The organism is Mesorhizobium ventifaucium (assembly GCF_935822925.1).
In the GTDB taxonomy this organism is placed as follows: domain Bacteria; phylum Pseudomonadota; class Alphaproteobacteria; order Rhizobiales; family Rhizobiaceae; genus Mesorhizobium; species Mesorhizobium ventifaucium.
In genome coordinates, this window is sequence record NZ_CAKXZS010000089.1 from 56,138 (window position 1) to 111,443 (window position 55,306).

56 protein-coding genes and 1 riboswitch (1 of these 57 only partly in view) are annotated in these 55,306 nt (G+C 63.1%); of the genes, 31 read left to right on the forward strand and 25 right to left on the reverse strand.

Annotated features, from left to right (window positions below; genetic code table 11):
• From NMG70_RS33465 to NMG70_RS32065, 6 genes are all read left to right on the forward strand, one after another.
• A partial coding sequence (locus NMG70_RS33465) for an electron transfer flavoprotein subunit beta/FixA family protein (protein ID WP_436798503.1) occupies positions 1-257 on the forward strand: 257 nt, incomplete at its 5' end.
• 160 nt (positions 258-417) lie between these two features.
• Entirely contained in the window at positions 418-1,347 is a 930-nt protein-coding gene (locus NMG70_RS32045; protein WP_254028186.1) for an electron transfer flavoprotein subunit alpha/FixB family protein, read from the forward strand.
• A 118-nt stretch (positions 1,348-1,465) separates the two neighbouring features.
• The gene (locus NMG70_RS32050; protein WP_254028187.1) at positions 1,466-2,344 is read left to right on the forward strand and encodes a 3-hydroxybutyryl-CoA dehydrogenase; all 879 of its coding nucleotides are present in this window, start codon (positions 1,466-1,468) and stop codon (positions 2,342-2,344) included.
• A gap of 734 nt (positions 2,345-3,078) precedes the next feature.
• Positions 3,079-5,124, forward strand: a complete 2,046-nt coding sequence (locus NMG70_RS32055; protein ID WP_254028188.1) for a family 16 glycosylhydrolase — start codon at positions 3,079-3,081, stop codon at positions 5,122-5,124.
• Positions 5,125-5,668: 544 nt separating this feature from the next.
• Positions 5,669-6,589, forward strand: a complete 921-nt coding sequence (locus NMG70_RS32060) for an ATP-binding protein (protein WP_254028189.1) — start codon at positions 5,669-5,671, stop codon at positions 6,587-6,589.
• Between the two features lie 167 nt (positions 6,590-6,756).
• On the forward strand, positions 6,757-7,005 hold the full coding sequence (locus tag NMG70_RS32065) for a TOPRIM nucleotidyl transferase/hydrolase domain-containing protein (protein ID WP_436798506.1): 249 nt from the start codon (positions 6,757-6,759) through the stop codon (positions 7,003-7,005).
• 401 nt (positions 7,006-7,406) lie between these two features.
• Here NMG70_RS32065 and NMG70_RS32070 read toward each other — a convergent pair whose 3' ends face one another.
• Positions 7,407-8,045: an NrsF family protein gene (locus NMG70_RS32070; RefSeq protein ID WP_254028191.1), complete on the reverse strand. Its 639-nt coding sequence runs from the start codon at positions 8,043-8,045 to the stop codon at positions 7,407-7,409.
• Between the two features lie 17 nt (positions 8,046-8,062).
• A complete protein-coding gene (locus NMG70_RS32075) occupies positions 8,063-8,617 on the reverse strand; it encodes a sigma-70 family RNA polymerase sigma factor (protein ID WP_254028192.1) in 555 nt (184 codons plus the stop codon).
• A 206-nt stretch (positions 8,618-8,823) separates the two neighbouring features.
• Here NMG70_RS32075 and NMG70_RS32080 point away from each other — a divergent pair, with 206 nt between their 5' ends.
• The 3 genes from NMG70_RS32080 (at position 8,824) to NMG70_RS32090 (ending at position 12,673) form a co-directional block, all read left to right on the forward strand.
• Positions 8,824-9,831, forward strand: a complete 1,008-nt coding sequence (locus NMG70_RS32080) for an iron ABC transporter substrate-binding protein (protein WP_254028193.1) — start codon at positions 8,824-8,826, stop codon at positions 9,829-9,831.
• Positions 9,832-10,007: 176 nt separating this feature from the next.
• Positions 10,008-11,594 (forward strand): ABC transporter permease, encoded by a 1,587-nt coding sequence (locus NMG70_RS32085; RefSeq protein WP_254028194.1) that lies wholly within the window; start codon positions 10,008-10,010, stop codon positions 11,592-11,594.
• The gene (locus NMG70_RS32090; protein WP_254028195.1) at positions 11,591-12,673 is read left to right on the forward strand and encodes an ABC transporter ATP-binding protein; all 1,083 of its coding nucleotides are present in this window, start codon (positions 11,591-11,593) and stop codon (positions 12,671-12,673) included. Before NMG70_RS32085 ends, NMG70_RS32090 begins: the two co-directional genes overlap by 4 nt.
• Before the next feature lie 48 nt (positions 12,674-12,721).
• Here the strand turns inward: NMG70_RS32090 and NMG70_RS32095 are convergent, their stop codons facing one another.
• The 5 genes from NMG70_RS32095 to tlpA all read right to left on the reverse strand — a co-directional run bounded on the left by NMG70_RS32095 (position 12,722) and on the right by tlpA (position 17,930).
• Positions 12,722-13,789 (reverse strand): sn-glycerol-3-phosphate import ATP-binding protein UgpC, encoded by a 1,068-nt coding sequence (locus NMG70_RS32095; RefSeq protein WP_254028196.1) that lies wholly within the window; start codon positions 13,787-13,789, stop codon positions 12,722-12,724.
• Positions 13,790-13,796: 7 nt separating this feature from the next.
• The gene (ugpE, locus tag NMG70_RS32100) at positions 13,797-14,645 is read right to left on the reverse strand and encodes a sn-glycerol-3-phosphate ABC transporter permease UgpE (protein ID WP_023797226.1); all 849 of its coding nucleotides are present in this window, start codon (positions 14,643-14,645) and stop codon (positions 13,797-13,799) included.
• A gap of 7 nt (positions 14,646-14,652) precedes the next feature.
• The gene (gene ugpA, locus NMG70_RS32105; protein ID WP_254028271.1) at positions 14,653-15,537 is read right to left on the reverse strand and encodes a sn-glycerol-3-phosphate ABC transporter permease UgpA; all 885 of its coding nucleotides are present in this window, start codon (positions 15,535-15,537) and stop codon (positions 14,653-14,655) included.
• 78 nt (positions 15,538-15,615) lie between these two features.
• The gene (gene ugpB, locus NMG70_RS32110; protein WP_254028197.1) at positions 15,616-16,926 is read right to left on the reverse strand and encodes a sn-glycerol-3-phosphate ABC transporter substrate-binding protein UgpB; all 1,311 of its coding nucleotides are present in this window, start codon (positions 16,924-16,926) and stop codon (positions 15,616-15,618) included.
• A 317-nt stretch (positions 16,927-17,243) separates the two neighbouring features.
• The gene (gene tlpA / locus NMG70_RS32115) at positions 17,244-17,930 is read right to left on the reverse strand and encodes a thiol:disulfide interchange protein TlpA (RefSeq protein ID WP_254028198.1); all 687 of its coding nucleotides are present in this window, start codon (positions 17,928-17,930) and stop codon (positions 17,244-17,246) included.
• Between the two features lie 34 nt (positions 17,931-17,964).
• Here tlpA and argH point away from each other — a divergent pair, with 34 nt between their 5' ends.
• The 3 genes from argH to lysA all read left to right on the forward strand — a co-directional run bounded on the left by argH (position 17,965) and on the right by lysA (position 21,122).
• Positions 17,965-19,365 carry an argininosuccinate lyase gene (gene argH, locus NMG70_RS32120; protein WP_254028199.1) on the forward strand — a complete coding sequence of 467 codons (1,401 nt, stop codon included), beginning with the start codon at positions 17,965-17,967 and terminating at the stop codon, positions 19,363-19,365.
• A 229-nt stretch (positions 19,366-19,594) separates the two neighbouring features.
• Complete coding sequence (locus NMG70_RS32125) at positions 19,595-19,801, forward strand: hypothetical protein (RefSeq protein WP_254028200.1); 207 nt, start codon at positions 19,595-19,597, stop codon at positions 19,799-19,801.
• 52 nt (positions 19,802-19,853) lie between these two features.
• The gene (gene lysA, locus NMG70_RS32130; RefSeq protein ID WP_254028201.1) at positions 19,854-21,122 is read left to right on the forward strand and encodes a diaminopimelate decarboxylase; all 1,269 of its coding nucleotides are present in this window, start codon (positions 19,854-19,856) and stop codon (positions 21,120-21,122) included.
• A gap of 31 nt (positions 21,123-21,153) precedes the next feature.
• Here lysA and NMG70_RS32135 read toward each other — a convergent pair whose 3' ends face one another.
• Entirely contained in the window at positions 21,154-21,456 is a 303-nt protein-coding gene (locus NMG70_RS32135; RefSeq protein ID WP_254028202.1) for an ArsR/SmtB family transcription factor, read from the reverse strand.
• Positions 21,457-21,506: 50 nt separating this feature from the next.
• Here NMG70_RS32135 and NMG70_RS32140 point away from each other — a divergent pair, with 50 nt between their 5' ends.
• Entirely contained in the window at positions 21,507-22,448 is a 942-nt protein-coding gene (locus NMG70_RS32140; RefSeq protein ID WP_254028203.1) for a threonine/serine dehydratase, read from the forward strand.
• 173 nt (positions 22,449-22,621) lie between these two features.
• On the forward strand, positions 22,622-25,285 hold the full coding sequence (locus tag NMG70_RS32145) for a TIGR02302 family protein (RefSeq protein WP_254028204.1): 2,664 nt from the start codon (positions 22,622-22,624) through the stop codon (positions 25,283-25,285).
• Positions 25,286-25,396: 111 nt separating this feature from the next.
• On the opposite strand, the gene NMG70_RS32150 is transcribed toward NMG70_RS32145, so the two are convergent.
• Positions 25,397-26,254, reverse strand: coding sequence for a LysR family transcriptional regulator (locus tag NMG70_RS32150; protein WP_254028205.1), 858 nt, complete (start codon positions 26,252-26,254; stop codon positions 25,397-25,399).
• 313 nt (positions 26,255-26,567) lie between these two features.
• Between NMG70_RS32150 and NMG70_RS32155 the strand changes: the two genes are divergently transcribed.
• Positions 26,568-27,518 (forward strand): DMT family transporter, encoded by a 951-nt coding sequence (locus NMG70_RS32155; RefSeq protein WP_254028206.1) that lies wholly within the window; start codon positions 26,568-26,570, stop codon positions 27,516-27,518.
• Between the two features lie 12 nt (positions 27,519-27,530).
• Here the strand turns inward: NMG70_RS32155 and NMG70_RS32160 are convergent, their stop codons facing one another.
• The 3 genes from NMG70_RS32160 to NMG70_RS32170 all read right to left on the reverse strand — a co-directional run bounded on the left by NMG70_RS32160 (position 27,531) and on the right by NMG70_RS32170 (position 29,459).
• Complete coding sequence (locus NMG70_RS32160) at positions 27,531-27,902, reverse strand: response regulator (RefSeq protein ID WP_236385137.1); 372 nt, start codon at positions 27,900-27,902, stop codon at positions 27,531-27,533.
• A gap of 346 nt (positions 27,903-28,248) precedes the next feature.
• Positions 28,249-28,791 (reverse strand): hypoxanthine phosphoribosyltransferase, encoded by a 543-nt coding sequence (gene hpt / locus NMG70_RS32165; RefSeq protein ID WP_027153387.1) that lies wholly within the window; start codon positions 28,789-28,791, stop codon positions 28,249-28,251.
• A gap of 26 nt (positions 28,792-28,817) precedes the next feature.
• On the reverse strand, positions 28,818-29,459 hold the full coding sequence (locus tag NMG70_RS32170; RefSeq protein WP_254028207.1) for a hypothetical protein: 642 nt from the start codon (positions 29,457-29,459) through the stop codon (positions 28,818-28,820).
• 194 nt (positions 29,460-29,653) lie between these two features.
• Here NMG70_RS32170 and ftsE point away from each other — a divergent pair, with 194 nt between their 5' ends.
• The 3 genes from ftsE to NMG70_RS32185 all read left to right on the forward strand — a co-directional run bounded on the left by ftsE (position 29,654) and on the right by NMG70_RS32185 (position 32,093).
• Positions 29,654-30,313, forward strand: a complete 660-nt coding sequence (gene ftsE, locus NMG70_RS32175) for a cell division ATP-binding protein FtsE (RefSeq protein WP_027023302.1) — start codon at positions 29,654-29,656, stop codon at positions 30,311-30,313.
• Positions 30,306-31,292: a cell division protein FtsX gene (locus NMG70_RS32180; RefSeq protein ID WP_254028208.1), complete on the forward strand. Its 987-nt coding sequence runs from the start codon at positions 30,306-30,308 to the stop codon at positions 31,290-31,292. Before ftsE ends, NMG70_RS32180 begins: the two co-directional genes overlap by 8 nt.
• Positions 31,293-31,373: 81 nt before the next feature.
• A complete protein-coding gene (locus tag NMG70_RS32185; protein ID WP_254028209.1) occupies positions 31,374-32,093 on the forward strand; it encodes a YdcF family protein in 720 nt (239 codons plus the stop codon).
• 145 nt (positions 32,094-32,238) lie between these two features.
• Here NMG70_RS32185 and NMG70_RS32190 read toward each other — a convergent pair whose 3' ends face one another.
• On the reverse strand, positions 32,239-32,853 hold the full coding sequence (locus NMG70_RS32190; protein WP_254028210.1) for a pyridoxamine 5'-phosphate oxidase family protein: 615 nt from the start codon (positions 32,851-32,853) through the stop codon (positions 32,239-32,241).
• 115 nt (positions 32,854-32,968) lie between these two features.
• Here NMG70_RS32190 and NMG70_RS32195 point away from each other — a divergent pair, with 115 nt between their 5' ends.
• Both NMG70_RS32195 and NMG70_RS32200 read left to right on the forward strand, forming a co-directional pair.
• A complete protein-coding gene (locus NMG70_RS32195; protein ID WP_254028211.1) occupies positions 32,969-33,871 on the forward strand; it encodes a LysR family transcriptional regulator in 903 nt (300 codons plus the stop codon).
• A gap of 102 nt (positions 33,872-33,973) precedes the next feature.
• The gene (locus tag NMG70_RS32200; protein ID WP_254028212.1) at positions 33,974-34,768 is read left to right on the forward strand and encodes a lysophospholipid acyltransferase family protein; all 795 of its coding nucleotides are present in this window, start codon (positions 33,974-33,976) and stop codon (positions 34,766-34,768) included.
• A 27-nt stretch (positions 34,769-34,795) separates the two neighbouring features.
• Here the strand turns inward: NMG70_RS32200 and NMG70_RS32205 are convergent, their stop codons facing one another.
• The 3 genes from NMG70_RS32205 to NMG70_RS32215 all read right to left on the reverse strand — a co-directional run bounded on the left by NMG70_RS32205 (position 34,796) and on the right by NMG70_RS32215 (position 37,624).
• Entirely contained in the window at positions 34,796-35,413 is a 618-nt protein-coding gene (locus NMG70_RS32205; RefSeq protein ID WP_254028213.1) for a LysE family translocator, read from the reverse strand.
• Positions 35,414-35,560: 147 nt separating this feature from the next.
• On the reverse strand, positions 35,561-36,502 hold the full coding sequence (locus NMG70_RS32210; protein ID WP_254028214.1) for an aldo/keto reductase: 942 nt from the start codon (positions 36,500-36,502) through the stop codon (positions 35,561-35,563).
• A gap of 153 nt (positions 36,503-36,655) precedes the next feature.
• Complete coding sequence (locus NMG70_RS32215; RefSeq protein ID WP_254028215.1) at positions 36,656-37,624, reverse strand: GlxA family transcriptional regulator; 969 nt, start codon at positions 37,622-37,624, stop codon at positions 36,656-36,658.
• Positions 37,625-37,791: 167 nt separating this feature from the next.
• Between NMG70_RS32215 and NMG70_RS32220 the strand changes: the two genes are divergently transcribed.
• Complete coding sequence (locus NMG70_RS32220; protein ID WP_254028216.1) at positions 37,792-38,772, forward strand: quinone oxidoreductase family protein; 981 nt, start codon at positions 37,792-37,794, stop codon at positions 38,770-38,772.
• An 85-nt stretch (positions 38,773-38,857) separates the two neighbouring features.
• Here the strand turns inward: NMG70_RS32220 and NMG70_RS32225 are convergent, their stop codons facing one another.
• Positions 38,858-39,421, reverse strand: a complete 564-nt coding sequence (locus NMG70_RS32225; RefSeq protein WP_254028217.1) for a gamma-glutamylcyclotransferase — start codon at positions 39,419-39,421, stop codon at positions 38,858-38,860.
• A gap of 121 nt (positions 39,422-39,542) precedes the next feature.
• Here NMG70_RS32225 and NMG70_RS32230 point away from each other — a divergent pair, with 121 nt between their 5' ends.
• A complete protein-coding gene (locus tag NMG70_RS32230) occupies positions 39,543-40,541 on the forward strand; it encodes a DUF2125 domain-containing protein (protein WP_254028218.1) in 999 nt (332 codons plus the stop codon).
• A gap of 53 nt (positions 40,542-40,594) precedes the next feature.
• Positions 40,595-41,515, forward strand: coding sequence for a sugar kinase (locus NMG70_RS32235; protein ID WP_254028219.1), 921 nt, complete (start codon positions 40,595-40,597; stop codon positions 41,513-41,515).
• Between the two features lie 92 nt (positions 41,516-41,607).
• Here NMG70_RS32235 and NMG70_RS32240 read toward each other — a convergent pair whose 3' ends face one another.
• Positions 41,608-42,543 (reverse strand): prephenate/arogenate dehydrogenase family protein, encoded by a 936-nt coding sequence (locus NMG70_RS32240; RefSeq protein ID WP_254028220.1) that lies wholly within the window; start codon positions 42,541-42,543, stop codon positions 41,608-41,610.
• A gap of 6 nt (positions 42,544-42,549) precedes the next feature.
• A complete protein-coding gene (gene hisC, locus NMG70_RS32245; protein ID WP_254028221.1) occupies positions 42,550-43,659 on the reverse strand; it encodes a histidinol-phosphate transaminase in 1,110 nt (369 codons plus the stop codon).
• Positions 43,660-43,796: 137 nt separating this feature from the next.
• Positions 43,797-43,874, forward strand: a riboswitch (SAM riboswitch).
• A gap of 109 nt (positions 43,875-43,983) precedes the next feature.
• On the opposite strand from hisC, the gene metX reads away from it, so the two are divergent.
• Positions 43,984-45,153: a homoserine O-acetyltransferase MetX gene (gene metX / locus NMG70_RS32250; protein ID WP_254028222.1), complete on the forward strand. Its 1,170-nt coding sequence runs from the start codon at positions 43,984-43,986 to the stop codon at positions 45,151-45,153.
• Between the two features lie 58 nt (positions 45,154-45,211).
• Positions 45,212-45,826 (forward strand): methionine biosynthesis protein MetW, encoded by a 615-nt coding sequence (metW, locus tag NMG70_RS32255; RefSeq protein ID WP_254028272.1) that lies wholly within the window; start codon positions 45,212-45,214, stop codon positions 45,824-45,826.
• Positions 45,827-45,904: 78 nt separating this feature from the next.
• Here the strand turns inward: metW and NMG70_RS32260 are convergent, their stop codons facing one another.
• The 3 genes from NMG70_RS32260 to NMG70_RS32270 form a co-directional block, all read right to left on the reverse strand.
• Entirely contained in the window at positions 45,905-46,804 is a 900-nt protein-coding gene (locus NMG70_RS32260; protein ID WP_254028223.1) for a DUF1194 domain-containing protein, read from the reverse strand.
• Positions 46,805-46,927: 123 nt separating this feature from the next.
• Complete coding sequence (locus tag NMG70_RS32265; RefSeq protein WP_254028224.1) at positions 46,928-48,754, reverse strand: ABC transporter ATP-binding protein/permease; 1,827 nt, start codon at positions 48,752-48,754, stop codon at positions 46,928-46,930.
• 122 nt (positions 48,755-48,876) lie between these two features.
• Positions 48,877-49,653 carry a class I SAM-dependent methyltransferase gene (locus NMG70_RS32270; RefSeq protein ID WP_254028225.1) on the reverse strand — a complete coding sequence of 259 codons (777 nt, stop codon included), beginning with the start codon at positions 49,651-49,653 and terminating at the stop codon, positions 48,877-48,879.
• Here NMG70_RS32270 and NMG70_RS32755 point away from each other — a divergent pair.
• The 3 genes from NMG70_RS32755 (at position 49,652) to NMG70_RS32280 (ending at position 51,274) form a co-directional block, all read left to right on the forward strand.
• Positions 49,652-49,774 (forward strand): hypothetical protein, encoded by a 123-nt coding sequence (locus NMG70_RS32755; protein WP_301555202.1) that lies wholly within the window; start codon positions 49,652-49,654, stop codon positions 49,772-49,774. The genes NMG70_RS32270 and NMG70_RS32755 overlap by 2 nt on opposite strands.
• A gap of 252 nt (positions 49,775-50,026) precedes the next feature.
• Positions 50,027-50,794 carry a hydroxyacylglutathione hydrolase gene (gloB, locus tag NMG70_RS32275; protein WP_254028226.1) on the forward strand — a complete coding sequence of 256 codons (768 nt, stop codon included), beginning with the start codon at positions 50,027-50,029 and terminating at the stop codon, positions 50,792-50,794.
• 39 nt (positions 50,795-50,833) lie between these two features.
• Positions 50,834-51,274, forward strand: coding sequence for a cupin domain-containing protein (locus NMG70_RS32280; RefSeq protein WP_254028273.1), 441 nt, complete (start codon positions 50,834-50,836; stop codon positions 51,272-51,274).
• Here NMG70_RS32280 and NMG70_RS32285 read toward each other — a convergent pair.
• The 3 genes from NMG70_RS32285 to NMG70_RS32295 are packed head-to-tail and all read right to left on the reverse strand — an operon-like array spanning position 51,249 to position 53,621.
• A complete protein-coding gene (locus NMG70_RS32285) occupies positions 51,249-51,917 on the reverse strand; it encodes a lysoplasmalogenase family protein (RefSeq protein WP_254028227.1) in 669 nt (222 codons plus the stop codon). The genes NMG70_RS32280 and NMG70_RS32285 overlap by 26 nt on opposite strands.
• Positions 51,917-52,804 carry an aromatic amino acid exporter YddG gene (gene yddG / locus NMG70_RS32290; protein ID WP_254028228.1) on the reverse strand — a complete coding sequence of 296 codons (888 nt, stop codon included), beginning with the start codon at positions 52,802-52,804 and terminating at the stop codon, positions 51,917-51,919. The genes NMG70_RS32285 and yddG overlap by 1 nt, the downstream gene beginning before the upstream one ends.
• Positions 52,805-52,832: 28 nt before the next feature.
• The gene (locus NMG70_RS32295; protein WP_254028229.1) at positions 52,833-53,621 is read right to left on the reverse strand and encodes a DUF3108 domain-containing protein; all 789 of its coding nucleotides are present in this window, start codon (positions 53,619-53,621) and stop codon (positions 52,833-52,835) included.
• Between the two features lie 256 nt (positions 53,622-53,877).
• Between NMG70_RS32295 and rpmB the strand changes: the two genes are divergently transcribed.
• The 3 genes from rpmB to NMG70_RS32310 all read left to right on the forward strand — a co-directional run.
• Complete coding sequence (gene rpmB, locus NMG70_RS32300; RefSeq protein WP_023797188.1) at positions 53,878-54,174, forward strand: 50S ribosomal protein L28; 297 nt, start codon at positions 53,878-53,880, stop codon at positions 54,172-54,174.
• Between the two features lie 82 nt (positions 54,175-54,256).
• The gene (locus tag NMG70_RS32305) at positions 54,257-54,937 is read left to right on the forward strand and encodes a queuosine precursor transporter (RefSeq protein ID WP_254028230.1); all 681 of its coding nucleotides are present in this window, start codon (positions 54,257-54,259) and stop codon (positions 54,935-54,937) included.
• Positions 54,938-54,967: 30 nt separating this feature from the next.
• On the forward strand, positions 54,968-55,306 hold the 5' end (the start) of the coding sequence (locus NMG70_RS32310; protein ID WP_254028231.1) for a spermidine synthase. The gene runs 363 nt beyond the window's last position; 339 of the gene's 702 nt are visible here — the first part of the coding sequence; the start codon lies at positions 54,968-54,970; its stop codon lies beyond the right edge, outside the window.

Sequence of the window (55,306 nt, forward strand, 5' to 3'; positions counted from 1 at the left end):
CGGTGGAGTTGAAGATGCCGGCGATTGTCACCGCGGATCTTCGCCTCAACCAGCCGCGCTATGCCTCGCTGCCCAACATCATGAAGGCCAAGAAGAAGCCGCTCGACGAGAAATCTCCCGCCGATTACGGCGCCGACGTCAAGCCGCGGCTGAAGGTGATCAAGACCGAGGAGCCGGGCGGCCGCAAGGCGGGCGTCAAGGTCAAGAACGTCGCCGAGCTGGTCGACAAGCTCAAGAACGAAGCTGGCGTGCTTTAATGAAATCCGATGAGGCCGGCCTGCAAACGGCCGGTTTCTCCGCTCACCTAGGCTCACGTACTGAAGTACGCTTCGCTACGGTTCCCGAACCCAATCGTTTTCGACTCGGCCCGACATGAATCCGAGACGTCCCCACTGAAGTGGATCAAGGAATAGAGAGATGACAATTCTTCTGATTGCCGAACACGACAATGCGACACTTTCCGACCAGACCGCCAAGGCGCTTTCGGCGGCACTGCAGATCGGCTCCGACGTGCATGTGCTGGTCGCCGGCAACGGCGCCAGGCCGGCAGCCGACGCGGCCGCCAAGCTCAACGGCGTGAGCAAAGTGCTGCTCGCCGAAGCCGACGAACTCACCGAGCGTCTCGCCGAGCCGCTGGCGGCGCTCGTCGTCGGCATGGCCGACGCCTATGACACGATCGTCGCGCCGGCGACCTCGTCGGGCAAGAATGTCGCGCCGCGCGTGGCAGCCCTGCTCGATGTCGCGCAGGTGTCTGAGATCATCGAAGTTGTCTTGCCCGACACCTTCAAGCGGCCGATCTATGCCGGCAACGCCATCCAGACGGTGCAGTCGAGCGACGCCAAGAAGGTGATCACCGTGCGCACCGCCTCCTTCCAGGCTGCACCCGAGGGCGGTTCAGCCCCGGTCGAGACGGTTCAGGCAGCTGCCGATCCCGGCCTGTCAAGCTTCGTCGAGAACAGGCTTTCCGAGACCGATCGTCCGGAGCTGACTTCGGCCAGGATCATCATCTCGGGCGGCCGTGCGCTGGGCTCCTCGGAGAAGTTCCAGGAAGTCATCCTGCCGATCGCCGACAAGCTCGGCGCCGCCGTCGGCGCCTCTCGTGCCGCAGTCGATGCCGGCTATGCGCCGAACGACTGGCAGGTCGGCCAGACCGGCAAGGTGGTCGCACCCGATCTCTACATTGCCGTCGGCATCTCCGGCGCCATCCAGCATCTTGCCGGCATGAAGGATTCGAAGGTCATCGTCGCCATCAACAAGGACGAGGAAGCGCCGATCTTCCAGGTTGCCGATTACGGCCTGGTCGGCGACCTTTTCGTCATTCTGCCGGAACTGCAAAAGGCGCTTTGACGCCTTCTGCCAAAGCGTACTAAATTGTGAAGGGCGGGGTAGACGAAGTCGCCCCGCCCTTTTAGTTTGCACCGCACAAAAAAGCAGGCCGCAAAGGCCTTTTGACGGGATCGGTGTAATGAACAAGATCGAGACGATCGGCATCATCGGCGCGGGCCAGATGGGCGGCGGCATCGCCCATGTGTCCGCGCTTGCAGGCTACAAGGTGCTGGTTTACGACATCTCGCCCGAGCGCATCGAAAAGGGCATCGCCACGATCAGCGGCAACATGGCCCGCCAGGTCGGCTCCGGCAAGCTCGAGGAAAAACTGCGCAACGAGGCGATGGCGCGCATTTCGGCAGCACCGGCCATGGCCGACCTTGCCGGTGCCGATCTGGTGATCGAAGCAGCGACCGAGGACGAGACGGTCAAGCGCAAGATCTACGCCCAGCTCTGTCCGCAGCTCAATCCGGAAGCCATCCTGGCGACGAACACCTCGTCGATCTCGATCACGCGTCTCGCCGCGCAGACCGACAGGCCGGAGCGTTTCATCGGCATCCATTTCATGAATCCGGTTCCGGTGATGAAGCTGGTCGAACTGGTGCGCGGCATCGCCACCGAGGACCAGACCTTCGAAGCGGCAAAGGCCTATGTGAACCATCTCGACAAGACGATCACCGTCTCGGAGGATTTTCCGGCCTTCATCGTCAACCGCATCCTGCTGCCGATGATCAACGAGGCGATCTACACGCTCTATGAAGGGGTCGGCTCGGTCGACGCGATCGACACCGCCATGCGGCTCGGCGCCAACCATCCGATGGGACCCCTGCAGCTTGCCGATTTCATCGGCCTGGACACCTGCCTGTCGATCATGCAGGTGCTGCATGACGGCCTGTCGGATTCGAAATACCGCCCCTGCCCGCTGCTGGTGAAATATGTCGAGGCCGGCTGGCTCGGCCGCAAGACCGGACGCGGCTTCTACGACTATCGCGGCGAGCATCCGGTTCCGACCCGCTGACCGGCGATACGAGCCAACGGACATCGCGCGCGGTCGCGCTGAGTGAAGACCATGCGGCTGTTCCCGCGACAGCTTCGTGGCCGCGGATCGAAGACCGCGTTCGGGCCGACAGCGGACTGGCGGCTTCCAGCTGCCGATCTTCAAGAGCGGACATTCAGTCCGGTGTCAGTATTGTCGTGACCTGACCCCTAATGGTCATTCCGGAGGCGAGATTGCAGGTCCGATTCGGATTGAGAAAACGGACGTTCGGCCATCCTATCTGCGCCGACCGTCGCGCCACCCCGCTGGCGAGACGCCGTGAGCCTCTTGAAACCCCGACTGAAGGCCGCCTCCGCGGCCTACAACGTAAGCCTACGGTGAAGGCCGCCTTGTCGCCTTAGGACGAACATTGCAAGTCCGGGGAATAATCCTGGGAGAAGTCCTATGACGGTTGCGCGCGTGGAAGTGATCACCTCGGTGCAGCGCCGGCGGCGCTGGTCGCGGGCGGAGAAGGAGCGGCTGGTTGCGGCGACTTCGAGCCCGGCGTCACGGTATCGGAGGATACGCAGTATCGTGTGCCGGCTACGTCAACCGATTTGCGACTTCTCCCAAATTTCTCGTGAAGCGTTGGGGATAACCGCACTGACCCCATTTGCGGCGGAATCGGTGTCCATTACCTTTCCGTTAACAAATGGACGTTTAGATCTTGGTGGGGGGTCGACCGCGAAAATGTTGCGAGAACAAGGAGCCTATCAATGGCTGCGATTGCTCTTCCTGGCGATTGGACCGGACAGTACAAGGGATCGAAGCTGAACCTCTCCGGGTTCAAGCTCTCCTTTTCTGACGAGTTCAACACGCTTGATGTCGTGCCGAACAACGGCACCGGCAAGTGGTTCGCGCCTGTGCACGCCCCCTATGGGGCCGCCACGTTCATGTCGCCGGTGGGGGCAACGAATCCGTTCTCCGTCTCTGACGGGAAGCTGACCATTACCATGAAGCAGGTGGACGGCGTCTGGCAGTCGGGAACGATGCAAACGGTTAACAGCGCCGGCCAGGGTTTCGCGCAAGAGTACGGGTACTTCGAGATGCGCGCAGCCTTTCACGGCGGGGCAGGAGCCTGGCCGGCTTTCTGGATGCTGTCGCCCGATCAGACTGTGCCACGCGTCGAGGTCGACATCGTTGAAGCGTATGGGGGCGATCCCGATGGTCATCACCAGGCGGTGCACTTGAGCAATAAGGAAAGCCACGCTTCGAAAGGCAACTATACGGGCCTCCCCGGTTCGATGTTCGACGGGGCGTTTCACACCTACGGCGCGAGGATCACGACGGACTGGATCACCGTGTACTATGACGGCAAGGAGCTGAGCCGCTTTCCAATGAGCGAGTCCTTCCGCACGCCGCTCTATATGCTGGCCTCGCTTGCCATGAACCCCCTTGAGGTCGAGCGGGCGTCCGGCACCTACAAGATGGTCATCGACTACGTGCGTGCCTATGCCGCGCCGGACGTAATGGAGCAGCACCTGACCGGGACGGATGCGGCGGATATCCTGAACGGCGGCAACTTTGATGACGTTCTGGACGGCGGAGCTGGTGCTGACAAAATGTCCGGCGGTTTGGGCAACGATACCTACCGCGTCGACAACGCATTCGACGTAGTCATCGAGGCTGACGGCGCCGGGATCGATGTGGTCATCACCTCGATGACGTATTCGCTGTCCGGCCAGCAAATAGAGCAGCTCACACTCACCGGCGTTGCCGACATCGACGCGATGGGTAACGAACTCGACAACACGCTGGTCGGCAACGCTGGCAGCAACCTGCTCGACGGCGGAGTCGGAATCGACAAGATGGAGGGCGGCGCAGGCAATGATACCTACTATGTCGACAATGCGCTCGACCGCGTGGTCGAGGGCGATGCGGCGGGCAACGATTGGGTGTTCAGCTCGAGCACCTATTCACTGCCAGGCTATGTCGAAAATCTGACCCTCATCGGCCTTGGCGCTATCAATGGTCGCGGCAATTCTTCCGACAATGAGCTGACCGGGAACAATGGGAATAACGCGCTGGACGGCCTTGCCGGCAACGACATCATAAGGGGCGGGGCGGGTAGCGACCGGTTAGCGGGCTATGATGGCACCGACCTTCTCGATGGCGGGACCGGGGCCGACCTGATGAATGGCGGAGCCGGCAACGATACCTATTATGTGGACAATGTACTGGACAACATCATCGACGAAGCGGGCCTCGACCAGATTTTCAGCTTGGTCACGTACTCACTGGCGGTCGATCGCCGGCTGGTAGAAAATCTGCGTCTGACCGGAAACGCCAACGTCGGAGCCACGGGAAATTCCCTCGACAACGTGCTCGACGGCAACGACAGCGACAACAAACTGGACGGCGGCCGAGGCAATGATACCGTGCTTGGGCGGGGTGGCAACGATGCACTAACGGGCGGCCTCGGCATTGACCTGCTTACTGGTGGCGCCGGCAACGATTTCTTCGTTTTCAGCGCGCCGCTCTCAGTGGCCAACCGCGACATCATCACGGATTTCAACCATACGGCCGATGCATTCAGGCTCCAGAATTCGGTAATGCAGGGGCTTGGAGCTACCGGAGCCCTCGAGCCAAGGTACTTCTTCGCTGGGACTAGCGCGCACGACGCCGACGACCACATCGTCTATGACAAGGTTACGGGTGAGTTGTTTTACGATTCCAACGGAAACGTCGCAGGCGGCGTGACACAACTCGCGACGCTGACGAACAGGCCGACGCTGCTGGCCGACGATTTTTTCGTGATCTGATCCGGCGCCTACAGCCCGCGGTCATACTCGGCGGCGGAGAATCTCATCTTGCTCCAGTCCCAACGGCAAGCTCCATGAAGGAGTTAAGCTGCTGCCGCTGTTGCGCAGCGCCACACGGCGCAAGTTACTCGGGCGCCGTCTCGTAGACGACTTTGACGGGCAAGTCCGTATGGACAGGGTGGCGCGGCTTAGTACCCGGTTCACCGAGCGGGACTGGGCGCGCCACACGCCGTTGTGGTCCACGAAATCTTCATCGCTATTGGCCGCCAGGTGGCGTCCCTTGCTCGTCCCACAAGGCGACGTGCACGGCAACTTTCCACCCGGATGGAGCCCTAAATAGCTGTTTCAGTTTTGGAGCCGGAAGAAGACAGTCCGTCATCGAAGACTTGATGCCAATATAGCGGACTCATGTCTTGCAATGCTAAATCTGCAGTGCGATGAGGTTGCGTGAAGAAGTGGGGGACGAGATTTGCGCATATCACGAGTAAAAATCTGTAATTTTGCCAACTTTCGGGCCTCGACGTAGACGGGCGACAGCATAGTCATGGTCGGCGAGAACAAGGTCGGCAAAAGCAACTTCATTCGCGCTCTGCAACTGATCCTCGATCCCGGTTTGTCCGAGCGCGACCGGCAACTCGGCCTTGAACATTTCTGGGACGGGCTGGGGTCGGATAAACTTGGAGAGCTCGTCGAGATTTCCGTCGAGCTAACCGACTTCACCGACGATCCGCTACTGATGGCTCATCTAGGCGACTGCGTGGTGGACCCAGGTCCGCCGATGGTCGCGCGTCTGACCTACCGCTTCCAACCGAAAGCTAATCTCGGACGCGATCGGAGAGCTTGGCCGACTACGAGTATATCATCTTCGGCGGCGACGATCCCGAGATGTCCATCGGCTCTTCGTTGCGCCGGATGCTGCCGCTCGACGTGCAGGTCGCACTGCGCGATGCCGAGAAGGATGTCTCGAACTGGCGCAATTCACCGCTCAGGGCCGTTGATCGAACAGTTGGCGACCCCACTGGATAAGGATGCGCGGGAAGAAATCCAGGAGCTAGTCAGCGAAGCGCAGGCGGACCTGGTGGGCCGCGCCGAGGTGGTGGCTACGGCGCAACGGATAGGCGAGCGTCTGATTGAGATAGCCGGCGAACAGCACGCGATCCCATTGACGCTTGGTCTCGCGCCCACACGGGTAGATGCGCTGCTGCGCAGTTTGCGCATGCTGATCGACAATGGCGTGCGTGGTATCGGGGACGCCAGCCTGGGCGCGGCAAACCTGATCTTCCTGGCGCTGAAGAGCCTCGAACTCGACCGGCTCGTCACAGACGGCGAGCGGGATCATACGTTCTTCGTGGTTGAGGAACCAAAAGCCCATCTCCACCCGCCTCTGCAGCGGCTCGTCTATCGTTATTTCCTCGGCAATACCGGGGATGACGAGGGGATACGCCGCCGCTCACGACAATCCTGACGACGCACTCACCGCATATCGCCAGCGTCACTCCAATCCGTTCGATCGTGCTGCTGCGCCATGATGTCAGGAGGAGACGACGATAGCGGTTTCAACCGCAAAGGCGCCCCTTACAGAGCGAGACGAGGCGGACCTGCAGCGCTACAATCGACGTCAGCCGCGGCGAAATCTTCTTCGCGCGCGGCGTGATTTTGGTGGAAGGCGATGCCGAGCGCCCCAACATCCCGCACGTCATCCTGACGGATCGCGATCCGAACGGCACCAAGCCGCCGCTCGTCAGGCGCCGGCTGATCAATGTACTGCGGCTTGTCGAAGACGGGGTGAACTATACGCCGCTCAACGCCGACGCCGTGATCGCTCGCGCCGAGCCGTTCGGCTATTTCGTCAACAGCAACACCCTCGAGCCGAAGGGCTAGAGGCGTTTTCGAGGGGACGGCAAACCAATCTCATCTGCGCTGATGGGCTCGATCTGTATGAAGTCCTGTCGCGCAAGGTGTCGCTAATCGACGTGTTGGAAGAGAAGTCGCGTCGCGCTGCCGAAACAAATCGCGCCTTCGTTGCTGTGCGCGATCTCGCCTTGTGATGCGATACGCTTATCCCGCTGAATGTCCGCTAGCGGCTCGTGCCGACCAGATATTGTATGACCGATATCAGGCGCAGAGCTGCCATTCAGAATCTGACGTGTGGGTGTCGCCTTCGGGTCAAGGGCGTGAATTCGGCACGGGCGAACGAACTTCCGCAACGGGTCGAACCAGGTCGTTCAGAAATGAATGAGTTTTGACGTTACAGCATCACGGTCTCCGCTGGCGGGCTGTCGCTACCAGCGCACGAAAAGCCGGGCGCCGAGAGCGCCGAGAGCGGCGAGGATGGCGATCGCGATCGTGTACCAGGTGGCGACGAAAAGCGGCGAATCGTCGAAGCAGTGCGCGGCATAGAAATTTGCCGCCAGCCCGCCGGCGAGCAGGCCCGCCACCGATCCGGCAAGCACCGCCCGCGTCGGGGCGCCATAGCGCAGCACCGCCAGGAAGACGGCAAGCGGACCGATGCCGATCAGCGGAATGAAGGTCAGGCAGATAAGCATGTTGCTGCCGACCAGCCGCCTGCCCCAGTCGGCCGCAGGCACCGAAAGGAGTTCCAGCACCACGGCTATGACCACCAGCAGCGGTGCGGCAATCATCCAGGCGGCCAGCCTGCTCGTCGATGCACCGGGCGTCGACAGGGCGCGGATCAAGGCGAAGGCGCTGACCGCCAGAGCCATCGTGAACACGAACTTGGCAACGAACCGCGCCGTATAGATGGCGGTCGCGATGTCGGTGCGTGGGCCGATCGCCAGCCAGAACACGACCGCCGCGATCAGCGTAGCCGCACCTGCGCCTGCCCACCAGGCCGAGCCAAGCGGCATCGCCGTGCTGCGGGCATCGGCGTCGAGCGCCTTGATGAGATCGTCGGTCCTCATGTCATTCCCCGCCCGAATTACTTGGCCCGCCCGAATTGTTTGGCCCCGAACCGTTTGGCAATAGCTGCGAGACCACGATGCAGCGACACGCGCACCGCCGTCTCGCTGATGCCGAACTTCGCTGCCGTCTCGCCGATGGAACGGCCTTCGACCGACACCGACGAAACCACGGAACGCTGCGCCGGCGGCAGGCCGTCCAAGACCCGATTGATGTCGCGCTCGCTGACCGTCTCGGCCTCCGGCTCGGCGAAGGTCTCGGCGATCTCGTCGATCTCGATCTCGATGCGCCGCCCGCGCCGTCGAAAGGCGTCGATCAGCTTGAAACGCGCTATGGCGTAGACCCAGGGCAGCACAGGTAAATCCTGCCGCCAGGTATGCCGTTTCACATGAATGGCCAGCAAGGTTTCCTGCACGACATCCTCGGGATCGACCCCGCCCTGCACGATCTTGCGCCTGATAAAGCCGCGAACGAGAGCAGCCGTCCGGCGCAGAAAGTCGGCGTAAGCTTTTTCATCTCCCGCGATCGCGGCCTGCATCAGCCGGGAAAGCTCGGCCTCGTCCTTGCCGGTCACAAGAGTTCACTCCCCGATATTCGCGCCTCGGCGCTGATTTGTTACGTGCTGGCGAAATAATGTCCAAGCCAAAATATGGGAACATCACGAAGGTTTCACCTCCGGCGCCCCATTACGCACCTCATCAATGTTGACTACACCGGTCATGAATTGATAGGTGCAGCCTTGCTAAATCAAGACCATCGAGATCGAGAGGGATGACGTCCATGAAATATGCTCTTTCCGCCCTTGCCGGTGCCACGGCACTTGCAATCAGCCTGATCGCCGGCCCGGCGATGGCCCAGGACGGCGGCATCGTCGTCTACAATGCCCAGCACGAGAGCCTGACCAATGCCTGGGTGGAAGGTTTCACCAAGGAAACTGGTATCAAGGTCACCGTTCGCCACGGCGGCGACAGCGATTTTTCCAACCAGATCGTCGCCGAAGGCGCCGCCTCGCCGGCCGACGTGTTCCTGACGGAAAATTCACCCGCCATGGTGCTGGTCGAGTCCGCCGGCCTGTTCGCGCCGGTCGACGCCGACACGCAGGCGCAGATTCCCAAGGAATACCAGCCGACCAGCGGCAAGTGGGTGGGCATCGCCGCGCGCAGCACCGTCTTTGCCTACAACAAGACCAAGCTGACCGCCGAGCAGTTGCCCAAGTCGCTGCTTGAACTCGCCGATCCGAGCTGGAAGGGACGCTGGGCCGCTTCGCCCTCCGGCGCCGATTTCCAAGCGATCGTCAGCGCCCTTTTGCAGCTCAAGGGTGAGGCCGCAACCGCCGACTGGCTGAAGGCGATGAAGGAGAATTTCACCGCCTACAAAGGCAACAGCACGGTGATGAAGGCGGTCAATGCCGGCGAGGTCGAAGGCGGCGTGATCTATCATTACTACTACTACGGCGACCAGGCCAAGACCGGCGAGAACAGCAAGAACGTCGGGCTCCACTATTTCAAGAACCAGGATCCGGGCGCGTTCGTCTCGGTTTCCGGCGGTGGCGTGCTGGCCTCCAGCAAGCACCCGAAGGAGGCCCAGGCATTCCTGAAATGGGTGACCGGCAAGGGTGGTCAGGACGTGCTGAAGACCGGCAATTCCTTCGAATACGCGGTCGGCAAAGGCGCGGATTCCAATCCGGCGCTGGTGCCGCTGGCCGATCTGCAGGCGCCGAAGGTCGACGCAACGACGCTGAACTCCAAGAAGGTGACCGATCTGATGACGGCAGCCGGCTTGCTTTAGTCAGCGTTCGTCCTAAAAGGGCAACCGACTGCGCTCCTGCGGGAATTCGCTTTCCGCAGGAGCGCTCTGTTTTTCGAGATGGCATTCGTCGATGACGACAAGCTGTGTTTTTGGCCGTGTTTGCGGCCCTTCGACCGTTTCCGCCACCGGGCGGCAGCGGCGCGGCGTCTGAGCTGATGCAGTCTGCGGCCGACCTTGCACGTTCAGGCTTGCCGACCGGCATGGCGGCTGGGCAATGGACGAGCCGGCGGCCGATATCCTGGATTTCGCTCGCCGCCATCCTGGTCTCACTTTTCTCCCTGCTGCCGCTCGCCTTCATCATCTGGATTGCCGTGCAGACCGGCTGGGAAACCGTATCGGCACTGGTCTTCCGGCCTCGCGTCGGCGAGCTCCTGGTCAACACCCTGCTTTTGGTGGTGCTGGCGGTACCGATCTGCATCGTGCTCTCGGTGGCGCTGGCCTGGCTGACCGAACGCAGCAGTCTTCCCGGTGCCCGGCTGTGGGCCTGGCTGTCGGTGGCGCCGCTCGCCATCCCCGCCTTCGTCCACAGCTATGCCTGGATCACCCTGGTGCCGGGACTGCATGGCCTGTGGGCCGGCGTCCTGGTTTCCGTCGTCGCCTATTTCCCGTTCCTCTATCTGCCGGTGGCGGCAGCCTTGCGCCGGCTCGATCCTGCTCTCGAAGATGCGGCGGCAGCCGTCGGCCTTGGGCCGTGGCGCGTGTTCCGGCGGGTCGTGCTGCCGCAGCTCAGGCTCGCCATCTGCGGCGGCTCGCTGCTGGTCGGCCTGCATCTCCTGGCCGAATACGGCCTCTACGTGTTCATCCGCTTCGATACCTTCACCACGGCGATCGTCGACCAGTTCCAGTCGACCTTCAACGGCCCCGCCGCCAACATGCTGGCTGCGGTGCTGGTGACATGCTGTTTCGTGCTGCTCGGGATCGAAGTGCTGGTGCGCGGCGAGGAGCGCTATGCCCGCGTCGGCTCGGGCGCCGCGCGCCAGCAGCAACGCACAAGGCTCGGCCGCGCCACCATCCCCTGCCTGCTGCTGCCGGTGGTCACCACCCTGCTGGCGCTGGGCGTGCCGTTCGTCACCATCGGCCGCTGGCTTGTGGCCGGCGGTGCCAATGTCTGGCGCCTCGACGAGATCGGCCTGGCGCTCGGCCAGACCCTGTTCCTGGCGCTCGCCGGCGCCCTGCTCGCCACCATCGCCGCCATGCCGATGGCCTGGATTTCGATCCGCGCGCCGGGACCGCTGCAGCGGCTTCTGGAGGGTTGCAACTACATCGTCGGCTCGCTGCCCGGCGTCGTCGTGGCGCTGGCGCTGGTCACCATCACCGTGCGCATCGCTCTGCCGCTCTACCAGACCCTGTTCACGATCCTCGTTGCCTATGCGCTGATGTTCCTGCCGCGCGCCCTGATCAGCCTGCGGGCGTCGATCGCGCAGGCGCCGGTCGAGCTCGAACGCGCCGCCGCCAGCCTTGGCCGATCACCACTCAAAGCGCTGTGGTCGACGACGATCCGCCTGTCGGCGCCGGGTGCCGCGGCGGGCATGGCGCTGGTGGCGCTCGGCATCATGAACGAATTGACCGCCACCCAGATGCTGGCGCCCAACGGCACCCGCACGCTGGCGATGGCGTTCTGGGCCCACAGCGGCGAGATCGACTATGCCTCCGCCGCACCCTACGCGCTCATCATGGTGGCGATGTCGCTGCCCCTAACCTGGCTGCTCTATGTCCAGTCGAAGCGGATGGCTGGACGATGAGCTTCCTCGAACTCACCGATGTGCACAAGCACTACGGCCCGGTGGCCGCACTGGCCGGTGTCGACCTCAGCGTGGCAAGCGGCAGCCGCACGGCAATCGTCGGGCCGTCCGGCTGCGGCAAGACGACCTTGCTGCGGCTGATCGCCGGCTTCGAGGCGCCGGACCAGGGCCGCATCGTGCTCGACGGCGAGGTGCTGGCCAATGGCGGCGCCGCCGTGCCGGCATACCGGCGCGGTATCGGCGTGGTGGCGCAAGACGGCGCCCTGTTCCCGCATCTGAGCATCGCCGCCAACATCGGCTTCGGCATGCGGCATCACGAGGATAAGCGCAGCGAGCGCATCGCCGAACTCGCCTATATCGTCGGGCTCGACAAGGCGATCCTGAAACGCCGGCCGCACGAGCTCTCCGGCGGCCAGCAGCAGCGTGTGGCGCTGGCCCGCGCCATGGCCATGAAGCCGCGGCTGATGCTGCTCGACGAGCCGTTCTCGGCGCTCGACACCGGTCTGCGCGCCTCGATGCGCAAGGCGGTGGCCGAGCTTCTGGAGACCGCCGGCATCACCACGATCCTGGTCACCCATGACCAGGCCGAGGCGCTGTCCTTTGCCAGCCAGGTCGCGGTGATGCGCGACGGCAAATTCTCGCAGGTCGGCACGCCGCGCGAGCTCTATCTCAAACCGAAGGACAGGATGGTCGCCGAATTCCTCGGCGACGCCATCATCCTGCCGGCCAAGATCGCGGACGGTTTCGCCAACTCGCCGCTCGGCCGCATCGCCGTCGACAGCACCGAACGGCGCGATGTCGTCCGCATCATGCTGCGGCCGGAACAGGTGCTGCTGAAACGGACGTCGCGCGAAGGGATGTCGGGCACGCCGGACATGCTGTTCGGCGAAGTGACGGAGTCCGAATTCGCCGGCTCGATGTGCACCATCGCGGTGCGGCTCTTGAACAGTCCCGATCCGCCGGACGCAGCCGCGATCGGCAACACGCCTTTGATCCTGCGCAAGCCGGGCATGGACACACCGGTGGTAGGCGAGATCGTCCGGCTGACGGTGTTGGGCAAGGCGCATGTGTTTACCTGAACGCTCTTGCGCCTATCACCGCGCGCCAGTCAGGCCGACAGGTCGGCTTCAATCGACCCGCTTTCCAGCCTGATCGAACCAGTGCAGCCTTTCGGCTTTGGCCACGACACGCAACTGGTCGCCGGGCTTTGCGGTGGCGCGCCCTGAGACGCGCACGATGATACGGCTGCCGGCTGCGGCACAGTGAAGAAAGCTTTCGGCACCGACCGGCTCGACCGCTTCGACTGTCGCCGGCAGGACGAGCGCACCGGGCAGCGCCTCCGCATTGAAGGTGACGTCGGCATCCTCAGGGCGAAACCCCAATGTCACGGCTTGTGTTTCGGGAGCCGCAAAGCCGATCGCGGTGCCGTCAGCCAGCATCGGGCCTGAGGAACTTCCGGTCAGCGCCAGAAGATTCATCGGCGGCGCGCCGATGAAGGAAGCGACGAAGGTGGAGGCCGGCTTTTCGTAGACGTCGAGCGGCGCGCCCGTTTGCTCGACCAGTCCGGCGTTCATGACAACAAGGATGTCGGCCAGCGTCATCGCTTCGAGTTGGTCGTGGGTGACATAGACCGAGGTGACGCCAAGCGTGCGCTGCAAATTCTTGATCTCGACCCGCATCTGGCCGCGCAATTTGGCATCGAGATTGCTGAGCGGCTCATCGAACAGGAAGATTTTCGGATTGCGCACGATGGCGCGGCCCATGGCGACCCGCTGGCGCTGGCCGCCGGAAAGCTCACGCGGCCGCCGGTCGAGCAGCGCCGAAAGCTCCAGCACCTTGGCGGTCGAACGCACCCTGCTGTCGATCTCGTCCTTCGGCGTGCCGCGATTGCGCAGGCCATAGGCCATGTTGTCATAGACTTTCATATGCGGGTAGAGCGCATAGTTCTGGAACACCATGGCGATGTCGCGCTCGGTCGGGCCGATGGCGTTGACCACCTTGCCGTCGATGGCGACCGTGCCGGCAGAAATGGTCTCCAACCCGGCGATCATCCTCAGCAGGGTGGACTTGCCGCAGCCGGATGGGCCGACCAGCACGCAAAGCTCCTTGTCGGGAATGGCGATGGAGACCCCCTTCACGGCTTCGACGCCGCTGGGATAGACCTTCTTCACGTCCCTTAGATCGACGGTCGCCATCAGCTTCTCACTTTTCGGATTCGACCAAGCCGCGCACGAACCAGCGTTGCATCAGCACCACCACCAGGATCGGCGGCACGATGGCCAGCATCGCCGTGACCATGACCAAGTGCCATTCGGTATCGGCATCGGCGAAGGAAACCATCTTTCTCAACGCGATGACGATGGTGTTCATGTCGTTGCTGTTGGTGACCAGCAGCGGCCAAAGATACTGCGTCCAGCCGTAGATGAAGAGGATCACGAACAGCGCCGCGATGTTGGTGCGCGACAGCGGCAAGAGGATATCGAAGAAGAAGCGCCATGGCCCGGCGCCGTCGACGCGCGCCGCCTCGACCAATTCGCCCGGTATGGTCATGAAGAACTGACGAAACAGCAGCGTCGCGGTGGCCGAGGCGATCAGCGGGATGATCAGGCCGGCATAGGTGTCGATCATGCCGAGATCGACCATCACCTTGTAGGTCGGCAGGATGCGCACCTCGACAGGAAGCATCAAGGTGATGAAGATCAACCAGAAGAAGGTCATGCGCAGCGGGAAGCGGAAGAACACGATCGCGTAGGCCGACAGGATCGAGATGCAGATCTTTCCCACCGCAACGCCGAGCGCCATGATCGTGGTGTTGAGGAGCAGTTGGCCGACGCTGACGCCGCCGATGCGGCCAATGCCGCCGAACAGCGCCTCGCTATAATTGTTCCACAGCTGGCCGCCGGGCAACAGCGGCAGCGGCGGCCTGAGAATGGTTTGCAGCGTGTGTGTCGAGGCAACGAAGGTGTAGTAGATCGGGAAAGCCACGATCAATATGCCGAGGATAAGCACGGCATGGGCAATGAAGGTGCGGAGCGGTGACTGGCCGATCATCGCTGCCTCAGCCGTAGTGGACTTTGCGTTCCACGTAGCGGAACTGGATAGCAGTGAGGGCAATGACGATGGCCATCAGGATGACTGACTGCGCCGCCGAGTCACCCAGGATCAGATTGACGAAGCCGTCATTATAGACCTTGTAGACCAGCGTCTCGGTCGCCTTGCCCGGCCCGCCGCCGGTGACGGCATGAACGATGCCGAAAGTGTCGAACAGGGCATAGACGGTGTTGACGACCAGCAGGAAAAAGGTGGTCGGCGCAAGCAGCGGGAAGACGATGGTCCAGAAGCGCTTGGTCTCGCCGGCGCCGTCCATGGCCGCCGCCTCGATCAGCGTTTTCGGCACCGCCTGCAGGCCGGCGACGAAGAACAGGAAATTGTAGCTGATCTGCTTCCAGGCAGCCGCCGACACCAGCAGGATCATGGCGTGGGTGCCATTGAGCAGCGGATCCCAGGCGATGCCGAGGCTTCTAAGCAAATACGCTAACGAGCCGATCGAAGGATTGAACAGGAACAGCCACAGCATGCCGGCAATCGCCGGCGCCACGGCATAGGGCCATATCAACAGCGTGCGGTAGAGGCCTTTGCCGCGCACCGCCTTCTCGGCCATGACCGCAAGCAAAAGGGCCACGACCATGGCAACGATCGCGGTCGCAAGCGAGAACACTACGGTGACCTGGATCGAGTTGAGATAGGCCGGATCGGCCAGCACCTTGCGGAAATTGGCAAACCAGACGAACCTGGTCCTCAGCCCGAACGGATCCTGTCTGAGCATCGACTGATAAAGCGCCTGACCGGCCGGCCAGTAGAAGAAAACCAGTGTTATGGCGAGTTGTGGCGCCACCAGCAGGTAGGGCAGGATCTTGTTGGGAAAGACGACGCGTGGAGACAGGCTGATTTCCCTCGCACTCTCAGGAGACGCCCACGCGAGCTCGCGTGGGCGATATTCAAACAGACCGAGATAATCTCGTCAGTTCTCCAGCGCTTCCTTGATCGCGGCGTTGCCGCGCGTGACCGCATTGTCGAGCGCCTGCTGAGCGGTTTGCTGGCCGGCCAGCATCTTCTCGAACTCCTCATTCTGGATATCGCGCACCTGCGGCAGATTTGGCAGGCGCACGCCCTTCGAGTTGTCGGTCGGCGCCTTGCCCGTCATCTGCAGGATGGGCGTCTCGCGGCCGGGGTTCTTCTCATAGAAGCCTGATTTCTTGGTCGCCTCGTACGCAGCGAGCGTCACCGGCAGGTATCCCGACTTCTGGTGCAGATACTCCTGCACATCGGTCTTGGACAGATAGGAAAAAAAGGCTGCGACACCCTTGTATTGCTCGTCCGACTTGTTGCCGAACACCCACAGGCTGGCACCGCCCGGCGTGGTGTTCTGCGGTGCGCCCTTGGCGTCGGTATCGTAGGGAAGCTGGCCGATGCCATAGTTCATGCCGGACTTGACGATATCGCCGAGACCGCCCGACGATTCGGTGAAGATGCCGCATTCGCCGGCAAGGAAGATCTGCTTGGCTTCGGAGGTGCGCCCGCCATATTTGAAGGTACCGTCCTTGGCGAGGTCCGCGAGCGCCTGGAAGTGGTTGACGAAAATCGGCGCGTTGATTTTGAGCTCGACATCACCGCCGGCCAGGCCGTTCTGCTGGGTGGCCCAGGACACATCATTCCATGCCGCGAAATTCTCCAGATGGATCCAGGTCAGCCAGGTAGAGGTATAACCGCAAGAGGCGGCGCCGCTCGTCTTGATCTTCTTGGCAGCTTCCCACACCTCGTTCCAGGTCTTGGGCGGGCTGTTCACGTCGAGGCCCGCCTTCTGGAAGATGTCCTTGTTGTAGTAGAGGATCGGCGAGGAGGAGTTGTAGGGGAAGGACAGCATGGTGCCGTCCGGCTTCGAATAATAGCCGACGATGCCGGGCAGATACTGGCTCTTGTCGAAGGTCATCCCGGCACTGGTCAGCACCTCGGCCACCGGCTTGATCGCACCCTCGGCCGCCATCATCACGCCGGTGCCGACATCGAACACCTGGAGGATATCGGGCGCCTGTCCGGCGCGGAAGGCGGCGATGCCGGCATTCAGCGTCTCGGGATAGGTGCCCTTGAACACCGGGACCAGCTCATAGTCGCTCTGGCTGGCGTTGAAATCCTTGGAGATCTTGTCGACGACCTCGGCGTTGGCGCCGGTCATGGCGTGCCACCAGCTGATCTGCGTGACGGCGAAGGCGGAGGTGGTGGAAAGCAGGGTCATGGTGGCGGCGACACCGGCCGCGAAGCCGAAGAACTTCATGTTTCATCTCCCGTTTTGTCATTGGCGAAAGGGGCACTCTCGCAAAGGCAATATGTGCCGCTCGTGACAATTGGACAACGGATTTGTTGCGGATCGATGAACTCGATCTCCACTTAAAGTAGTGCACGGCTCGAAATGAGAGCCGATGGAAAGCAATTGAAAAGCCGGCTTACTGTTCGCACAAAGGGGACGGTGAGCGGCAATCGCCGGCGCCTAAAGCGCGTCGCGTTTGAATGGATTCATGCGACGCGCTTTAGGTTCTTGTTTTGATGCATTTCGTAATCGCAAAACCGCTGCGCACTTTTGCGCGACATGCATTAGTCCGACTTGCCGAGCGCCGTCTCGAGCAGCCGCCTGGCATCCGGGCTCGACCATTCGGCCGGGCCGTTCATGTGGGCAATCAGGCAGCCTTCCGCGTCGATCAGCATGGTGACCGGCAGGCCGAGCGCCAGGCCGCGCGTCTTGAGATCGTTGAACAGCGCCATCGTCGAGTCGCGGTAGTAGCCGAGCGACTCGACGCCGGTTTCCTCGAGGAACTTCTTCGGTTTGGCGTCGTTGCCGGCATCGACGTTGACCGCGACGACCTCGAAGGCGCCGCTGCCCATTTCTTTCTGCAGCGCGTCGAGCGCCGGCATTTCGGCGCGGCAGGGCGCGCACCATGTCGCCCACAGATTGAGCAGCACCGTCTTGCCGGCATGGTCGGCGAGCGTCATCGGCTTGGCGTCGGGGCTGTTGAAGGCAAGGCCCTTCAGCGATTGCGGCGGATCGGCCGGCAAAAGTGCGGCGACCTGGCCGGTGGCAGCCGCCGCGACCGTCTTAGCGCGGTCGGCCTTGGCGGCGCATGCGACATCGTCCTTGCTGTCGCCAACCGCGACTTGAGCGGGGGCGTTGTTGCCAGAACCGCTTTCGCTGACATATACCGCGACCGCGCCGGCAAGCACGCCTGCCACCAAAGCGGCGAGGATGAGGCGCGGGGCCGGGAAAAATCGATTGCCGTCTGCCATTTTTTGAAACTGCTCCGGAGCACGGGTTATAGCGATGAGCGACAAGAAGGCCAGCAACCAGATGTGGGGCGGACGTTTTGCCTCGGGTCCGGCCGCGATCATGGAAGCGATCAACGCGTCGATCTCGTTCGACCGCAAACTCTATGCGCAGGATATCAGAGGCTCGGTCGCCCACAGCGAGATGCTGGCGCAAACCGGCATTATTTCGGCGGCCGATCAAGAAAAAATCGCTCACGGGCTGAACACGATCCTGGCAGAGATCGAAGCCGGCACGTTCGAGTTCTCGACCAGGCTGGAAGACATCCACATGAATGTCGAGGCGCGCCTTGCCGAGTTGATCGGGCCGGCTGCCGGCCGCCTGCATACCGCCCGTTCGCGCAACGACCAGGTGGCGGTCGATCTCAGGCTATGGGTCAAGGACGAGTGCTTTCGCGTCGCCGAGGCGCTGAAGGGCCTGATCACGGCATTCCTGGAGCGGGCCGAGGAGCACGCGGCAACGGTGATGCCGGGCTTCACCCACATGCAGGCGGCGCAGCCGGTAACCTTCGGCCATCACTGCATGGCCTATGTCGAAATGTTTTCGCGCGACCTGTCGCGTGTTCGCGACGCTATCGAAAGGATGGACGAAAGCCCGCTCGGTGCGGCCGCGCTTGCCGGCACCAGCTTTCCGATCGACCGGCACCAGACGGCCAAGGCGCTCGGCTTTCGCGAGCCGATGCGCAATTCCCTCGACAGCGTTTCGGACCGCGATTTCGCGCTCGAGTTTTTGGGGCTGGCGGCGATCTGCGCGACGCATCTGTCGCGACTGGCCGAAGAAATCATCATCTGGTCGACGCCGCAATTCGGCTTCGTCAGGTTGTCGGACTCATTCTCCACCGGCTCCTCGATCATGCCGCAGAAGAAGAACCCCGACGCCGCCGAGCTGGTGCGCGGCAAGACCGGCCGCGTCACCGGCCATCTGGTCGGCCTGCTGACGGTGATGAAGGGCATGCCGCTGACCTACGGCAAGGACATGCAGGAAGATAAGGAATCCGTGTTCGACGCCGCCGAAACGCTCGACCTGATGCTGGCGGCGATGACCGGCATGGTGCGCGACATGACGGTGAACGCCGCCGCCATGAAGAGGGCCGCCGGGTCAGGTTATGCGACGGCGACCGATCTCGCCGACTGGCTGGTGCGCACGCTCGGCCTGCCGTTCCGCGAGGCGCATCATGTCACCGGCCGCGCGGTAGCGCTGGCCGAAGAGAAGAAGATCGGGCTCGACAGGCTGCCGCTGGAAGACCTGCAGTCCATTCATCCCGGCATCACGGCGGACGTGTTTTCCGTGCTTGCCGTGCAGAACTCGGTGAAGAGCCGCACGAGCTTGGGCGGCACCGCGCCGTCGGAAGTGAGGAAGCAAATCCGGTACTGGAAAAAGCACATCGCCAAGGCGTGATGCTCGTGCGGCGAATCCGAAATTCGCATCACGTTGGAGCAGCGCGGCGAGCGAATTTCGGATTCAAAAGCCGCACGAATTAATTAATGGATTCTAGTGTGGTTTTGGATTTGAAGTTCCTCAACGCGAATGCCATCAATGGCAGGAACTTCAAATCCACCACACTTTGGTGCAATGCCAGAAAAACTCGGCTAAAAGCGGCGGGCAAAAGTTTCAGACGGATGGATCGATGACCGCAAGCAGGATTTTGGTGACGCTGACGCTGCTGGCGGTGCTGGCAACCGTAACGGCCTGCGGCAGGAAAGCCGGCCTTGACACGCCCTATGAGGCGGCCGTGCAGGCGCGCAAGGACGCGCAAAAGGCCGAGCAGCCCGTGCCGCCGGAGCCGGAAAAACCGGTCAAGGACAAGAAGTTCATTCTCGACCCGCTGATCTAGAGCCGATGAGATCGGTCGATCTCATCGTGCTCCAACTTCCGGAACCACTCTTGTGAACCATTTCGACTACCGCGACGGCATGCTGCATGCCGAGGACGTGGCGATATCAGAGATCGCTGCAAGCGTGGGCACGCCGTTCTATTGCTATTCGACGGCGACCCTGACCAGGCATTTCCGCGTGTTTGCGCAGGCCTTTTCCGGGCTCGACGCGCTGGTCTGCTACGCGATGAAGGCGAATTCCAACCAGGCTGTGCTAAAAATCCTGGCCAAGCTCGGCGCCGGCGCCGACGTGGTCTCGGAAGGCGAATTGCGCCGCGCGCTGGCCGCCGGCATTCCAGCCAGCAAGATCCTGTTTTCGGGCGTCGGCAAGACGGCGTGCGAAATGGATTTTGCGCTCTCGGCCGGCATTCTGTGCTTCAACGTCGAATCAGAGCCGGAACTTGAATTGCTGTCGGCCCGCGCCACGGCACTGGGCAAGGTGGCGTCGGTCTCGCTGCGCATCAATCCCGATGTCGATGCCAAGACCCACAAGAAGATCTCCACCGGCAGGGCCGAGAACAAGTTCGGCATCCCCTGGCAGAAGGCGCGAAAGGTCTATGCCCGCGCAGCCGAACTGCCTGGCATCAAGGTCACCGGCATCGACACCCATATCGGCAGCCAGATCACCGAATTGCAGCCCTTCGATGACGCCTTCGCGCTGCTGGTGGAGCTGGTCGGTGTGCTGCGTGCCGACGGGCACGCAATCGAGCACATCGATCTCGGCGGCGGCCTCGGCATTCCCTACCGCGTCGACAACAGCCCACCCCCCTTGCCGGACGCTTATGCCCAGATCGTCAGGAAGCACGTCACCAAGCTCGGGCTGAAGGTGATGTTCGAGCCGGGCCGGCTGATATCAGGCAATGCCGGCATCCTCGTCTCTCAAGTGATCTTCGTGAAGGAGGGCGACGCCAAGAACTTCCTGGTCGTCGACGCCGCGATGAACGATCTGATCCGGCCGACGCTTTACGACGCCTTCCATGAGATCAAGCCGGTGGTGCAGCAGCCGGCGGCAGCACCGCGCATGACGGTGGACGTCGTCGGCCCGGTCTGCGAGACCGGCGATTATCTTGGCCTCGACCGCGACCTGCCGCGGCTCAAGGCCGGCGACCTGATCGCCATCGCCACCGCCGGCGCCTATGGCGCGGTGCAGGCCGGCACCTACAACACCAGGCCGCTGGTGCCCGAAGTGCTGGTCGACGGTGACCGTTTTCACGTCGTGCGCCCGCGGCAGACCTATGACGAGCTGATCGGGCTGGATTCGCTGCCTAATTGGTTGGAATAGAGCGCTTGCAGCGTCACTGCCGGGGTTGAAGCTACAGCCGGTGCTGGATCCGCGCCCTGGTCTCGGCAATCCTGCCCTCGTCGCGGCGATAAAATGTCCACTGCTTGATGCGTTTGCTGCGCAAAAGGCCGGCCTGGGTCAGCACCCGCATGTGCTCGCTGAGCGTCGCCTGGGTGATCCCCAGCTTTTCCGCAATCAGCAGCGCGCAGACCCCGTCCTCGACCAGATCGCCATCCGCCTGGCATGGGAAATGCGCGCGCGGGTCCTTCAGCCAATCGAGGATTTGCAGCCTGCGCTCGTTGGCGATCGCCTTGAAGACATCAACCTCTTGCATTTAGCCATTTTGCTAAGTTACTAAGTGATGTCAACCCTTGGGAGCAGACCATGCTGAACGGCAATAGCATCACCCGCGAACGTATCGCCGCAATGGAACCGCGCATCCGGCCGTTCGTGCGCCACACGCCGGTGCTGGGCGTCGACATGGCCGATTTTGGCCGTCCGCCTCTTGGCGTCGACCTGAAGCTCGAATGCCTGCAGCATTCCGGCTCGTTTAAGGCGCGCGGCGCGTTCACCAATCTTCTCGAGCGGCGGGTTCCCGCGGCCGGCGTCGTCGCGGCATCGGGCGGCAATCATGGTGCCGCGGTCGCCTACGCCGCCATGCGACTTGGCCACAAGGCGACCATCTTCGTTCCCGAAGTGAGCCCGCCGGCCAAGCTGGAACGCATTCGCGGCTACGGCGCCGAGCTGGTCGTCGGCGGCGCGCGCTATGCCGAGGCGCTGGCCGCCAGCGAAGACTTTGCCGAAAGGTCCGGCGCGCTGCAGATCCACGCTTTCAACCAGAAGGAAACGCTGGTCGGGCAAGGCACGCTTGGCCTCGAGATCGAGGCCGACCTGCCTGAGCTCGACACGCTGCTGGTCGCCGTCGGCGGCGGCGGCCTGATCGGCGGCATCGCCGCCTGGTTTGCCGGCCGCATCAGGATCATCGCCGTCGAGCCCGAGGGCGCGCCGACGCTTCATCGCGCCTTCGAGGCCGGCCGGCCCGTCGATGCGCCGACAGAGGGCATCGCCGCCGATTCGCTGGCGCCGAAGCGCGTCGGCGAAATGATGTTTCCGATTGCCGAGGCCTTCGTCGAGCGTTCCATACTGGTCAGCGACGACGAGATCATCGCCGCGCAGGCGGCGCTTTGGGACCGGGTGCGAATCATCTCCGAGCCGGGTGGCGCCGCGGCCTTCTCGGCGCTCTTGTCCGGCCGCTACGCGCCGGCTGCGGGCGAGCGTGTCGCCGTGCTGGTCTGCGGTGCAAACGCCAATCCGGCTAGATTCTGACGATAACGGGGACACGCTTGTTCACGTTTTAGGGAACTGCCTCGCCTTCGCCGTGTTTCTTGGTATGTTTGGTGCGACGTGCATCTAAGATTTTGAGTCCTTCGCATCCGATTCTCGGGCCGGTGCGATAGATTTGCGAGGTTCGGGTTATCCCGCCCGAACAGGAAGGGCCGATGACGCAACGACCCACCTTCACCAGCGATCGCAGCCTGGCCGGGCGCCTTGCCCTGAGCCGGCTGGCGACGCGGGTCTCGATGACGGTCGAGCGTGGCTGGCCGTTGCTGCTTCCGCTCGTCATCGTCGCCAGCCTGTTCCTCAGCGTCTCGTGGCTCGGCCTCTTCCTCCTGCTGCCCGACACCGCGCGCGTCGGCCTCATGGCAGCGTTCGGCATCGCAGCCCTTGCGGCGCTCTATCCCTTGCGTTTCTTCCGGGTGCCGTCCAGTGCCGAGATCGACCAGCGCATCGAGGCGGCCAACCTATTGCTGCACAGTCCGGTGCTGGTGCAGACGGACCGGCCGAGCGGCAGGGAAAGCATTTTTTCGCAAGCGCTATGGCGCGAGCACCAGAAACGCATGGCCGAAAAACTCGGCAACCTCGGTGGCGACCTGCCGCGCACCCGGGTGCCGGAGCGAGACCCATGGGGGCTGCGCGCTGTGGCGGCGCTTGTGTTGGTCACCGCTTTCGCCTTCTCGTTCGGGCCGTCGGGCGGCCGCATAGCGGACGGGTTCAGTGCCCACGCGGCGCGCGACGCGGTGCCGCCGCGCATCGACGCCTGGGTGACGCCGCCGGCCTACACCGGCAGGGCACCGGTCTTCCTCACTTCCCCAGCCTCCGCCAACCCGGCCCTCGCCAGCAATGGCAATCAGGCGCCGTCCACCTTCACCGTTCCGGCAGGCAGCGATGTGTCGCTGCGCGTCACCGGCGGTTCGGGCGAGGAAACACTGAGCTTTGCCGACGCCGACGGCAACGCCCGCACCATCGAGCCGGCCGCGCAGCAGCCCGACGCGGCCAAGTCGGCTGTGGGCAAGTCGGCTGCGGTCAAGCCGGCTGCAGCAACCCCCTCCACGGTGCGCCAGTTCACCGGAAAGCTGACGGCCAACGGCACGCTGACGCTGAACTCGGGCGGCGACGAACTCGGCAGCTGGGCCTTCGCGGTGATCCCGGACAAGCCGCCGCAGATCCGCTTCGTCGGCGAGCCGAAACGCGCCGTCAACGGCTCCTTCGAGCTCAACTACCAGATCGACGACGACTATGGCGCGGCCTCCGCCAAGGCGGATTTCGTATTGGCCGACTCACCGGCGCCGAATGCGCATCCGCTCTATGGCCCGCCCGAAATGCCGCTGTCGCTGCCGCGCCGCGGCGCCAAGGGCAATGCCGCCAAGACCACGAAGGACCTGACCGAGCACGTCTGGGCCGGCGGCGACATCAAGCTGAGGCTTGTCGCTACCGACGATGCCGGACATACGGCAACCAGCGAAACCAAGACCCTGGTGATGCCGGAGCGGCCTTTCTCCAACCCGCTGGCCAGGGCCGTGATCGAGCAGCGCCGCGTGCTGGCGCTCGACGCCAACGCCAAGAGCCGCGTGCTCGACCTGATGGACGCGATCACGCTCAGGCCCGAAGATACGTTCGACAACATGGCGCATTACCTCGCCATCATGAGCGCCCGCACCCGGTTGAAGATGGCCGACAACGACGACAAGTTGCGCGACGAGGTCGCCTACCTCTGGGAGATCGCGCTCGGCATCGAGGAAGGCAATCTTTCGGAGGCCGAGCGGCGGCTGCGCCAGGCGCAGCAGGCCCTGCAGGACGCGATCAAGAACGGCGCCAGCGACGAGGAAATCGACAAGGCGATGAAGGAACTGCGCGAGGCGATGAACCAGTTCCTGCAGGAATTCGCCCAGCGTGCGCAGCAGAATCCGAACGCGCCGCAGATGCAGCAGAACGGCCAGGAACTGCGCCAGAGCGACATCGAACGGATGATGGACCAGATCGAAAACCTGGCGAAATCAGGCGATCGCGACAGCGCGCAGCAATTGCTTTCGCAACTGCAGGACATGATGAACAATCTGCAGGCCGGACGTCAGCAGCAGGGCGGCCAGCAGAACAGCGAAATGCGCCAGCAGATGGACAAGCTCGGCGAGATCATGCGGCGCCAGCAGGAGATGATGAACGAAACCTTCCGCATGGACCAGATGCAGCGCGGCCAGCAACAGCGCGGGCAGAATCGCGACGAGCAGCTCGGCGAGAACGGTGAGCAGGGCCAAATGGGCGAACAGGGCGAGCAGCCCGGCCCAGGTGAAGACCGCGATCCGCTCGGCCGGTCGAAGCCGATGACGCCGCAGGAATTCGCCGACGCGCTAAAGCAGTTGCAGGAAGGCCAGGGTAAGCTGCAAAGCGAGCTCGACCAGCTGAGGAAAGGCCTCGAAGGCATGGGTCTCGAGCCCAATGAAGGATTTGGCGAGGCCGGCAAATCCATGGGCAATGCCGAACAGGCGCTTGGCGACAGCGATGGCGACCAGGCCGTCGGTCACCAGGGCCGCGCGCTGGAAGCGTTGCGCAAGGGCGCCAAGGACATGATGAAGCAATTGCAGGCCATGCAGGGCGACGAGGGCGACGGCCAGCGCGGCGGCCGCCAGCAGAATGCCGACCGCGATCCGCTCGGCCGCCCACGCGCCACCGACGGTCCCGATTTCGGCGAGTCGGTGAAGGTGCCGGACGAGATCGACGTGCAGCGCGCCCGCCAGATCCTCGAAGCGATCCGCAAGCGGCTCGGCAATGCGCTCAGCCCCGACATCGAGCGCAGCTATCTGGAGCGGCTGCTGGAGCTGAAGTAAAGCTGCCCTGCTTTAAAGCGCGTCGCATTTGAACGGATTCATGCGACGCGCTTTAAGTTCTTTTTTCCATGTCGCTATCACAAAACCGCTGCGCGCTTTTGCGCAACATCATTAGCGGTTGGTGAACGCCTCGCGGATCGCCTCTTCCATGCCGTCGATGGCCTCGCCGGACGCGTTCGGATTGCGCCGCAGGACCACGTTGGAGGAATCGATGTCGCCGAACCCGTCGGCGGCGGTAAGTTCGCGGCAGCCGGCCGGGATGTTGCTGCGTGAGATCGGCGCAATCGCCAGCCCGGAGGTGACGGCGAGCCGCAGGCCGCCATTGGTATCGCTGGTAAAGGCGACCCGATAGGCGAGACCGCGCTGTTCCAGCGACTTGATCGCGAAATCCTTGCACCAGCCGGCGCGGTTGTAGAGCGCGATCGGCACCGGCCGCTCCTCATGCATATTATGCAGCTCCGACGTCACCCACACGGTCGGGTCATGCATCAGCACCTCACCGCCGGAGAGGTTCTGCCATTCGAACACCACCGCCAGGTCGAGCTCGCCGGCGGCGAGCGCCGCGATCTGCGCACCGGATTGCGCGTAGCGGACGGTGATGTCGACCTGAGGATGGCGCTTGGCAAAGGCGCCGAGCGCGCGCGACAGGATCGCATGGCCATATTCCTCCGGAATGCCGATGCGCACCGGTCCGCCAAGCGGCGCCGCGACCATCGATGCCGCCGTCTCGTCCAGCAGCGACACGATCCGGCGGGCGTTGACGATGAGTTCGCCGCCGCGGCGCGTCAGCGCCACGCCACGCGAGCCGCGCTCGAACAGGCTGTCGCCGACCATATCTTCGAGCTTCTTCATCTGCATCGAAACCGCCGACTGGGTACGGCCGGCCTGCACCGCAGCCTTGGTGAAATTGCCGGCGTCAGCGACCGCGACGAAGGTGCGCAGCAGATCGCTGTCGAGCGTGGGCTTCATTTGTCCGCCATAAGAAAATCTGATTGCTGGCATCATTCCAATTCGTTTGCAACATGTCAAACGGCGGATAATAGTCGCTTCACCCATTGGATATGCGGCTGCGAAATCGGCTGCGGACCAATCGAAGTCCTCACTCGTACCCGCTGCCCGAAACGGTGGCGGGTTCTTTTTGATGCATATCGCCCAAAAGCATGCCCTCGGGCATGACCCAGGGCCTGACCCGAGGGTGCGCAGCGGTTTTGGGCGATATGCATAAAGCAAAATTACGCAGGCCCGGCTCTCGGGCCGCGCACGCAAGGAGCCGTCTAACGACATGCAGAACCGGATCGTCCTCGGCATGGCAAGCCTTTGCCTCGGCGTTCTGGTGTTCTCGCTCCAGGATCCGCTGATCAAGGCCGTATCGGGCACCTATCCGGTAACCGAGGTGATGGCGATCCGCTCGATCGTCGCCCTGCCCATTCTTCTCGTGCTGGTTCATGCCGATGTCGGCCTTAAGGCGATCTTTTCGAAGCGGTTTCGCATGCTGACGATGCGCGCCCTGATCCTGTTCACCTCCTACACAGTCTACTACCTGGCGATCGCCGCCCTGCCGCTTGCCGACGCGGTGGCACTCTATTTCATGGCACCGCTGTTCATCATGGCGCTTGCCGGCCCCTATCTCGGCGAACGAGTGGCGTGGCAGACGCTGGTCACCGTCATGGTCGGGATGCTCGGCGTGCTGGTGATGCTGCGACCCGGTGCCGGGCTGTTCGACTGGGCGGCGCTGCTGTCGCTGGCCTCGGCGGTGCTGTACGGTTTTTCGCAGTTGATGGCCCGCAAGATCGGCGACACCGAATCATCCACAGTCATGGCGTTCTATCAAAACGGCGTCTATCTCCTGGGCGCTGCAGCGGTTGCCGGGCTGTTCTGGCTGGCAGGAATAGCTCACGCCACGCATCCGAGCCTCGAATTCCTGGTCAGGCCATGGATCTGGCCGACGTCTATCGACTTCCTGACGATGGCCGCCTGCGGCGTCGTCGCTTCGGCCGGGATGATCCTGTTGTCGCAGGCCTACCGGCTGGCGCCCGCCAACGGCGTCGCTACCTTCGAATACACCGGCATCATCTGGTCGCCGCTGTGGGGCTTCCTGTTCTTTGCCGAAGTGCCGCGATCGACGACCGTCATCGGCGCCGCCCTCATCATTGGCGCCGGTCTGTTCGCGCTCAACGCCAGCCGGCGCCGGAGCAGCGCGCCGGCTATCGCACCGACCTGCGATCCGGCCTGACCGCGCTGGATTTTAAGCGAAACAGGCGAGCGCCTGTTCGACGCGCGCGCGGATTTCGGCCAGCGTGAACGGCTTCTGCACGACGTCCACAATGACGCCGTTCAATTCCTCGGCGCGCTCGCGCTGGTCGGCATAGCCGGTCATCAGCAGGATCTTCATCGCCGGGAAAAGCGATGCAGCCGCCTTGGCCATTTGGATGCCGTCCATTCCCGGCATCCGGATATCCGAGACGACAAGGTCGTAGCCGCCACGTGCTGCGCGGATAAGGGCAAGCCCTTGTGCGCCGTCGGCGGCTATGTCGATCATGTGCCCGGCGCGTTCGAGCGCGCGAGCGGCGAGGGTGCGGACGGACTCATCGTCCTCAACGATCAGGAGCTTTGCCATAGCGGAATGTTCGCGTGGAAAAGTTGACTTTTCCTGAACCGCAACGCGGTCAGGGAGAAAATCCGGAGCATGCCGCATCGAAGCCCATCGCAGCTTCCGGATTGAGCACCAGGGTGTGTTGAGATTCAGGTCGGGCCGAGTTGAAAACAGCGGCTTCCGAGAACCGGAGCGGAGCGTACTTTTGGGTACGTGAGCCCGCGCATGATTTCGAAATCGATTTGATTTCGCGAATCATGCGCAAAATCAGAGTTCTACAGCGTCCTTGCGCGCCCAAGAAGGCGCGGCGCTGTAGTAAGCGCAGGAAGGCGCTGTTTGCAGGCCGGCCTCACCTGAATATCAACACACCCTAGGCGTCGCCCTTGACGACGCCGACGAACGGCAGTTCACGAAAGGCGTGGGCGACATCCATGCCGTAGCCGACGACGAAATAGTCGGGGCAGTCGAAGCCGACATAGTCGGCGTTGAGCGCGGTCTGGCGGCGCATGCGCTTGTCGAGCAGCACGGCGATGGCACAGCTTTTGGCGCCGCGCGACAGCATCAGGTCGCGGGTGAAGGACAGCGTCTTGCCGGATTCGAGGATGTCGTCGATCAACAACACGTCGCGGCCGGCGACTTCATTGTCGATATCGCGCAGCACCCTCACCTCGCCGCTGGTGGTGCCGGCGCCGTAGCTGGAGATGAAGATGAACTCGACCTCGGGCGACAGGCCGACATCGTGCATGGCGCGGATGAGGTCGGCGGCGAAGATGAACGACCCTTTCAGCACCGAAATCACCAGAAGGTCGTGATAGTCGTGCCCGGCGATCTCCTTGGCGAGCTCCAGATTGCGGCGGGCAATCGCCGACGCCGAAAACAGAACCTCGATGTCCTTGCCACGCACGACTGGCATTGGCTGCCTTTCCCGAAATGATCGCCCTAATCGGCGAAGGTGACCAAAACGGCCTCCACTCCGTTTCTAGGCACGTCGAGCCGGCTGGAAAAGGCAAATCTTTCGCCGGGCGCCAGCGACCGGTCGGATGTCCCCAGCGTATAGCGGGTTGTGCGCCCATCATTGCCGGTGACCCGGATTTCCAGCGGCGGCAATGGCGACGGGCTTGGGCCGTCATTCGCGGCCTCGCCACCGACGAACAGGACGGGTTGCGGCCCGGACGCATCGATACGCGATTTGACACCTGAAATGGTCAGTGCAGCGCCCGTTTCCTGCGTCGCGAAAAGAAGCGGCGTCTGGCGCACCAGCGCGTGGCCGCCCGAGACCCAGAAGGCTGCAAACGCGGCACTGAGGCCGGCGATCCAGAAGATCGGCCCGCCGCGCGACGCCGGCAGCCGTTCCATCGCGGCTTTGGGCTTGCGCAACATGTCCATGCCTTCGACCGATGGCGTGGCGATCACCCGCGAAAGCGGCGGTGAAGGGTCAATGCTGGCGGTGAGGCGCGGCAGCACCTCGTAGTCGGCGTCGACGACGTCACCGGCTGGATCACGCATAACGCGCTCCGGCGCGGCGGCCGTGCCGGTCATGATTTCGCCGGAAACCGGGCGCGCGGTTCGATCGTCAGCCATCGCGGCCCCAGCACTTCGCACTTGTTCGCTCTTCGTTTCTTTTGCGTAAACGGAAATGGTTAACGTTTCCCACCGGAAAACCTTGTGACGCGCCCAAAAAAGCCCAAAATTAACCGTCGGTTAACCATGGCGGCCGATGGTCTTTTCTCAGAGAAGGCTGGCTCGCCGCCGCCGCAAGTTTCAGGTCGTCGAACGTGATCCGCTTCGAAAATGTCGGCCTCCGCTATGGCATGGGTCCGGAAATCCTCCGCGACATTTCCTTGCACATACCGGAGCGCTCCTTCCAGTTCCTGAGCGGCCCTTCGGGCGCCGGCAAGACGACGCTGCTGCGGCTGTTGTTCATGTCGCTCAAGCCGACGCGCGGGCTGATCACCATCTTCGGCAAGGACCGCTCGCGCATCTCGCGCGCCGAACTGCCGCATCTGCGGCGGCGCATCGGCGTGGTGTTCCAGGACTTTCGCCTGCTCGACCACATGACGACCTATGAGAATGTGGCCTTGCCGCTGCGCGTGCGCGGGCGCGAGGAGGCGAGCTACCGCACCGACGTGACCGAGCTCTTAAAATGGGTCGGCCTTGGCGAGCGCATGCACGTGCTGCCGCCGGTGCTGTCGGGTGGCGAGAAGCAGCGCGCCGCAATCGCCAGGGCGCTGATCGAGCAGCCCGAAATCCTGCTTGCCGATGAGCCGACCGGCAATGTCGATCCGCCGCTGGCGCGACGCCTGTTGCGGCTGTTCATCGAGCTTAACCGGCTGGGCACCGCCGTGGTGATCGCCACGCACGATCTCGGCCTGATGGAACAGGTCGACGCGCGGCGCATGATCCTGGCCGGCGGAAGGCTGGATATCTATGACTGACCTGTCCGCTCGCCATGGCGAAGATCAACACGCTGAGAGGGCTGGGACGCAGCGCGTTCAGCGCAAGATGGCGCCGATCGTGCCGGCGCAGAACATCGCCGGCCGGGCGCTGGTCCTGGTCATCGCCATCATGACGTTCCTCTCCTGCTTGACCTTCGGCGCGGTGACGCTGGTGCGTGACACCGCCACGGTCTGGGAGAACCAGATCTCGCGCGAGGCGACGATTCAGATCAAGCCGATGGAGGGCCTCGACATGGAGGCAGCACTTGCCCAGGCCTCGCAGATCGCCGGCGAATTTCCTGGCGTGAAGAGCGCCAGGATCGTTGACCGCGATGCCACGGCGCGGCTTTTGGAACCGTGGCTGGGTTCGGGTCTCAACATCGACGAGCTGCCGGTGCCGCGTCTGATCATCGTCACCATAGACGAGACCAGCCCGCCCGATTTCGCCGCAATGCGCGCCGCGATCACACCGAAACTGCCCAGTGCCTCGCTTGACGACCATCGCACCTGGGTCGACCGGCTGGTCGCCATGGCCCGCACCACGGTGACCATCGGCATCGCCGTGCTGGCGCTGATGCTGGCCGCAACCGTGCTGACCGTGGTGTTCGCGACGCGCGGCGCCATGGCCGGTAACGGCCACATCATCGAGGTGCTGCATTTCGTCGGCGCCGAAGCGCGCTTTATCGCGCGCGAATTCCGCCACCACTTTCTTGTCACCGGCATGAAGGGCGCCGCCGCCGGGGGTGCGGCGGCGGTGTTCATCTTCATCGTCTTTTCGTGGTGGTCGTCGCGAAACATGGCGACGCCGCAGGCCGATCAGGCGACCGCCCTGTTCGGCAATTTCGCCATCGGTTCGGCGGGCTATCTCGGCGTCGTCCTCATGGTGCTGGTCATCGGTGCGCTTACGGCGGCAACCTCCCATGTCACCGTCGTCACCTATCTCAGCGACATCGATGTCCGCCAGCCGGACGCGGGGTGATCACGGATAGAGAATTAGCGTAACGAAATTTGTGCTTTCCGACCTACTAAACGCCGCATTTCGGAGTTAACGATAAGGACGATGGACGCGCGCGACTCGACCGGAATGGCTGGACAGTTGCCCTTGGTGATTACGCGTTCAAGCGAGCGCGTCAAGCCCGGCCGATTGGCGAGCGCGTTGCGCATCTCCGCTTTCTTTCTGCTCGTGCTGGCAACGCTGTTTGCCGGCGGCTTTGGCTGGTTCGCCAACACTGTCAGCCGTCTCGCGACGCCCACCAATCCGGCAAAAGCCGATGCCATCATCGTGCTGACCGGCGGCCATTTGCGTCTCGACGCCGCCATGGGCCTGCTGGCGTCCGGCAAGGGCGAGCGGCTGCTGATCAGCGGTGTGCATCCTTCTGCCAGCCGTCGTCAGCTTCAGGTCGCGACCCGCGGCGACCAGAAATTGTTTTCCTGCTGCGTCGACATCGACCGCGCCGCGCTCGACACGATCGGCAATGCCGAGGAAAGTGCCAAGTGGGTGGAAGACCACGCCTATGGCACCGTGATCCTCGTCACCAACAACTATCACATGCCGCGCAGCCTGCTGGAAATGGGCCGGCTGCTGCACAAGGCCAAGCTCGAGCCCTACCCGGTGGTCAACAGCAACCTTGGCAATGGCGGCTGGCTGACCAAGCCGAGAGCCTTGCGCGTGCTGTTCACCGAATACAACAAATATCTGCTGGCGCTGGCGCGCGGCATCGTGCCGGTGAAGCCAACGCCAACCGGCATCGCGCTAGCCGAGGCTGTTGCGCCGAACTGAGCCGATCGGAAACCGGTATTATTCCTAAAGCGCGTCGCGTTTGACCGGCCTCATGCGACGCGCTTGTTTTAATGCATGTCGTTGTCGCAAAAACCGCTGCACACCCTCGGGTCAGGCCTGAGGGCATGCTTTTGCGCGACATGCATTAGACCGTGGCGCTGCGCAAGCGCGCGATCTCGTGTTCGAGAATTTCGACACGCTTGTCTCGCTCGGCCAGCGCCGCCGCCACATCGGCGGCTTCGAAACGCTGTGGAATGTGCTGCGGGCAATTGGAATCCCAGGCCGAAACCGTGAACAGGATGATCTGCTCCGGGCGCGCCTTGTAGCCTTCCGGCATCAGCTTCGCCATCAGTTCGGCGTCCTCGACGACCCGCGCGCTGCCCCAGATCTTGATGCGCTGCCGACGCGTATAATCGATCAGGAACAGGAAAGCCCGCGGGTTGTCGTCCAGATTGCCCTGGGTGATGAATTGCCTGTTGCCGGAGAAATCGGCGAAGCCGATCGTCCGCTCGTCGAGCACCTTGAGGAAGCCGGCCGGCCCGCCGCGATGCTGGATGTAGGGCTGGCCCTCACCATTGGCCGTCGACAGGAAGACGCTGGTCTGCGCCTCGATGAAGGCGGCGAGATCGGCGGTGATATCAGCTTGCCAGCCGCCGCGCTCCTCGACACGGGCATAGGCCTCGCGTGAGCCTTTGCGGGCCTGGATCGCCTTGACGGTTGGCGTAAAGGCGACATCGCTGGTGAAGACGTGAGCATTCATGAAAAATCTCCTTTGAAGGCAGCACTGCGAGCCACAGCCCGCAAAAGATAATGCTTCCATCATCCGGATGCAGATGACATATATGCAACCTATCCTTCCATTTTTCGGGAGAAGCATGGATCGGCTCGAGGCCATGTCGCTGTTCGTCGCCGCGGTGGAGGCCGGCAGCCTGTCGGGCGCCGGGCGCCGTTTCGGCATCCCGCTTGCAACGGTCAGCCGCAAGGTCTCCGACCTTGAGCGGCATCTGAAGACGCGTCTCCTGAACCGCTCGACGCGGCAGCTGACGCTGACCGACGCCGGTCACGCCTACCTCGCTGCCTGCCGTCGCATTCTCGACGAGGTCGGCGAGGCTGAGCGGACCGCCGCCGGCGAATACAGCATCCCGACAGGCGAACTGATCATCACCGCACCGATCGTCTTTGGTCGCCTGCATGTGCTGCCGGTCGTCACCGGCTTTCTCGCTGCCTACCCCGACGTGGCTGTCCGCCTGATGCTGGCGGACCGGATAACCCAGTTGACCGAGGAGCACATCGATCTCGCCGTCCGCATCGGCCAGCTTCCCGACTCCAGCCTGGTGGCCACCCGCATCGGCTCGATTCGGCGCGTTGTTTGCGCGACTCCGGACTATCTGGCCGAGCACGGCACGCTGGAGACGCCGAAAGATCTCGCGGCACACACCTGCGTCACCTTCGAAGGGCTCACCGCTCCCGCCGCATGGACTTTTGCCACGGGCAAGACCGACCTCACCGTTCCGATCCGCTCACGGCTTCGGGTCAACACCGCGGAAGCGGCGATCGATGCCGCGATTGCCGGCATCGGGTTGACGAGGGTGCTTTCCTATCAGATCGCAGCTGCGGTGCGGTCCGGCACCCTCCGCACCGTGCTGGAGGCATTCGAGCCGCAGCCATGGCCGGTCAGCCTCGTGCATGCCGGCCAGGGCCTGCTGCCGCTGAAACTGCGTGCGTTCCTCGACTTCGCCGCCCCACGCCTGAAGAAACGGCTGGTGCAAGCGACGTAACGAACGGGTAGCGGTCGACCAAGTCAGCGCGGGCCATCGACCGTTTCCTTTTTGCCCGCGCTTGGTGTAACCAATCACACCTCCTCACCGGGCTCTTCCTGCATGCTTTATGTCCGCTCGCTGGCGTTCAACTTCGTCTTCTATGTCAATTTGATCGTCCAGATGATTCTCTGGACCCCGTACTATTTCCTGTCGCCGCGCCACCGCGCCTGGTTCGTGCCGAAATTCTGGTCACACACCAGCATGTGGCTCTATGACAAGATCGCCGGCACCAAAAGCGAGATCATCGGCCAGGAAAACCTGCCCGAGGGTTCCTTCATCCTGGCGCCGAAACACCAGTCCTTCTGGGACGCGATCGCCTTCTTCCCGTTCCTGCAGGATCCGATCTACATCCTGAAGCGGGAACTGACCTGGATCCCGTTCTTCGGCTGGTACATCCTGAAGATGCGGATGATCCCGGTCGACCGCGGCAGCCGCTCGAAGGCGCTGAAAGCGGTGGTCGCCGCCACCAGGCAGGAGCTGGCGCGCAATCCCCGCCAGCTGATCATCTATCCCGAGGGCACGCGCCGGGCGCCGGGCGACGAGCCGGCCTATAAGTACGGTATCGTCGAGCTCTATACCCAGCTTGGCATTCCCGTGGTGCCGGTCGCCCATGTCGCCGGCCTCTACTGGCCACGGCGGAAATTCCTGCGCTTTCCCGGCACGATCAAGGCGCGCTTCCTGCCGCCGATCCCGGCGGGTTTGGGCAAGGAGGAATTCATGGAACGGCTGATCGGCGAGACGGAAGCCGCCTGCGACCAGCTGCTTATCGAGGCGTCCCAGGCGCCAAACCCGCCGCCAATGCCGCCGACGGCGGTAAAGCGGCTGAGGGAACTGGGCTCCGATACCCCTGCCTGAACCATCTGCTTGGTCGGCAGTATTCCCCTAGGGAAACACAGCCAGCGCCGTTGTCAAAACCAGTATTGCCGCGAAGCTCAGATTGATGATCCGCGAGGCCAGCGGTTTGCGCAGGAAGCGCGCAAAGGCTGCCCCGGCGAGAAGCCACAGGACATGGATGGCGACGATCATCGAAGCGAGGACCGCCAGCTTGAGCCCTGCATCGAGCTCACCGGCGGACGACGTGCCGGCAAACACGGCGGCAATCGCCGCATAGGCTTTCGGGTTGGCGACGGCCAGAAGAAACCCGCCGAAGAATGTGGGACGTGCCGCCCCGCCGATACGCGCTGCCAGAGGCGGCGCCGTTGCTATCTTGAAGGCGAGGTAGAGGATGTAGGCTGCGGATGCCACCGCCAGGAGCGGTGTGAGCTTCGGCACTGAGGAGATCATGGCCGTAGTGCCCGTCGCGACGACCAAAAGCACGGCGACCGTACCAAGAATGATGCCCGAGGCGTAGCGGAGCGAATCGCGCAGGCCGAAGGCGGCGCCAACGGCGGTGACGCTTATCGTCGCCGGCCCCGGACTGCCCATCACGACCGCCGATGCCAGCACAAGCGCGAGCAATTGCTGCCATAGTTCCGGATGGGAAAAGACCAGTTCGGCCATCTGTATACCAGTATCCAGGCGCGATGCCGGCAATGGTATGGCAGGGCACACCAGGGCGTCTTGAACGATCGTGCAGGGAACCTTTCCGGCGCAGGCCGCGCACGGTTCTTGGCTGCTGTTTGATCAAGCCGCCGCTCGCGCTGGCGTCTATGCGGTCGCGCTGTCGAGCTCGGCAATATCGTCCGGACTGAGCTCCAATGATGCGGCGTGGACGAGGCTGTCGACCTGATCCATTGTCGTGGCACTGGCGATCGGCGCGGTGACGCCGGGCCGCGCGATCACCCAGGCGAGCGCCACTTCCGCCGGATTGGCCGCGTGACGCGCCGACACGGCGTCGAGTGCCGCCAGGATGCGCATGCCGCGCGCGTTGAGGTACTCTTTCACGTGGTCGCCGCGCGCGCTTTTGCCGAGATCGGCCTGGCTGCGGTACTTGCCGCTCAAAAACCCTTTGGCGAGGCTGAAATAGGTGATGACGCCGATACCCTCGGCCATGCACAGATCGCGCAGCGGCCCATCGAAGGAGGCGCGGTCATAGAGGTTGTACTCCGGCTGCAGCACCGCATAGCGCGGCAGGCCCCGCAGGCTTGCCACGTCGAGCGCGGCGCGCAGCTGGCCGGCATCGAGATTGGAGGCGCCGACGTGGCGGACCTTGCCCTTGTCGAGCAGCTTTTGGTAGGCGCCGAGCGTTTCCTCGTAAGGGGTGGCCGGGTCCGGCCAGTGTGACAGATAAAGGTCGACGACATCGGTTTGCAGCCGCTTTAGCGACGCATCGATGGCCTTTTCGATATAGGCCGCGGAGAGGTCTTTCCTGCCCTGTCCCATGTCCGACCCGACCTTAGTGATCACCACGACGTTGTCGCGATTGCCGCGGCTTTTCATCCATTTGCCGATGATCGTTTCGGATTCGCCGCCCTTGTTGCCGGGAACCCAGCGCGAATAGGCATCGGCGGTGTCGATTGTGTCGAGGCCGGCGCCGACGAACCGGTCGAGCAGGTCGAAAGAGGTTTTCTCGTCGGCGGTCCAGCCGAAGACGTTGCCGCCCAGCGGCGCGATGGACAGGTCGGTTTGACCGAGACGACGTTTCTGCAAGGCTGATCTCCGTGGGGAATGGAAAGAAGCGGGCGAAAAGCCCTCGCTTAACCTAGGTCTTACCGCGCCGAGGTCAAAGGCCTGGCCGCCCTTTTCGGACGGACCAGCGCTTCACAAGCGCGCGACCCGCCGCGTTCGAAGTTGCAGCCGATGTTACTGGCTCTGGCGCCGGTATTCACCAGGCGGCAGTCCGACCACGCGGTTGAAAAGCCGGCTGAATGACGCCGTATCCCGGTACCCGACCTGATAACATATTTCCGAAACACCGAGTTTGGTGCTTTCAAGAAGCGCCTTCGCGGCCTCAAGGCGCCGGTCCTGGATCCATCGGCCGGGAGTGGTGTGCAATTCATCGGAAAACCGGCGCGCCAGCGTTCGCGGCGACAGACCGAGTTGCGCGCCGAGGAAGGCAAGGTCGAGCGCTCCGAGCTGTTTTCTGGACAAGGTTTCGAGCCGGTCGCGGAACGGCTCATGCGAAGGCAGCAGATCGGTGAGCGGGAACTCGTAGGGTGTCTGAAGCTGCCGCGACGGCGGCAACACGAGCAATTTGCGAACCAGTCGTTCCTCCCTGGCGAAGCCAAGATCCCGCAGAAGCGCCTTGCCGAGCTCCAGGCCTGAAAAACCGCCGCCGCAAGTGTAGATCGGTCCGTTCCCGATCAGCACACGTGAAGCGTCCCAACGCACCTTCGGAAAGCGGCGCTGAGCATCGGTTTTCAGCCACCAGGAGATCGTCGCGCGCTTTCGGTCGAGAAGGCCGGCGTCTGCCAGGAAGTAACCGGCACCGCAATGCGCGGCGATGATGGCGCCGTCGCGTTGCGCGCCTGCGATAAGCGGCGCGGCGTGGCGGCTCTCTTCCTCCAGCGCGGCAACAAGCTCCGGGATTTGCATGCCGGGCAAGGCCAGCAGGATCAGCAGGTCCATGCGCTGCGAGGGTTCGCGTCTGGTGTGGAAGGAGATTCCAGGCGTCGTCGTGGCGTCGGCCTGCCGCGCCACGAATTCGAAGGAAATCACCGGCGCGCCGCGAATGGTGTTCACCAGTTCGAACATTTCGACAAGTGTCGCGGCAACGGCCGAATAGAAGGTCGACGGCAGCCAGATCACGGCGTGGACGGGACGATTGCCCAAGATGGCTCCTTTGAACAGCTTTGGCAAGTTTAGCACATAGATTGTCAAATCTGCCAATTCCGATTTTTGCCAGCGGCCTTAGGTTCCGCGACGCCGATGCAAACACCGGTGCCTGCAATCTGGCCGCGTCCAGATTGCATGGCCAGATCGCCCTATTGGAGACCACCATGAAAGCAGTTGTATTCGCCGCAATCGGCTCGCCGCAGGACGTGCTCTATCTCGACGACCTGGCCATGCCGCGAATCGGCGACGGTGAGGTGCTGCTCAGGATGGTCTCCGCCTCGATCAACCCTGGCGACTTTCTGTTCATCGAGAACCTCTATCCCGAACCGAAGAAGCCGCATTTCCCCCGCCAGATCGCCGGAAACCATGGCGCCGGCATTGTCGAGGCCGTGGGCGCGAACGTCGGCTTGAAACCGGGCACGCTTGTCGCATTCAGCTACTACAACAGCTGGGCTGAATATGCGGCCGTTCCGGCCGCTTGGCTGATCCCGCTGCCCGCCGACTATCCGGTCGAACGCGCCGGGCAGATGGTGAACCCCATCACCGCCTGGGACCTGCTGGAGGGTTCCCGTGTGCAGCCTAGACAATGGCTGGCCGTCACGGCCGGCTATTCATCGGTTTCGACGATGGTGATGCAGTTCGCCCAACGGCGCGGCATCAACGTGATCGCGCTCGTGCGACGATCTCGCGACAGGCTGGACCTGAAGCGGCTTGGCGCCACAGCCATCCTCGATCTGTCGGGTTTGAAGGTCGGCATCAGGGAAGCAGTCATGGACATGACCGACGGCGCCGGGCTGAACGGGATCATCGATAATGTCGGCGGACCCGTCAGTGGCGAATTGATCCGCACCCTCGCGATGGGCGGGCAGATGGTTATCAATGGCGGCATGAGCACCGAGCGTTTTGAACTGCACAATTTCGACGTGCTGCTGAGCGGCCTCGAGATCAGGGCAAATATCTACCGCTACTTCTTTTCGCCGCCTGTCGAAGCCGATCGGCCAGTGTTGCGCGAGATTGTCGACATCTTCGGCCAACCCGATTTCCATGTCCCTGTTGGCGGCATCCATCCGCTGGCGGAGTTCGAGCTCGCCGTGACAAACAGCCTGGATCGCGCCGATCTCGGAAAGCAGATTTTCAGGATGTAACCCGGACCATCATCCCGAACCGAAGGTCAGCGACACAAAAATTGGGAACCGGTTTTCGGAATCATGGTCAAACAACGAAAGAAGATCACGACCCGATCCGTTTCACTACCTCTTCCAGCCAGTGGTCGCGAATGCCCAGCGCTTCGAGGTGCTCCAGCGTGCTGAGCACGTAGTCCTCGTTCTTTCCCGACTGGCCGACGGCACCGCGAACGACGCTCGCCGCATCGGCAGCATCGAGCGCGCCGGCATATTGCTCGTGGGCACGATCAACGACATAGGCGACCGCCGAGACCGTCTCGCCTCCGTCCGTCTCGCCCCCAGCCTTATCGGCACCACCCGTGTCCCCCTTGTCGAGGCGAATGCTAAGCATGCGCTCGATATAGATATTGGTGACCAGCTCGCGCTCGCGCAGATAGGTGATGACCTCGTTGCGCAGATCGCCGGGGACGCGGAAGGCCAGCCCAATGCAGGAGCCGCCACGGTCGAGGCCGAGCACAAGGCCGGGCCGTTCGCGCGTGCCGCGATGCACGAAGGAGTAGACGCACAGCGAGCGGCGGTAGCCATGGAGGCGGGCGCGCCGCGTCTCGACATGTGCAAATCCCGGCCGCCAGATCAGCGAACCGTAGCCAAAAACCCAAAAATCGCCCATATCGCCAAGCCTGGTTGCAGCACCGCACTGGAATCGGTGTTTTTTAAAATCCGTCTCCGTCTACCTGATGTTGCCGGAAACGACAGTCCCCTCTGCAACACGCGCTAACGAGAGCCGCAGCATGACGTCAAGTGACGAGCGCCCGCCGAATTTTCGCCGCCGTCTATTCTGGCTTGCCGCTTTCATCGTCGTGCTGTTCGGCCTCTACAGTGCCGGCTGGTTCTACCTGGCAGACAAGGTCAAGAGTGAAGCCGACAAAGCGGTGGCCGAGCTCAACCGCGATGGCATCGAGGCGGACTGCGCCAATCTCACGGTCAGTGGCTATCCGCTGAGCTTCGCCGTTTCCTGCGACAGCCTGGCTTATCAGGACGACGCCAGGAACGTCGCCGCCTCGCTCGGCAGCCTCAAAGCAGTCACGCACATCACCCAGATCCTGTCGCCCGGCGCCGACCTGCGGGGCCCGCTCAGGACCTCGGTGCCGGGGATGGCGCCGCTGTGGATCGACTGGGACAATCTGCGAGCGAATGTCAAACTGTCCTGGCCCCTGCCCCGGCGTGTCTCACTGGAGGCCGAGGGCCTGTCAGCCCAGACCGATCCGGCCGATGGCACGGACCCGGTCGAGCTGTTCAGCGCCGGGAGAGCGGCCGGACAGCTGCGTCCGAATGGGGAGGACGTCGACTATTCCGGGAGATTTACCGATCTCGAAATCGATCCAGGGGCGATCGATGGCCGCGTGCTGCCGCCGCTCGACGGCGGCGGCGACGTGACGCTGAAGAACGGCGTGGCGCTGATCAAGACACAAACAGAGAGCCTGCGCGGCCAGGCGGTCGATATCGGCAAGCTCGATCTGTCGTCGGGGAGCGCGCGCGTCACCGTTTCCGGACCGGTTTCGGTCGATGCCGACGGGCTGATCGACGCCGATTTGATGATCAAGCTCAGCGACCCAAGGGCGGTAGCCGAAATCCTTGGCGAGGCAATCCCGGAGCAGAAGAGCCAGATCAAAACCGGCTTTGCCGGGCTGGCGCTGCTCGGCAACGAACCGTCGATGCCGCTCAAGATCGTCAAGGGCAAGGCCTCGCTCGGTTTTATCCCGCTGGGCAGGATCAATCCGGTCGATTAGGCCATGATTGCGAACCTCAAGTTCGGAAAGACCATGGTCAGACAGGAAGATAGATGAACCGCCCGGTGAAGCTCCTCAGTGTTGGCGCGCTGACGCTCGATACGATCCTTCGCGTCGACACGCTTCCGGCACGTCAGGGCAAGTTCATCGCGGCCGACGGCGTCCAGATCGCCTCGGGCATGGCTTCGAGCGCGGCCTGCGCCGCACGCCGCCTCGGCGCGGACGTATCGCTATGGGCGAGCGCAGGAGACGACCTCGTCGGCGATCAGCTGGTCGCCGGCATCGAGGCTGAAGGCGTCGATTGCAGCTTTGTCCGGCGCGTCACCGGCGCGCGGTCGGCACTGTCGGCGATCCTGGTCGACACGCATGGCGAGCGCATTATTGTTCCGTTCTATGACAAGCTCGCCCAGGTCGACCCTGAGGCGCTCCCGACCCAAGATATCACCGCATTCGACGCTGTCCTGGTCGATGTGCGCTGGCCGGGCGCAGCAGCTCTGGCAATGGCGGCGGCGCGCGCAATCGGCCGTCCGGCAATCCTCGACGCCGACACCGCACCACCGGACGTGCTGGAACGGCTGTTTCCGCTCGCCTCGCATATCGTCGCGTCGGAGCCGGCGGCGTTCATCCTCTGCGAGGAGCAAGGTCCGCAAAGGGCTTGTGAAGCACTGGCCAGGCGCACCGATGCATTCGTCGCGGTGACCGGCGGCGCGGCAGGGAGCTGGTGGTTCGACCGCTCGGTGGGATCGGTGCGCCACGTCGCGGCGCCAAGGATCAAGGCAGTGGATACGCTTGCCGCCGGCGACGTGTTTCACGGCGCCTTTGCCGTCGGGCTGGCCGAGGCGATGCCGATCGAACGGACATTGCGCTTTGCCAGCGCCGCCGCCGCGCTCAAATGCCAGCGCTTCGGCGGCAGGCTGGGTGCGCCGGACAGGGCCGAGACACTGGCGATGATGGCGGCTCACTGGCCGGCCTGAGCGCGCGGCGGGCTTTCAAAGCGAATCGTACCGCCGCTCTATCGTTTGCTTGAGCATCGGATTTTACCCAAAACCGATACGGGTCCGATGCTCTATCCCTTGGCCGGATGCTCGACTGCCTGCCGGCCAAAGTCCGGCACGTCGATGTCCTGGCCGGCCTCGATGATCGAGCGGCGCACGGCGCGGGTGCGGGTGAACAGGTCGAACAGCTTTTCGCCGTCGCCCCAGCGGATCGCCCGCTGCAGCGAGGCCAGATCCTCCGAGAACCGCGCCAGCATTTCGAGGATGGCATCCTTGTTGTGCAGGCAGACATCCCGCCACATCGTCGGGTCGGAAGCGGCAAGGCGCGTGAAATCGCGAAAGCCGGAGGCCGAATATTTGATGACCTCGGACTTGGTCACCGACTCCAGATCGTCGGCGGTGCCGACGATGTTATAGGCGATGATGTGCGGCAGGTGCGAGACGATGGCCAGCGTCATGTCGTGATGCTGGGGATCCATCGTGTCGATGTTGGAGCCGCAGCGGCGCCAGAATTCCGAGAGCTTTTCCAGTGCCGCCGGATCGGTGCCGGGCAACGGCGTGAAGATGCACCAGCGGTTTTCGAACAATTCGGCAAAGCCGGCGTCCGGACCCGATTTTTCAGTGCCGGCCAGCGGGTGGCCGGGAATGAAATGCACGCCAGCAGACACATGCGGCTGCATCTGCGCAATGACCGAGGCCTTGGTCGAGCCGACATCGGTGAGGATGGCGCCCTGCTTCAGCGCCGGTGCGATTTCCTCGGCGACCTCGCCCGAAGAACCGACCGGCACCGAAACGATGACCAGGTCGGCATCGCGGACCGCCTCTTTCGCGTCCGTCGTGTAGGAGGAGCCGAGGCCGAGTTCCTTCGCCCGCGCCAGCGTCGTTTCACTGCGCGTCGAGATGGCGACGTGGCGGGCAAGGCCTTCGCGATGAATTACGCGGGCCAGCGACGAGCCGATCAGGCCGATGCCGACCAGGGCGATCTTTTCGAACATCGGTGATGTCATGGTGTTCTAGCTTTTCAGAAATGTCGCGAGGGCGGCGACAACGCCGCGATTGGCCTCTTCGGTGCCGATGCTCATGCGCAGCGCATTCGGGAAACCGTAACCGGAAACGCGCCGCAATATGTAGCCGCGTGCGGAGAGGTAATCGTCCGCAGCTGCCGCCGAATGTTTTTTGTCCTCGGGAAAGTGGATGAGGACGAAATTGCCGACACTCGGCGTCACCCGCAGTCCGAGCCTGGTCAACTCCTCGCTCACCCAGGTCAGCCAGGTCTCGTTATGCGCCACGCTGCGCTCGACATGGGCGCGGTCGCGGATCGCGGCAATGCCGGCCTCGATCGCCGTCGCGTTGACGTTGAAGGGACCCCGCACGCGGTTGATCGCATCGATGACATGCATCGGCGCGTACATCCAGCCGATCCGAGCGCCGCCAAGGCCGAGCTTGGAGAAGGTGCGGGTCATGACCACGTTTTCCGCGCCAGCCACCAGTTCGACGCCGGCTTCGTAGTCGTTGCGGCGGACATATTCGGCATAGGCTGCATCCAGCACCAGAAGCACGTTTCGAGGCAGGCCGGCATGCAGGCGGCGCACCTCCTGGAACGGCAAATAGGTGCCGGTCGGGTTGTTGGGATTGGCGAGGAAAACGATCCTGGTACGCGGCGTCACCGCAGCGAGGATCGCATCGACGTCGGCGCGCTCATTGGTTTCCTTGACAAACACCGGCACAGCGCCTGCCGACTGAATGTAGATCTTGTAGACCATGAAGCCGTGTTCGGTGATGACGGCTTCATCGCCAGGCGCGAGATAGGTCTGCGCGAGCAGGCCCAGAATCTCGTCGGAACCATTGGAACAGACGATGTTCGCCGGGTTAAGGCCATGCACCTCGGCGATCGCCTCCCGCAGGCGCCTGGCGGTGCCGTCGGGATATAGGTCGAGCTTGGCGGCGACGTCGCGCGCGGCTTCAATCGCCTTCGGCGAGGGGCCGAGCGGATTCTCGTTCGACGACAATTTGTGGACCTTGGCAACGCCGGCCGGCGCCGTGCTTTTGCCCGGCACATAGGCTTCGATGTCCATGATGCCCGCGCGGGGCGTTGGACGTGCCTGATCCGATGCCTGGTTCATATTGCAAAAATCCGTCGAGAACGTTTCTACCCGGGAAGCGCAGCGGAAATACAAGCCGTGGCCCGGAATGTCGAGAGGCGGCTATGATCGGTGAGCGCTGGCCGTTGACGCCGAGGCGCGCCGGTCCTAGAAGAAAGGCGAAATCCCGTGGTGATTTGGCCGGTCGGCTTGCAGCCACGTTAAACAACTCGCTAAAGGGCCGTTTGCATCCTGTAACCGGCTTTGCGAAGGCAATGCCGGTTTTTTTGTCCGTTGCTGGCCGGACAATCGCATCGACCCGAAAATCGGAATCGATTTCGCGATGGGTTAATGTAAGAGGACGCGATGGTCGCGCTGCGCATGAAAAGAACCAACAACGAGGCCGACGAGCCATCGAGCCCGGTATTGCGTTTCGGCGCCGACAAGCCGCTCAAGCTCGATGCCGGCACACTGCTGTCGCCGTTCCAGATCGCCTACAAGACCTACGGCACGCTCAATGACGCCCGCTCCAACGCCATCCTCGTCTGCCATGCGCTGACCGGCGACCAGCATGTCGCCAGCACCAATCCAGTGACCGGCAAGCCGGGCTGGTGGGAAGTGCTGATCGGCCCCGGCAAGATCATCGACACCAGCCGCTTCTTCGTCATCTGCTCAAACGTCATCGGCGGCTGCCTCGGCTCGACCGGCCCCGCCACGACCAATCCCGCCACCGGCAAGCCCTACGGGCTCGACCTGCCGATCATCACCATCCGCGACATGGTGCGGGCGCAGTTGATGCTGGTCGACCATTTCGGCATCGAAAAACTGTTCTCGGTGCTGGGCGGCTCGATGGGCGGCATGCAGGTGCTGCAATGGGCGTCGAGCTTTCCCGAGCGCGTTTTCTCGGCGCTGCCGATCGCCACCGGCGCGCGCCATTCCTCGCAGAACATCGCCTTCCATGAGGTCGGCCGGCAAGCGGTGATGGCCGATCCCGACTGGCATGGCGGCAAATATTTCGAGCAGGGCAAGCGCCCGGAAAAGGGACTGGCCGTGGCGCGCATGGCCGCTCACATCACTTATCTGTCGGAGGCGGCCCTGCACCGAAAATTTGGCCGCAACCTGCAGGACCGTGAAGCGCTGACCTTCGGTTTCGACGCAGACTTCCAGATCGAGAGCTATCTGCGCCATCAGGGCATGACCTTCGTCGACCGCTTCGACGCCAACTCCTATCTCTATATGACCCGGGCGATGGACTATTTCGACCTCGCCGCCGACCATGGCGGCCGGCTCGCCGACGCCTTTGCCGGCACTAAGACCCGTTTCTGCCTGGTCTCCTTCACCAGCGACTGGCTGTTCCCGACCGAGGAGAGCCGCTCGGTCGTTCATGCGCTGAACGCCGCCGGCGCCTCGGTGTCCTTCGTCGAGATAGAGACCGATCGCGGCCACGACGCCTTCCTGCTCGACGAACCGGAGCTGTTCGCCGCCATCAACGGCTTCATCGCCTCGGCGGCCCGCGCCAGGGGGCTCAGCGCATGACCCCGAAAGATTGCAGACTTTTCGGATCAAGGTCATGTGCCAGACAAAAGGCACGATCATGAGTGTCAACCACGCTCAGCGTGTCGACCTCGAAGTCGTCGCCGATCTCATCCCGCCGCAGTCGCGGGTGCTGGACGTCGGCTCCGGTGATGGTCTGCTGCTCGAACTGCTGCAGGCGACCAAGCAGGTCGACGGCCGCGGGATGGAACTGTCACAGCGCGGCGTCAACGAATGCGTCGCGCGCGGCCTGTCCGTCATCCAGGGCGACGCCGACAAGGACCTCAAATTCTATCCCGACAAGGGTTTCGATTTCGTCGTCCTGTCGCAGACCTTGCAGGCGACCCGCAACCCGAAGCTGGTGCTCGACGAATTGCTCAGGATCGGCAAGCACGCCATCGTCTCCTTCCCCAATTTCGGCCACTGGCGGGTGCGCCTTTCGCTGTTCCTCGAAGGGCGGATGCCGGTGACCAAGGATCTGCCCTATTCCTGGTACGACACGCCCAACATCCATTTCTGCACCATTCGCGACTTCGTCAATCTCTGCGAGGAGCTCGGCGCAACAGTGGAAAAGGCAACCGCGCTCGACGCCAATGGCCAGAAAATCGGCCTGTCGATGCCATGGTGGTTCTGGAATTTCTTTGGCCAGCAGGCGGTGTTCCTGCTGAAGCGATAGCGGCGGCCCTTCGCTTCGGCCAGCCGGCCCGAGTCCGGAGACATCTGGGACCGATCGCCATTCGTCGACCCATTCTAATTAGCGATCAAGTTCCGGAAAATACGGATCGGAGAAAAGCCGCCGACCGCGCTCGCCTTGCAAACAGTCGACCGGTGCTGCCGCATCGACCGGGACGGATCCGGGATCGGCACTGGGACCGCCCTTGGGACCGGCCTTGGGATTGGCAACACCGCTGACCTCGAGGACCAGCTTGCGGCGTATGGCTGTCACGAATTCCGAAGCGGCATAGACCGGCAGCACGAAGGAGCCTGGCCCGCCTGTTACGCACTCGGCATAGTATTGGTCGAGATGGCTGAAGCTGGGCGACGGGCTGATCAGGATCGGCAGGCCATTGATGACGATGCCCTTTGCTATCGCGGCGTCGCGTGTCGTGGTGACGGGCATCCCGATATTGTTGGGGCCATCGCCTGAGATGTCGATGACGCTGCGCGTCGCGTCGAAAGCGGCTCCATCCAAAAGCTTGGCGCCGAAGGCGAGCGCACTGGAAATCGAGGTGCCGCGAAAGCTCCTGAACGGGCGCGCCTCGATCTTGTCGGCGAATGCCTCGGCGCTCTCAGCATCGTCGATGACCTGCCAGGCTATGACGGCATCGTCGCGGACGGTGCCTGCCCATTCGAAATAGGCCAGCGCAATGCGGCCGGTCACACCCGAACGCACCGCACTGATGAAGTCGGGGTGGCGCAGTGCCTTGACATAGCCGGCGCGCTGCAGGGCGAATTCCTTTTCGTCCATCGAGTGCGAGATGTCGACCGCCAGCACCAGTTCGACGTCCACCGCAATGGTGTCGGCGGGCGCGGCCAGTGGTGCTGCCTGGGCGCAGGCAAGGCAGGCAAGCAGGCTAATGCATGTCGCCCAAAACTGCGCAGCGGTTTTGGGGTAACGACAAGCATCGAAACAAAGATTTAAAGCGTGTCGCATGAATCTCTTCACCGGGACGCGCTTTAAGCGCATCAAGCATGGGTCCAATGCCGCAGGCTTCCGAACGATACCGGCAATCTTTCCCCGCGATCACGGCAAAATAAAGCTTGGCTGTACGGCCGGCTATGCCTGTTGGCGGGCTTTGGCGACGGCCGGGGGTGGTTCGATCGCGCCGGCCCTGACGCGGACTGGCTTGAGAGCCGGTCGCTCGACGTCTTTCACGATCGCCAATGAGCGCGGGAAGAATTCAATATTCTGCTGGCCACGGCCGATATTGAGGATCGCGGCGTTGGCAAGGCGTGCCTCCAGCATCGACAGCACCCGCCGCAGCGTCGCGCTGTCGAACGTATCCAAAGCCTCGTCGATGATCACCCATTTCGGCTGCCGCAAGACCAGCCGGCCAAAGGCAAGCAGGCGCTGTTCGTCATCGCTCAATTCGCGCTCCCAGCGCGCCGACCGGTCGAGCGAGGACGACAGCCGCCCGAGACCGACCTCGGCAAGCACCGCCGAGATCTCGGCGTCGCTGACCGCCGCATCGGCGTGGTTGAGCACCTCGCGCAGCGTGCCAAGCGGGAAATAGGGTTTGCGGGGAACGAAGGCCGGCACCTCTCCGGCCGGCATGCCGATCCGCCCGCTTCCCCACGGCCACAGACCGGCAATGGCACGGAAGAACAGCGTCTTGCCGGCGCGCGGATCTCCGGTGATCATGACGCGCTCGCCGGCACGGATTTCGACATGCGGCTCGGCGAGCTTCGTACATCCATCCCGCGACGCAATCTCAAGGTTCTCGAATGTCAGCCTGCCGTCCGGATTTTCGCCGAACTCGATGCGCCTCTCGGTGTGGTGGAGCACATCCGTTTCAGCAAGCGCGATGCGGAAATCGGCGACGCGCATCAGCGTGGCGCGCCAATCGGCGATGCCGCCGATATTGTTGATGAACCAGCGCAACGAGGAATGCACCTGGTTGAAGGCGCCGACAGCCATCATCAGCCCGCCGAAGCTGATATCACCGGCGAAATAGACCGGCGACGCGACGAGGATCGGCGCGACGACAGTGATCCAACCATAGGTATCGGTCACCCAGGAAAGATTGATCTGGGCGCTGTAGATGCGCCGCATCGCGCCCAGTACCGTGCCGAGGTCGAGCTCAAGCCGTCGTCGCGCGTCGGCCTCGCCATGCGCAAGCGCGATGGCATCGACATTCTCGTTGACGCGGACCACCGAGGAGCGCAGCTCCGCCTCGCGCGTGTAGCGGTCGCTGTTGAAGCGGATGAGCGGCCGTCCGACCAGCCAGCTCAGCCAGGAGGCGGTGCCGGCATAGAGGATCGCGGCCCACACCATGTAGCCCGGAATCGCCAGCGAATAGCCGCCGATATGGAAGACGAAGCCGGAAGACAGCGACCATAGGACGCCGACGAACGAAACAAGCAAAATGAACGACTGCAATAGCCCTATGCCGAGACCGGTGGAAAGATCGGAGAGATGCCCGGCATCCTGCTGCAGGCGCTGGTCGGGGTTGACGCCAATGGCGCCGGCGTTGGCGAGCCGGAAAGCGCGCGCCGGCCGCATCCATTCACCGATCAGATCGACGGTCAACGCCTCACGCAGCTTCAGCCGGATCGTCTGGTCGAGCCAGGTCTGGCCGACGTTGAGCACCACAAGCCCGCCGGCGATGGCGGCAAACACCAGAAGCTGGTGCAGGAAACCCTGCATGTCGCGCCGAGCCAGCACGTCGTAAAAAGGCTCGTTCCAGCGATTGAGCAGAACCTGCCCGATCGAGGTTGCCACAATGACGGCGACTATGCCGACGCATGCCCAGAGCAGTTGTTTGCGGATCGGCGACTTCGCCAGCGCCAGCCTGATTGTCGCCAGCTGGTCGCGCAGGCTGCTGGCCTCGACCGACGCGGCAATCGGCTTGGCGCTGGCTTCGAAATCCGGATGATCAGCCATTGATGAAGACCCTTGAATTCGCAGACGGTGCTGAAACCGGTGAACAAGTCGACTCAATCGGGTACCAAAACCCGCCCACGACAGATAGGTGGGAAAAAAGCGTGATTCCGATCACGAAAACGTCATCTACGGCCCGGCGACGGCGCGTTCCCGGTCCGCGATATCCGGCCGAGCCTTGTGGCACCATGCGGCGAGAAAACCGGCACGAAGACGCGGCGGGAGGCGCGCTGGACGACCGGCACGCCCTGATAGAGCCGCTTCTGCGCCTCGACCACGATAACGCCGGAAAAGATCGGCCAGAACCTGCGGCCGGCGCGCTCCAGCACATTGTGGAACTGCATCATGAAGCGTCGCCGCGATGGCGGAAAGAACAGGGCGTCGGACCAGGCCGCGGGCGTGAAATTCGCCTCGCGCAGCAATTCGGTGAGCTGGCCGCGCGAGAAAGGCCGGCCGCTGCCGAACGGCGTATGCTCGAAACGGGCCCAGACACCGCGCCGGTTGGGCACGACAATGACGACGCGGCCGGCGGGCGACAGCACCCGCCAGATTTCGTTCAGCGTCTCGCGCGGGTTCTCGGCATGTTCGAGTGAATGGACGAGCAGCATGCGGTCGATGGAGGCATCGAGCAGCGGCAATTCCTCATCGAAGACCAATGCGGTCGCGGTCGGCCCGGTGGCCGGCCAGACCACCGCGCCCTGCGTCGCCGGCATGAAGGCAAAGACACGTTCGGCATCGGTGCCGAACCGCTCCAGCCACGGCAAGGTGTAGCCGAGGCCGACCAGCCGCTCATTGGGCACGACAGCCCATATCGAGGACAACGCCATGGTGATCGAGCGTTCGGCCAATCGCCCGAGCGTGGTCGAATAAAAGGAGCGAAGGTCGACGATATCGGAATGCATGCGCGGCACGCTATCTTCGATGCTGTCCAAGTTCAACAAAGGCGCCAAGTTCTACAAAGGCGCCAAGTTCTACAAAGGCGCCAAGTTCTACAAAGGCGCCAAGTTCTACAAAGGCGGATGACATCCGCGGGCAAGCGCCCTATGTCTGCGGCGACTGCTGGATCGGCCAGAAACCAGTTTCGATTTCGGAAAGCACGATGCAGCAGATAAAAGTGTTAGAACGTCCTTTGTGCGTCCAACTGGACGCACGGCGCACTAGAGCAATTCCAGGAAAAGTGTGAAACGGTTTTCCGTCCGGAATTGCGCAAAAACAAGGAGATAGAGCGGTTCGGCGTTTCCGTGAAACGATGAACCGCTCTCGTGGAGAGATGCGATGCCGGTTGAAATCGAACAATTCATGTGCCGCAGCGACAATTTCGGCGTGCTGGTGCATAACCCGAAAAGCGGCCAGACCGCGATCATCGACGCGCCCGAGGAGGCGCCGATCCTGGCCGCGATCGAGCGTACCGGCTGGACGCCGACGATGGTCCTGACCACGCATCACCATGTCGACCATGTCGAGGCCAATCTGGCGTTGAAGGAGCGGTTCAAGCTGCGCATCGTCGGACCGGAGGCGGAACAGGCAAAAATTCCCGGCATCGACGAAACCGTCGAGCAGGGTTCGGTCATCCACCTCGGCGAGGAGAGGATCGACGTGATCGCCACGCCCGGCCACACGGCGGGCCATGTCTCCTATCATCTGCCGGCGTCGAAAGTGGCGTTCACCGCCGACACGCTGTTTGCGCTCGGCTGCGGCCGGCTGTTCGAATGCAAGCCGCCGGTGATGTTCGAGTCGTTTAAGAAGCTCGCGGCACTTCCGGCCGAGACGGTTGTCTATTGCGGCCATGAATACACGCTTTCCAACGCCCGCTTCGCGCTGACCGTCGACCCGACCAATTCGGCGTTGAAGGAGCGCGCAGCAAAAATCGAGGCGCTGCGCGCCGACGGCAAGCCGACGCTGCCGACCACGATCGGCGAGGAACTTTCGACCAATCCGTTCCTGCGCTGGCACGATCCGGCAATCCGCAAGCATCTCGGCATGGAGAACGCCTCCGACGCCGAAGTGTTCGCCGAAATTCGCAAGCGCAAGGACAACTTCTGAGCACCATTGATGGTCTGGAACCATGACGTGCTGGAAATAATGACCAGTTCCGCCGAAATCATCGCCACGCTCGGCCTGAAACCGCATCCGGAAGGCGGCTGGTATGCCGAAACCTTCCGCGATGGCGCGGAAGGCGCGCGCGGCCATTCGACCGCGATCTACTTCCTTTTGGAGCAGGAGCAAGTATCGGCCTGGCACCGCGTCAAGGACGCCGCCGAGGTCTGGCATTTCTATGCCGGCGCGCCGTTGGCACTGTCGATGCATCGGGAAAACGGGCCGGTGATCGAGCAGGTGCTCGGCACGGCACTGGCGGCGGGCGAGCGGCCGCAGATCGTCGTGCCGGCAGGCTGGTGGCAGTCGGCGCGCAGCCTGGGCGAATGGACGCTGGTCGGCTGCACCGTGGCGCCGGGCTTCGTTTTCGCCGCCTTCGAGCTGGCCGAACCAGGCTGGAGTCCTAACCCAGCAGGAAACCCATCGTGATCGCCAGCTGGGCGGCATAATACAGCACCCAGACCGCGTGGCGCGTCCAGATATGGTGCGGCGAGATGGCGGTCAGCAGGAACTTTTCCGAGGCGAGCAGCCCGTCGGACGCCATGAACAGCACGGCGCCGCCGACGACCCAGAAATTGCTCACAGTGAGGGCCGAAATGCCCATGGCAAAAATTGTCGCGATATAGACGCTGATCGGAAGGCGCAGGGCGGGGCCGACGCGACGCCAGAGCGCAAAAAGCATGGTGAGCGCGAACACGGCCATTGCCCCGGCAATCGCCGCGCGCCACGGCTCGGCCAAAAACAGCCCGACGCCATCGCCGGAGCGCAGGAACAGCGCGATGTAAAGCCCATTCGCCACGAGAAAACTGGCCAGCCCGCCTAGAAAGGCCTTTTCACCGTCGCGTGACAGCAACGCATCACCGGTGGCGCCGAGCGCCAGCGCAGCGACGAGCAGCCACGGACCGCCCTGCAGCGATGCCAGCACGGCAAGCATTGCAACGGCCAGCGCCTTGACCGCAGAACGCGCAAGCGTCTGTGGCATGTCGATGGTGAAGGCGTAGATCACCGCCGCCGCCAGCGAAAACAGTAGCGTCGCATTGGCATTGGCGTCGATGCCGCCGGGAAACGGCATCACGCCCCTGCCTCGCTCGCAGCCCGCTTGCGCAAGAACAGCGATTTCGCCGCAAGCGCTGCCCCGCCGGTGATCAGCACGCAGGCGGCGAGGATGCGCAGGGACGGCTCGGCGAACCCGGCTGATATCAGCACCAGCGTCGACAGCAGCGGCGCGGCATAGCTTGCCGCGCCCAGCACCTGGATGTTGCCGCGCTTGACGCCGATATCCCAGGCATAAAAGGCCGCGCCCACCGGCATCAGGCCGAGGCCGAGCACGGCCAGCCACTGGCCGGCGCCGACAGGCAGCACCGTCTCTTCCAGCATGAGATGGCAGATCAGCGAAAGCGCTGCCGTGGCCGCACAGAACCAGGTGACAATGCTGGTCGGCACCGACGGAAAGCGGCGCGACAACAGCGAATAGGACGCCCACAGCACGGCGCAGACGCCGGCCATCGCATAGCCGAAGGCATAGCGCGCGTCGAAGGCAAGCCCGCCGCCCTTGGTGACGATCAGGAAAGTGCCGGCAAGGCCGAGCAGTGCGCCGACGACATGGTTCCAGGCCAGCCGCTCGCCCGGCATCAGCGCCGATCCGAGCACGATCAGCAGCGGCCACAGATAGGCGATGAGGCTCGCCTCCACCGCCGGCGCGTTGCGCAGCGCGGTGAAATAGAAGAAGTGATAGCCGAACAGGCCGGCAATGCCGATCACCCATACTTGCGGCGGTATCTTCTGCCGGCTGGCGGCCGCCGGCGTGAACAGCCGCGCGACGAGCCCAACGCCGGTGCCAATCGTGAAGGTGATCGCCGAAAGCAGGAATGGCGGCACCTTGCCGGAAGCGTCCGTAAGCAGCGCCAGCAGCGCCCACATGGCGACCGCCGAGAAACCGATCAGTGTTGCGCGCCCCATGTCCGTCTCCGGCGGCGCACGATCGCGCCTATTTTGTCGCTTCGAACCGCTCCGCGCTGACGGTGAGGGTGCCGATTTTCGTACCGACCGTGGCGTGGATCGGCGCATATACGCCGGTTTGGCCGACCGGTGCAAACGTCACCGTGATACGGCTGCGCTTTCTCAGGTAATCCAAGGATTTGCGGTTCTTGCGGTAACCCGCTACCGGCTCAAAACCCAGCCTGCAAGTGACGGTATCGCCCTTGTAGCCGCGCACCGAGGTCGAGCCTTTTGACTCGTAGGTCAGCGTCAGATTGGCGCGCATCTCGCCATCATAGAGCTTCACCGTGCGCCCGCAGACCTTGTAGAGACTATCGGCATGGATGACGGTGGCGGCCATCGGATCGAGCACCGAGGCGAGATGGCTGGCGGCCAGCGGTATCCAGTTCTTGGGATTGCGCTTCTTCGGCGCAGGCACGACCTTCGTCGCGGTAACAGTACCGTTGGCGAACCGGATATCGATCATCGATGCCTTGTCGCCCGATTTGTAGTCGGCGCGGAACGCCTGCGGCTGCAACTGCTTGCCCGAAATCTTGCCCTTCGACGAGACCGTGCCACGCGTGTCGTCGAATATTGTGGCGAGGCCGGCGCTGGAGACGCTGCCCTCGATCGAATAGGTATCGCCTTCGTAACTGCTGGAAAAGCTTGCTTTGGCCACCGAGAAGCCGTGGACCGAAACCGTATACTCGCCCTTGAAGGATTGTTGCGTGGCGGCAGACGTTGCCGTCGGCAGCGCCACGGCGAGCGAGGCAAGGAGCGCATGAGACGAACGAAGCATGGCGGGATCGATCCTCGATTTTCAGCAGAAGCGCGCAACTCCAGCCTGGCATCTCCTTGTGCGACCGCTTATAGACTGAATTTCGGCCTTTATGTGAAAGGCGTCGTCACACCCGGGCGCAAGCCAGAGCTTGACGCATCGCCGAAATGCAACTATGGAACGCCAACTTTTTCCATAAGGCCGCCTGACCGAAAACCGCGCGCCACTCGGCGCGGGTCGAATGTTTGGCCAGACCGAGAACTGAAGGTTTAGAACCATGTCCCGCACCTGCGAACTCACTGCCAAGGCAGTCATGTCCGGCAACAATGTGAGCCACGCCAACAACAAGAGCAAGCGTCGCTTCCTGCCCAATCTCGTCAATGTGACGCTGATCTCGGAAGCGCTGAACCAGAATGTGCGCCTGCGCATTTCGGCCAACGCGCTGCGTTCGGTCGAGCATCGCGGCGGCCTTGATGCGTTCCTGGCCAAGGCCGACGCCAAGGAGCTGTCGCAGCGCGCGCGCCTGCTGAAGAAACAGATCGCCAAGAAGCTTGCCGAACAGCCGGCCGCTTAATTTTTTCAGGCAACCGCCTTCCAAGGAGTGTCGTCCGAACTCGGCATGACACCCCGCTGGTTCCATTACCCAGGATAAAAAAATGAGCTCTTTCTCCCGATACCTGCCCTTTGTTGCGGCCATGGCGCTTGTCGTGGTGGCGTCGAACATCCTCGTGCAGTTCCCGCTGCAGGGTGCGATCGGCGGCCTGTCGCTGGCCGACATTCTGACCTGGGGCGCCTTCACCTACCCGTTCTCCTTCCTGGTCACCGACCTCGCCAATCGCCGCTACGGACCGGCTGTGGCGCGCCGGGTCGTGTTTGTCGGCTTCACGACGGCAGTGATCTGCTCGGTCGTCATCCCGCCCTTGCTGTTCCGCTACGGCTTGATCGAATTCGAAACGGCCGTCGACCGGCTGGTGCGCATAGCGGCGGCTTCCGGCACCGCGTTCCTGATCGCGCAACTGCTCGACGTGACCGTGTTCAACCGGTTGCGCCGGCAGAGCTGGTGGCGGGCGCCGATCGTCGGCACGCTGGTCGGCTCGGTGTTCGACACCGCCGTGTTCTTCACGATCGCTTTTTCGGCGGCTTTCGCCTTCGCTGGCCCCAACGATGGCTTTGCGCTCGAAACCCCGCCGCTGATGGGCGTGCTGCCGGTCGAGACCATGCGCTGGGTGTCATGGGCGCTCGGCGACCTCGGCGTGAAGCTGATCATCGCCGTGGTGGCGCTGATCCCCTACCGGCTGCTTGCCGCCCGCTGGAGCCAGCCGGCACTGGCGGCATAGAGAAAAGATCATGCCCACAGGTTCTCGAGCATGATCCCGTGGGTCCAGCTAGATACCGCGAAAACGCCTGCCGGCGCCCACGAGTTGCGCCTGAAACAACGCGGCGCCGAGTTCTCGATCATGCTCGGCTCGAACGAGCTGATGAACAGCCGCCTCAGCGGTTCTGAGGAAGCGCTGGCGAGGCTGTCCTGCCAAAGGATTGCCGGCCGCCGGCAGCCGAAAATCCTGATCGGCGGGCTGGGCATGGGTTTCACGCTCCGCGCCGCGCTTGCCGAGCTTGGCGCCGATGCCGGTATCGTTGTCGCCGAGTTGGTGCCCGCCGTCGTGGCGTGGGCACGCGGCCCGATGGCGGCAGTGTTCGGCGGCTGT

Coding starts and splice junctions, on each gene's coding strand:
- NMG70_RS32045 (WP_254028186.1), top strand. CDS start 418: ATGACAATTCTTCTGATTGCCGAACACGACAATGCGACACTTTCCGAC.
- NMG70_RS32050 (WP_254028187.1), top strand. CDS start 1,466: ATGAACAAGATCGAGACGATCGGCATCATCGGCGCGGGCCAGATGGGC.
- NMG70_RS32055 (WP_254028188.1), top strand. CDS start 3,079: ATGGCTGCGATTGCTCTTCCTGGCGATTGGACCGGACAGTACAAGGGA.
- NMG70_RS32060 (WP_254028189.1), top strand. CDS start 5,669: ATGGTCGGCGAGAACAAGGTCGGCAAAAGCAACTTCATTCGCGCTCTG.
- NMG70_RS32070 (WP_254028191.1), bottom strand. CDS start 8,045: ATGAGGACCGACGATCTCATCAAGGCGCTCGACGCCGATGCCCGCAGC.
- NMG70_RS32080 (WP_254028193.1), top strand. CDS start 8,824: ATGAAATATGCTCTTTCCGCCCTTGCCGGTGCCACGGCACTTGCAATC.
- NMG70_RS32085 (WP_254028194.1), top strand. CDS start 10,008: ATGCAGTCTGCGGCCGACCTTGCACGTTCAGGCTTGCCGACCGGCATG.
- NMG70_RS32090 (WP_254028195.1), top strand. CDS start 11,591: ATGAGCTTCCTCGAACTCACCGATGTGCACAAGCACTACGGCCCGGTG.
- NMG70_RS32095 (WP_254028196.1), bottom strand. CDS start 13,789: ATGGCGACCGTCGATCTAAGGGACGTGAAGAAGGTCTATCCCAGCGGC.
- ugpE (WP_023797226.1), bottom strand. CDS start 14,645: ATGATCGGCCAGTCACCGCTCCGCACCTTCATTGCCCATGCCGTGCTT.
- ugpB (WP_254028197.1), bottom strand. CDS start 16,926: ATGAAGTTCTTCGGCTTCGCGGCCGGTGTCGCCGCCACCATGACCCTG.
- tlpA (WP_254028198.1), bottom strand. CDS start 17,930: ATGGCAGACGGCAATCGATTTTTCCCGGCCCCGCGCCTCATCCTCGCC.
- argH (WP_254028199.1), top strand. CDS start 17,965: ATGAGCGACAAGAAGGCCAGCAACCAGATGTGGGGCGGACGTTTTGCC.
- NMG70_RS32125 (WP_254028200.1), top strand. CDS start 19,595: ATGACCGCAAGCAGGATTTTGGTGACGCTGACGCTGCTGGCGGTGCTG.
- NMG70_RS32135 (WP_254028202.1), bottom strand. CDS start 21,456: ATGCAAGAGGTTGATGTCTTCAAGGCGATCGCCAACGAGCGCAGGCTG.
- NMG70_RS32140 (WP_254028203.1), top strand. CDS start 21,507: ATGCTGAACGGCAATAGCATCACCCGCGAACGTATCGCCGCAATGGAA.
- NMG70_RS32145 (WP_254028204.1), top strand. CDS start 22,622: ATGACGCAACGACCCACCTTCACCAGCGATCGCAGCCTGGCCGGGCGC.
- NMG70_RS32150 (WP_254028205.1), bottom strand. CDS start 26,254: ATGAAGCCCACGCTCGACAGCGATCTGCTGCGCACCTTCGTCGCGGTC.
- NMG70_RS32155 (WP_254028206.1), top strand. CDS start 26,568: ATGCAGAACCGGATCGTCCTCGGCATGGCAAGCCTTTGCCTCGGCGTT.
- NMG70_RS32160 (WP_236385137.1), bottom strand. CDS start 27,902: ATGGCAAAGCTCCTGATCGTTGAGGACGATGAGTCCGTCCGCACCCTC.
- hpt (WP_027153387.1), bottom strand. CDS start 28,791: ATGCCAGTCGTGCGTGGCAAGGACATCGAGGTTCTGTTTTCGGCGTCG.
- NMG70_RS32170 (WP_254028207.1), bottom strand. CDS start 29,459: ATGGCTGACGATCGAACCGCGCGCCCGGTTTCCGGCGAAATCATGACC.
- NMG70_RS32180 (WP_254028208.1), top strand. CDS start 30,306: ATGACTGACCTGTCCGCTCGCCATGGCGAAGATCAACACGCTGAGAGG.
- NMG70_RS32185 (WP_254028209.1), top strand. CDS start 31,374: ATGGACGCGCGCGACTCGACCGGAATGGCTGGACAGTTGCCCTTGGTG.
- NMG70_RS32190 (WP_254028210.1), bottom strand. CDS start 32,853: ATGAATGCTCACGTCTTCACCAGCGATGTCGCCTTTACGCCAACCGTC.
- NMG70_RS32195 (WP_254028211.1), top strand. CDS start 32,969: ATGGATCGGCTCGAGGCCATGTCGCTGTTCGTCGCCGCGGTGGAGGCC.
- NMG70_RS32200 (WP_254028212.1), top strand. CDS start 33,974: ATGCTTTATGTCCGCTCGCTGGCGTTCAACTTCGTCTTCTATGTCAAT.
- NMG70_RS32205 (WP_254028213.1), bottom strand. CDS start 35,413: ATGGCCGAACTGGTCTTTTCCCATCCGGAACTATGGCAGCAATTGCTC.
- NMG70_RS32220 (WP_254028216.1), top strand. CDS start 37,792: ATGAAAGCAGTTGTATTCGCCGCAATCGGCTCGCCGCAGGACGTGCTC.
- NMG70_RS32225 (WP_254028217.1), bottom strand. CDS start 39,421: ATGGGCGATTTTTGGGTTTTTGGCTACGGTTCGCTGATCTGGCGGCCG.
- NMG70_RS32230 (WP_254028218.1), top strand. CDS start 39,543: ATGACGTCAAGTGACGAGCGCCCGCCGAATTTTCGCCGCCGTCTATTC.
- NMG70_RS32235 (WP_254028219.1), top strand. CDS start 40,595: ATGAACCGCCCGGTGAAGCTCCTCAGTGTTGGCGCGCTGACGCTCGAT.
- NMG70_RS32240 (WP_254028220.1), bottom strand. CDS start 42,543: ATGACATCACCGATGTTCGAAAAGATCGCCCTGGTCGGCATCGGCCTG.
- hisC (WP_254028221.1), bottom strand. CDS start 43,659: ATGAACCAGGCATCGGATCAGGCACGTCCAACGCCCCGCGCGGGCATC.
- metX (WP_254028222.1), top strand. CDS start 43,984: ATGGTCGCGCTGCGCATGAAAAGAACCAACAACGAGGCCGACGAGCCA.
- metW (WP_254028272.1), top strand. CDS start 45,212: ATGAGTGTCAACCACGCTCAGCGTGTCGACCTCGAAGTCGTCGCCGAT.
- NMG70_RS32260 (WP_254028223.1), bottom strand. CDS start 46,804: ATGCGACACGCTTTAAATCTTTGTTTCGATGCTTGTCGTTACCCCAAA.
- NMG70_RS32265 (WP_254028224.1), bottom strand. CDS start 48,754: ATGGCTGATCATCCGGATTTCGAAGCCAGCGCCAAGCCGATTGCCGCG.
- NMG70_RS32755 (WP_301555202.1), top strand. CDS start 49,652: ATGCGCGGCACGCTATCTTCGATGCTGTCCAAGTTCAACAAAGGCGCC.
- NMG70_RS32270 (WP_254028225.1), bottom strand. CDS start 49,653: ATGCATTCCGATATCGTCGACCTTCGCTCCTTTTATTCGACCACGCTC.
- gloB (WP_254028226.1), top strand. CDS start 50,027: ATGCCGGTTGAAATCGAACAATTCATGTGCCGCAGCGACAATTTCGGC.
- NMG70_RS32280 (WP_254028273.1), top strand. CDS start 50,834: ATGACCAGTTCCGCCGAAATCATCGCCACGCTCGGCCTGAAACCGCAT.
- NMG70_RS32285 (WP_254028227.1), bottom strand. CDS start 51,917: ATGCCGTTTCCCGGCGGCATCGACGCCAATGCCAATGCGACGCTACTG.
- yddG (WP_254028228.1), bottom strand. CDS start 52,804: ATGGGGCGCGCAACACTGATCGGTTTCTCGGCGGTCGCCATGTGGGCG.
- NMG70_RS32295 (WP_254028229.1), bottom strand. CDS start 53,621: ATGCTTCGTTCGTCTCATGCGCTCCTTGCCTCGCTCGCCGTGGCGCTG.
- rpmB (WP_023797188.1), top strand. CDS start 53,878: ATGTCCCGCACCTGCGAACTCACTGCCAAGGCAGTCATGTCCGGCAAC.
- NMG70_RS32305 (WP_254028230.1), top strand. CDS start 54,257: ATGAGCTCTTTCTCCCGATACCTGCCCTTTGTTGCGGCCATGGCGCTT.